Raw genomic sequence first — 56500 nt, forward strand, 5'->3', positions numbered from 1 at the left:
ATTGTTGAATGGGTCGGAGTTGATTTGTTCGGAGGAAGGGATTCTGAGTCACCGCTTGGAGCCAGACTTTATAGCGATTACGACAGACCCGAACGCTGAGTATATGGATTTGCTTGCTTTAATAGACTCACTCCAGCAGCAGGCCGAAGAAAACGGAATGGCTACCGCTCTACTGGAAGCTGACCTATTGGCTACCAAAAATGAGTTGGCAGAGAGGGACCGGACAATAGCCCGTCTCACAGAGGAAATGAAAGTGTTGGAGAAATTCCCACGCGAAACCGGAGGAACAGGAGATCATGTCCTAGATTTTGATTATCTCCATATGATCAAGCTGGAAATAGGCTATGAAGATAGAGATTTTTCAACACTTGGCACCGATGACATAGAAGATGTTTTGTTGGCAGTTGAGAGAGTGCGTGAAGAACAGAGAGCGAAGGCATTAGGTAGGGAGTAACCACCAATACAATACGCTCACCCAGGAGCGTTGGAAGGATGATAGATATGGGTCAACCTATTAACTTTTTTACGACAAGCAACATGGCCTTAGAAATAAAGAAAATGAGCTGTGTAAATTGTGAAAATGAATATTATGAATTGGAAGGTCATGAAATATTTGATTGTCCCGTTTGCGGCTGTGATTTCTGCGATGAAAGACCAACCAAAGAATCGTGCGATAGTGAAAGTTACACACTTATCGTGGATAGCAAGACAGGGATGCCGAGCATAGTCAAAAACAAAGCTTGAGGATTAAACCAATACAGGGTGTAGGTAACACCTACACCCTGCCGTAAGGGTTCTCTGGCTTAACGGTGAATGTGTGGATAGGCAGTCCGTCACTATCAAATCTTGTGCCGTAGTAGTTGTAACGCACGATCTGATGAAAAAGTATTTCAAAAGATATGGTGGAGCGATTATTGCTACCATTAAACTTAATTGCTTCGGCCAAAGTATTTGTGCTGTCCGCATGATAAACATCGACGAATGACATTGCGGAAAAGTGGATTTTAAGAACGAAATCTCCATCGGGTATACGTAGTACGCGTTTAGTTGGATCAGATATGTACAAACGATAACTGGTAGATTTAGTTTGCGATAGAAAAAATCTGTCATCATTCGCATTCAGCATGAGTATTTCCAATTCGATCAACTCCTTTTACTACCAAAGAATAATGACCTCTTCCCTGAACCCATTATATATGCTCTCTATCTATAAAGAAATGTCGTGGAATTACCATGTGAGGTTAAAAAACTTTTCAGGGTGTAGATAACACCTGCACCCACTAAGGGAGGATATAGATGGACTATAAGAAGCTGACTGATGATCTACGAGCCGCACATAACGCCGCCTTGGTGGCTACTGATCGGATAGAGGACAATGGCACGGCTAATATGGATAAAGTGTTTCTTACACTGTCAAGAGCGCGAGAAACGAAGGTTTTAGAAGCAATCAAGGAAGCAGGTCTATACTGCCGTGGTAAACGCCGCTGGATTGGAGAGGGTTATATGCTATCGGTTAGTAAAGGACAAGCAAATCAGCGCGACAAAGCTGTTACTGTGTTTGTAGATGTGATGGTAAGCCGTGGTTACGATGCAATAGCATATCGACAAATGGATTGATCATATCGTGCAGATGAACGGAATGATACCAGTATAAGAAAGGATAAGAGATATGGGAATTTATGAAATTCTAACACTCGTTGGGGCACCTTAAGCTGTTTTAGAAGCATAACTGACCGATTGACAGGCGAATTGTGCGAGGGGTAGAACCCGTGCACAGACATTAAAACTGATTGGTGTTATTTGATTTTTTTTAGACGCTAGAGGGCACTAGCGCCTTTTTTTACAATAAAGAAATGAGAAAACAATATGCTGGCATCCTATATTTACATGAATTAAATCAAAAAAAACAAACTAATGGATTAATTTTTTGCAATCAAATAAAGAAAGATATCTCTTTCGATAGCAGAATTTACTACAGATATAGTCCATCTATTTATATCTCTGGGGTAGCTTTCTAAAGCGTATAACGATTCATAACCTCTAGGCGCCCACCCAGCACTTATTACTTTTAACCCTCGGGCACTTAAAAAATAGGTTACTGTTTCATTAACACCGATTCTCTGATTCCAACTAAATGAATGGAAGCCATTGCCCAGATCGTGTGAAGATGCTAACATGCTTTCATCCAAATTCACTCTTCTTGGTGGTTGCCTTAAATTTTGTTGAATATTGCCATACACGTATTGAGGTTGATAAAGGTTTTGATACATTTCTCCAACTCCCTTGTATGTTGTTCATTGCATTCTATTCAAGGGAGCCCATTTAGTGTTTGGCCCATATAAATATTAATGTCTGTAGTACATCTGTGACGCGTCCACATGGTGTCTGTGGTTTGGGGTACATCATTGAAAGGGGAAAGGAAGCTAAGTAACTTGTATTGATGTTGTAAGAGTAGTGGAAATCAATTATCTGTTTTTTTATTTGAAAGGAATGTATGAATATGAAAAATATCCAATCTGTAATCTTAAGTACTCAGACCAATGAAGATTTAGCTGATACACGAAAAATAATTCAAGTTAACTTCTTTGACGATATCGAACAGGATGATATTAGAAAAACTAAGTGGCTGCTCGGGAAATACGTTGATATGATCGATGTAATCAAAAACTATGAATTCGCTCTACAGCAGATTGAAAACGGTATGTCCGCATATGAGATTCTTTCAGCCGAAGGTGCTATTGCAAAGCGCGAGACTGGTCAGGAGTTAACGGCAGATGTAACGGCGAACGCTGTGATCCTAAAGGACAAACGACATATGAATTACAAATTCTATCAATTTATCACAAACAATGTCCGCTTCGCCGTAAACAACATGAGGGACCCACATGAGGGACTTGCTGCCAAGCTGCTGTTCATAGATGGTAAAAAATATCTCAAGGCCCAGCAGTATATGGAGAAGGGATACAGAAAAGATGTGCCCGGTATCTCAGCTACGACATTTGCAGATAAACGCCGACGAGCGATTACCAATATAGCAAACAGTCTGAAAATAAACCGCACTTTGGATCTTGTGGTTATCGACTATGGTCGAGGTCGTAACAAGGAAGGTGAAATCGGACTCAGGATGTCAGAAGTAAATTAGACCGTAAGGGCTTAAGCCTTTGCGGTCTTTATTTGTTATGTAGGGGAGGACAAATCCGTAGTAGGCGCGTAGTAGAAAGGATTTACACTTTATTCAGGAACAAATTAAATCCATTCTAGGAGGCAATAAACATGGCACATAGTTACGCTTACTTGGACAACACAAAAATTCTCCATCTTCATCCATCGGAAAGTGAAGCAGCCAAGCATGGCAAGTATGTGGGGACAAATCTGGATTACGACGAAAGTGGATTTCCGATCATCGGCGGCGAAGGGGTAGTCTACTATGTAGACAAAGACACAGCTTATGTAAACGGAAATGAACATGATGGTAAACAAATCGCTGTACCAAGTGGACTTAAAGCACTAGCTGGTCAACTTCTGTAATCATTAAGATTTAAATGTGGTGGCGGAATAGCCGCAAGGCCGCGATACACGCCTCGCCCACATCGAAGCTAACTACAACTAATTCGAGACAGCCGTAAAGAGGGTAATAAGACCCCATCAATAAGGGCGGCAGATTGTTCCGCACGTAATGCGGACTATAGCGATTGACGGTAATCGCTGTGAAATAATTCCCGTTGGGAACCATACCGCATGTATAAGGGGGCGGCAGTGGCAAGCGCATGACGGAGGGTTAGGGCGCATTCAAAACTAAATCGGAGACAGGACTCAGAGGGTAATATAAACCCGCAGCAAGAAGGATGTCCACTAAAGGCCTATTCCAGACATGGCGGATTAGCGGTAACCGCATTTTATAAATTACTGATCACTACAGTAGAGCAGCGTGAAATCGTTGCTCTTTTATTTGTTCGGGAAGCTTTTCCTCAACCTTATCAATCTATAATAACGAGGCAGATGGGAATCTATGTCCTTCTTTTTGCTATGTCAAATCAGGACAATTCTCTAAATTTGTATGATTAGATGAAATGAATCAATGCAACAAAAATCCCCATCTTTTGGTTATAATGATATATATAATTATTCATTTGGAAGTGGAGGTATGGAACTGGAATAAAAGGATGATATATCAGTTAGCGTATATCGTGTCGGAGAAGAATTTATATGAAAGGGGTTTTCGTTAATGAAATTATATGGGGATACAAGCAACGGGTACGAAGGTGAAGATGGGCTTAGAGCGCTGTTAAAACGAGTTTTGGAAGTCTACAAAGTAACTCCAAATACCCTAAGTAAAATTTCTGGAATTGAAGAAGACGTGATTTTGGGATATTTAAATGGCAGAAATGATTTTTCTGAATTAGGTAATTCGCATTCTAAACTGAATTTCGATAGTTTGATTTTTATGCTCGCCAATGGAATCCAAATGATAGACGAAACTGAGCGAGTAAAGGGCGTTATTGATATTTTGAATCAGCATTGGGGTATTTCAAATGAAACCATAGCGCTGTATGCCAAGTTGGATACGAATGATGTACAGCAATTTATGAAAGACCCAGAGTCAATCTCAATAGATAAAAAATATAGTTTATCTGTTACAAGTCTTTTCTTACACTACTTGTTTAAACCAACTCTATAATAAAAAAGAAGCTTACAGTCAATGACTATAAGCTTCTTTTTATAATTCAATTCTAATATTACCAATTATGTGTCCAAGTAATTCCGTTTGGGTTTGTGCGAATATAAGGGATTCCAAGTAAAGTGCCTGTACCGTCCAAAGAAGCGCGGTACATATGATTCTTATAACCAGAATAAGCAACTTGACCTGCTAATCCAGATACAATTGCATTCCCATTACTCAAACCAGAAGTCAAATCTGTGATACTCATTATTCCAGTGAAATTATCTATTGGAACCGACGGAGTTATTCTGTAAAAAACATAATTGGCCCCAGCAGTTAAGGAAAGGATTCCCCCAGTGCCAGGGAAATCAACATTGGGATGAACCGTTCCTTCTTTGGGGATTAATGTAAGAGGTATTTCAACAGTTTCTCCTTTAGCCAATTCGATGTCGGAATCACCGACACTGATGGAGTATTTTGCATCTTGCTGGTTAGTAGGTGTTGCTTCTTCTGCAAATGCTGTGATGGACACGGATAACAAAAGGGCAAATGTGAGCAAAATAGAAACCAACTTTTTCATTCTTAAAAATCTCCTCTCACTTTTTTGATAGCCGGATAGTTTCCAGCTACCATTAAGAGGATTATACAACTATCAAAATTAAAAAACTCGGGAAATATGTAAAGAAATGTCGATATAAAAAATATTTTACGTGATTTCAATGATGCGATAAAAGTTAGATTTAGCACCTAGCAACCTTAATAGGTGCTTTTTTATTTGTTCAGGAAACTTTTCCTTAGCTTCAGATACATTATCAAAAGGGGTGAATAATAAGATATGGGACGAAAGAGAGATCCAAAACGGGACGAAGCATTTGATTTATACAAAACCAGTTCCGGCAACATACGTCTCACAGAAATAGCCTCTCAACTTAGTGTATCTGAAGGTACGGTAAGAGGATGGAAGGCAAAAGATAAGTGGGAGAGTTTACTTGCTGAAGAAGTGGAACGTACGGAACGTCCCAATGAGAATGGAGCGCTTCATAAAAGAGAAGCTCCAAATGAAGATGAAGATCCAACATCATATCCTGACGATCTTTTTCTAAAAGCTGTCCAAATTGTAGCCGAGGCCAAACAAGCCTCGGTTTCTTTATTACAGCGAAGAATGAGGATAGGTTATAGCAGAGCGGCCCGACTGATTGATGAAATGGAGCGGCGTAAATTCGTCGGTACATATCAAGGTGATAAGCCAAGAGAGGTATATGCTACCCCGCTTACAGTTGATGCGCTCTTTAAAGAGCTAAAAGTTGCTGCTCCAGAAATACGGAACGCTCCGAAAAAGGTATTGGAACGCTCCGAAAATATGGAACGTTCCAAAAAAGTACAGAGCGTTCCAGTGGTTGTTGAAGAACCTGAACCTGAAATTCCTGATGAAGATGGATTAACGCCTAAGCAAAGGATATTCACTTATGAATACCTTCGAGACTTCAACGCTACCAGGTCAGCTATTGCGGCTGGGTACAGCAAGAAAACTGCCTATCAGATTGGTTTCGCTCTATTGAAGAAAGTTGAAATTCAAAACATAATTCGGCAGCACAAGGAAACTATGATCGATGAGGTAGGTTTGAATGCTCAGCGAGTTCTAATGGAATATATGAAGATCGCGTTTGCAGACATAACGGACTACGTGGAATTCGGTCAGAAGGAAGAGGATATTCTTGGCTTGGAAGGAGACCCCGTGGTTGATCCTGATACTGGAGAAACGAAGAAGTACAGATACAATTATGTCTCTTTTAAAAACAGTGATGAGATTGATGGAACTCTGGTTTCAGAAGTCAAGCAGGGTAAGGATGGAGTGAGTGTAAAGCTACACGACAAAACCAAGGCATTGGACGTGCTAACTAAATACATGGATCTGCTTCCAGACAAACATAAACGGATGGTTGAAGACGAGAAACTTAAGATGCAACGTGAGAAACTTGAGCTTGAAAGGGCAAAGATCACTGGAGAAGGCAATACAGAAGACGATCTAATTGATGACTGGGTAGAGGCGGTGGTAGGTGATGAAGCAGAAGGACTCGCCAGAGACGAAACGGAGGCTTCAAGCATTCAAGATACGGATTCCTGAGTACCGTAAGAATCCTATATTGTTCTGTCAAGAAATGCTTAAGTTCTATCCTGATGATTGGCAGGCAAGCACTCTAATGGATTTAGCTAATAATCCGCGCGTTTCAGTACGTTCAGGTCAAGGCGTAGGAAAAACTGGGCTGGAAGCTGCAACAGCCCTTTGGTTTCTGTCCTGCTTCCCTTATCCAAAGGTAATTTGTACAGCTCCTACAAGGCAGCAGCTACATGACGTGTTATGGGCTGAGATTAATAAATGGCAATCTAAAAGTCCGGTGCTGAAACGAATCCTTAAGTGGACAAAGACCAAAATATACATGAAGAATTATGAGGAACGCTGGTTCGCTACAGCTCGGACAGCAACCAAGCCTGAAAATATGCAGGGCTTCCATGAGGACTACATGCTATTTATTGTGGATGAGGCATCGGGTGTTGCTGATCCAATCATGGAGGCTATTTTAGGTACGTTGTCTGGTGAGTTCAATAAAATATTGATGTGCGGTAACCCAACAAAAACGTCGGGAGTTTTTTATGATTCGCACAATAAGGATAGAGCGGATTATAAAACACGCAAGGTGTCATGCTTAGACAGCCCAAGAACCAGCAAGGATAATATCGCTATGCTCAAGCGGAAGTATGGCGAAGGCAGTGATGTATGGAGAGTCCGGGTTGAAGGTGAATTCCCCCGTGGAGAATCGGATACATTTATTTCGTTGGAAGTGGCTGAATTTGCAGCTAAAGAAGTGAAGCTGGAACCGAGCGGAGATATGCTAACCATAGGCGTTGACGTTGCACGATTTGGTGATGATGAGACCTCAATGTTTGCTGGTATAGGCCCAAGAGTTGTAGGAGAACACCATCATTTCAAGAAAGACACAATGGTAACTGCCGGATGGGTGATTAACCTGGCTAAAGAGTTGCACGTTGCTCATCCCGGTTTGAACAGAATCAGAATTAGGGTGGATGATAGCGGTGTAGGTGGAGGCGTAACAGATCGGCTTAATGAAATCGTAGCTGAAGAAGGGCTACCATATGAAATCATACCAATTAACAACGGCTCCTCTTCATTAGATGAGCACTATGGAAACCTAGTTACTGAAATGTGGGCATCTATTAAGGATCAATTGGAACAGAATATGAGTAATTTCATAAATGGAGATGTGAGCGTTCTACAATTGCCTAATGATGATGTTCTTATAACCCAACTTACAGCACGTAAATGGAACATGACCAGCAAGGGTAAAATGCTGCTTGAAAGTAAGAAGGATATGAAAAAGCGTGGGCTCAAGTCACCAGATAGAGCTGACGCTTTTGTTTTGACATTTGGGGAATATTTGATGGAACCAGATACACATATTATGATTCCTTCAATAGGTAGTGTGTTAGTAAAAAGAAAATAAGAGGTTAAGCAATACTGTTCAGTGAAAATAAAGTATTGGACTGACTGTGCTGATCCAACGCCCATCATAATGGTATGAACCATCAGGTTCTTAAAAATAAGTTTTAGACTGGCTTGAATATTAAATAGACACAGAGGCAGCCTGGGACTGAAAAATAAGTCCTAGGCTGCCTCTAATTGATAGAACTAACGTTATTCGTTTAGTGTAATGGCAATTCAAACTATCTAACGCCATAAAGGTTAGGATAATCTTCTATCTTATTTTTCATATCCGGTATATTTCTTCACAAAGTTAAAGAAGAACAATTTCATAACAGTATAGTTACGGAATCTTTATCATTAGTAACGCTTAATGCGTAATGGGCATTTTTTCTTTTGCCAATGGGTGGGATTTACTCCAGGTCAATACCAGCAGACAGACTGCTTTCTTAGAGGAAAGAAGGGGCGGAATAAACAGCTCCATCAGCGTCCCCTTCTGGGTCCGGGACACATAACTGCGGCTGATGCCCAGCTTCTAGGTGATTATAATTACCTTTTATTGGAAATAGAATATTTTCACCTCTTCAAGGGATAACTAGAACTGCTTCTTCAGCGTCCCATTTGATAGGAGTTTACACAGGAGGTGAAAATAAATGCCGGACGTTACTCACAAGCAGACAGTCAGAGCAATTGACAGTCCTGAGATCCGAAATCTGGTTCAGCGCATAGACAGGGAGCCATATGCCACAGTCTTAAAGCATCTGGCAGCTTACCCTACCCGTCATTCCGCAAGTGAATCCTTTAGAGAAGCAGCACTGTGGAGCAGAGAACAATTCCGGAAGATGGGTTATGATCAATGGACCGAGCAATTCACCCTTCCGGGCAGCAGTATCGGTAGTTGGAATATTGTCGCCGAGCAGAACGGCTCAGGAACTGCACCCCGTAAGTTAATCCTGCTCACTGCCCATCTGGATTCAGTGAATCTTGCAGACAACGGGCTTGGTATTGCTGCACCAGCACCAGGTGCGGATGACAATGCCAGCGGAAGCGCAGGGGTGCTTGAACTTGCGCGGATATTGGCAGGTGTCAAATTCAGGAATGATGTGAGATTTGTGCTTTTTGGAGGAGAAGAGCAAGGATTATTTGGAAGCAAGCATCACATTGAGCAGTTAACAGCGGAAAACCGAAATCGTATCCAAGCGGTAATCAATATGGATATGATCGGGTGCATCAATGTGAATCCCCCATCGGTTCTGATTGAAGCCGCAACTATTTCCGAGGCCCTTATGGAGAGCCTGCAGGCTGCTGCCTCTGCTTATACATCATTGGAAGTCCACACATCGCTGAATCCTTTTGCAAGTGATCATGTATCATTTCTGGATGCCGGAATCCCTGCAGTCTTAACCATCGAAGGGGCGGACGACCAGAATCCTTTTGAGCACTCTGAAAAGGATACCGTAGAACGTATTCATTATGATCTGGCCTCAGACATTCTTAGAATGAACGCAGCCGTCCTGATACAACAGCTAGACATCATCTAATCCATGGAGGTAAATACAATGAATGATTCCAACAGAGCAGCCTCAGACGGTTCCAACGAAGCCGCACCCGTTACTGTTCCATCCCACAGAAGATGTGCCACCGACGAAAAGCACCGTTTGTTGCTTGCCTCTTCTCCGGAGTATGCAAACAACCGCAAGCAGTTGCAACAGACGGTTATGGCTGCGCGCAATAATGCCCGTTCCAGTAACCGTGAGGTCGTCACCATTCCAGTGGTGGTGCATGTGGTTTGGAAATTACCCGAAGAGAACATCTCAATAGAGCAAATCAACAGCCAAATCGATGTGCTGAATCGTGATTTCCGCAAAAAAAACAGCGATGTGTCAAAGGTGCCCGATGTATGGAAGCCACTCGTAAGCGATGCACGGATAGAATTCAAGCTGACTTCTACAGATCCCAACGGAAATCCTACGGATGGGATTACACGGACTCAATCGAATAAAAATAGTTTTGATGTTAACGGAGATGATGTAAAATTCTCGGTAAGTGGCGGTATCGATGCCTGGCCTTCCGACCGTTATCTTAACCTTTGGGTATGTAGACAGATTAAGAGTGGAGACCAAGATGGAATTCTAGGTTATGCCCAATTTCCCGGAGGTGCGGCCGAGACGGATGGCGTTGTCATTATGACTAATGCTTTTGGCACCATTGGGACGGTTAATTTGCCCAATAACCCTTATAACCTGGGCCGTACAGCCGTACACGAAGTTGCGCATTATCTGAACGTGTACCACATTTGGGGTGATGAAATGCCATGGGAGGATGAATGCAGTAAATCCGACAAAGTAGATGATACCCCCAATCAAGGCCGGCAGAACGTCGGAAAACCTGTATACCCCCACATCAGCTGTAATAACGCCCCCCACGGGGATATGTTTATGAACTACATGGATTATGTCGACGACGACACCATGTATATGTTCACGAAAGATCAGGTGGCCCGCATGGATATTTGCCTAAGTACGATTCGCTCCTCCTTTCTGAATCAGCCGGTTCATAGCTAATCTTTAGAACATATTCGAAATGGAGGCCGGAGGATGAAGCAACTTCAGAAGGAAGTTTTTGGAATATGGCGGCATTCGTATGAAGAAGATGACGAAGACATCACCGTTTTTCGCCCTGCTGGTTATTCTTTCGCACCCTCCCGTGGACGGGACAGGCTGGAGATCAAGCCGGACGGTACCTTCGAACGATCGGTTCCTGCCCGTGGGGACGGATTAGACACGATAAGCGGGGAATGGAAGCTTGAGGAGAATAACCAGATTAAATTCAATTATGATAGCAAAGGCTCCTCACCACAGAAGGTTGAAATTACCGAATGCTCAGACGATATCCTGAAGGTACGTAAAGTGTAAGCAGGCCCTAAAGGGGTGTCCCAAAAGCCATGAAATGGCTTCTTGGAACACCCCTTATTTTATTTTTTCACTTTGTTTTCATTGTTATATCATTGTATGATTTTCAATTTGCTATATATCAGAGTATTGTGCAGGTCCCCACAAGTACGGATCTCTGATGGCTCGCGCCTTTGCGACGGGGGAGGGCGAATTACGTGACATCCAGTGGTTTCACACTGATAATGGAGTGAATTTAAAAATCATGAGTTGCTGAACACCTTCCACATAGGCCATTCCCTCCGTATGAAAGGCCACCCTAACGATAACGCTGTGGCAGAAGCCACGTCCAAAGTCATGAAGGCCGAGTTTGTGTATCAGATGGATTTTCAGAGTCTTCATCATTTGGAATTGGAGTTTTTTGATTATATCAATTGCTACAACAAACATCGCATACACGAAACAGTGGACTACGGCTTCCTGTTCTTTATCGAAACGCATCCCTTAAAATAGTCTTTTGATTAACTGGTGACAATCCACAAATGTGCCTGAGGAGTAGCGAAAAGAGGAATATAGAGGGTCAGGAAACTTTTCCTGATCTTTTCTGGCTGTTTAGGAGTTCAGAATTATCTTCTAAAGGAGGTTGCTATGGCGAGAGTAATCATTTATCTAGTAGAAAATCAGTAGTAAATCTGAATAAAACTGATGTTATTCTGTATTCATAGAAGTTTGCCAAGAAAGGTGGTGAAATCTTGAAATGGTATCATAAAGTCATATATTCATTAGCAAATTCAGTTCTTCCAGTTGTGGTAAAGCGACAGATGATGGGTGTGGGCAGGACGACAGTCCCAAAGAACTCTAACCCATGGGGGATATTTAATTGGCTACCCAAAAAGTATCAACAAGCTCACAACATTGACCTCACCAAGTTGCAGAGCTATACGGCTGAGGAATTACTTGAGCTTCTAATATCTGTTCATCCAGACGTATCCTATGCTTTATACACATACTTACGTATGGGAGATACCGACTTAACATTTACAGCTAAGAAGCCAAACGGGAATGCAGATAAGAGTGGACAACTGGTTTTGGACGAACTGAAGGCCATGCTGAATACACCGTTACCTTCGCCGGGATATCAACACGGACGGTCGCTGGAAAAGTTGGACACCATTCAGCGAATGATGATTATGGTTCGTGGCGCTTGTGCTGGTGAAGTTGTGCTGAACGAGCAGTGTAATGATGTAGTTGATATTGTTCCGGTTGATCCGGCTTTAATTTGGTTCCGCAGGGAGCCGAATACAAATCGGCTTACACCATGGCAATACGTGAAGAATCCACGAAGGAGCGCGAATGAAGAGTGGTTCGGTAATTACAAGAAAATCGACACTCCAACGTTCATCTATGAAGAGTTCGATCCTATGGTAGATGATCCATATGGTCGAACGCCAATGTTGCCGGTGCTTAAGGTAGTGTTCTTTCACCTACAGGTCCTGTCTGATTTAAAGGCTGTTGTTCATAACCAAGGATATCCACGGCTTGATATCTCCATGTTGGAAGAAATCATGCTGAAGAATATGCCGAACAACTTAAAGAGTAATCCAGATGGACAGCAAAAATGGCTTAAAGAGCGAATGGATGAGATGCTAAACCATTTCAACTCACTTAATCCAGATGATGCTCTTGTCCACTGGGATAGTGTAAAGGTCGAGTATCTCAAAGGGGGCAATTCGGGGCCGATGATTGATATTAAGAAGCTGATTGACATCATTGATACCCAAATGGCTACTTCATTAAAAACGCTGCTTACTATCCTTTCCCGGCACCAAGGGTCAACTGAAACTTACAGTTCGATTGATACTCAAATATATATCAAAAATGTAGAGTCCGCGCGGAGCGTAACCAAACGTTTCTGGCAGCGGGCTTTTTCGTTGTCCGCAAGAGTAAAGGGGACTCAAACAAAAGTTGAAGCTGACTATCTCCCTATTGATCTACGCTCAGAAAATGAGATTGAACGCGACCGACGTTCAAAGATCGACAACTACATCACAGCAGAGAAGAATTTCTACATCACACCGTTGGAAGCTGCTGAGGAAATACGTTGGACACTTGGTATTAATGCCAAAATTCCTGCTGAATTACTTCCTTTACTTGTAAAGAAGCATGAACCTGATTCGAATGAAGAAAATACTCCACCGGAGGGAGGTGAATAGACAATATGGCAAAACCTACAGCTGAGCAATTAGTGAAGATCAATCAAAAATCATTGGTCCCTTTAACCGATGAACAAACTCATGTGTTTCAAGCGAGGATTATTGGAACCAAGCGTATTGATAAGTACAAAATGAAGATTACTCCAAACTTCCTACGTAAAATGGCTGATCAAGTTAAAGAGGGAGTAGCCTTGCTGGTTGATCATCCGTGGCAGAAATGGGAAGCCTTATCGTTCCCTTATGGTCGAACCTTCGACAGTAGAATCGTAGAGGAAGGCGGGGAATTGGAACTCTACGGTGATCATTACATGGCAAAAGGGCTAGAAGCTAATGGGATCTCAACGGATCAACTAGCTACCGGTATTGATTCAGGAACTATATTTGACACCTCGGCAGGATTTGTAACAACGAAACATATTTGTGGTATCTGTGGCGGTGACTACTACGGACCTTCAGCATGCTCTCACATCCGTGGACAAATGTATGACGACAAAGAATGTCTTGTTCTAGCCGATGACGGATACATCATGGAGAACTCTATTGTATTTGATGGAGGTTATGAAGGAGCTGGAATTACTCGCGAATCCCTCTCGATGAAACAACATAGTGAAGGCGAGCAGCCAAAGCAAACTGAATATGAACCACTACCTTTAGATGCTAAGTCGCTAGATGGCGATGGACGCGTCTTTTATTTTTTCAGCAACAAAGGCGGCATGTCTGCTTTTGTATCTAAACAGCATCAAACAAAAGAACAGGCCGAGACACTGGCTCAAGGAGATGACACTATGAATGAAGAACAAAAAGCTGCTTTGGCAGCAGCGCAAACCCAAGCAACTGCTCTGGCAGCGGCTAATGGTGTGCTTGGACAAATACGGGCTGCACTGGGCGTTGAAAGTGACGCAGAAATCCCAGCGAAGCTTACGGCGCTAAGTGTTCAAGCTGCTGATGGAGCAATGTACAAGGTGAAGGTCACTGAACAAGCATGTGGAGCTGGCATCCGCGCTCTTGGTGAAGCCTTTAATGTAGAAGCTATGAAAACTGCATTAGCTAATTTGCCGATATCTGAAATTGAAAAGATCGGCGCAACGTATGAAGCGCAGGCACAAGCTGCTTTGGGTGGTGGTGGTCGCCATACACAAGGTGACGATGTAAATCTTCCTGAAGGAGCACTGAATGGAACACCACCAACTAACTCACAAAATGATGGTAGCGAGAAAACGCCAGAACAACTTAAAGCATTGGCTCGTGAAGAAGCTCGGGCGGCTCTTAAGAATACAGGCAGAGGTAATCTGCTGAAGGAGGATAAATAATTATGATGCAATCTCAGTATAATGGTGCTCCTGGTCCCGGTCAGGTTATTACTCAAGAGTTTACGGAGGTTCTAGCATCTACTGATCTTCAAGCTAAACTACCAGGAGGGATTTTGCTGAAACAAGGGCAAGGAATACTGAAAAAAGGTACGGTTATCGGCAAGATAACAGCAGCAGGAGCGGATAAGGATAAAGCGGTAGCTTATAGTTCCGCAGCAACCAACGGCTCCGAAGTGGCTTTGTGCATCCTTGATAATGATCATGACACAACACTTTCTGATATTGGGGCATCTGCGTGGATTGCAGGTGTTTTTGATTCATCCAAATTGACTGGCTTAGATGCAGCAGCTAAAACAGCGCTGAAGCTTTGCTACTTTGTATAAGGGGGATAAAATACATGGCAAACGTACTTGATCCATATTTCCTTACGGAAGTCGTCCAGAACATTCGGACGGATATTAACAGTTTTCGCGGCGCCCAACTCCTGACGAATGGCGTGGATTTCAAACCGGAACTTGGACTAACGATCGAATATGACATTACCTATGACGACACAGGTATGACACCACCTACAGGACTGAATGACCCTTCACCTATTCATACTCCACCTGTGGTGAAACACATGAACTTCACAAACCAAGAATGGAGAGAAAAGGTTGTTATCGACCGTGAAAAGATTGCTACTTTGAGAAAGCCAGGGAACAGTCTTGAGCAAAAGTGGGGCGAAGAATACATGATCGAGAAAATGGTTGGTCTGAACCTTCGCCTCGAAACTCGGTTTGAGTGGATGAGATGGCAGTCATTAACAGGAAAACTTATTGTACCAGCCACATCCACCAAACCAGCCAGAACGATTGACTATGGTGTTCCAGCTAATAACAAGCCAACAGCATCCGTATTGTGGAGTAATACCGAAACAGCAGATCCATTGGCTGATTTGGATGGCTGGTCACTTCGATTCCGAGGAAGTGGGGCTCGTCCTGTTAAAATTATTGTTAATAAGAAAGTCGATATCTATTTGAAGCAGAATGCTAAAATCCGCGAATTGATCAAGTACACTTTTGGTAAAGATGTTGTCACTGACGGTTCGCTTGCTGAAATTGTCAGCCAAAATTTGAATGGTCTTAAGTATGAAGTTTACGATGGTGGTTACATTGATGACTCTGGCGTATTCTATCCGTTCATTCCAGATAATGCAGTAATCATAATCGGCCAAGGTATGACAGGCTCAATTATGGATCTTGTGACCGGCCCGAATAACTATGAAGACATTTTCACCGGTCATACAGGGAAGTTTGCACTGACTAAGTTGATCCAAGGAGACCCCGATCAATGGCAAGCCATCAATGGTGCAACAGTGCTACCGCGTCTGAAATACGTCAACTGGCATATCTTCGCAACAGTGGCGTAAGGGAGGAGATCGAATTTATGACAACTGTAAGAGTATTGGTTGATGCTGTTGGGCAATACAATTCGGGGGACATCGTAACAGATGCCCCTGATGGTCTTGTAGATATCGCAAAGAATGAAATCCGTAATGCCGCAACTGGACAATTGCTTGCGGAGATTGTAGATGGTAATGGGGCTCTTGATGGTTCTCCTTCAGAACGGGAGTTGCAACTTCAGGCCGAATTAGAACAGTCCAAAGCGCGAGAAGCAGAATTACTTGAGCAAATTGATATTCTTCAGTCCGATGGTGAGTTGAAAGAATTGAAAGCCTCAGCTAAGGAATTGAAAATACCTGGATACACCAAAATGAGTATTGAAGAATTGAAACAGGCTATCAGTGCTGCAGGCGGTGCAGCAGATGGCAACTAATAAGATACTCACTACAGAAACATATCACGAGGAGATTAGAGGGCGTCTAGGCGTTGGTGAGGATGTAATATCCGATGCTGACATAGACGCTCTTTCTGTTTTGTCCATTGGAGAATCGAGGATTGTAAAAGCCGTTCCTGATTATGCTGAGTTAACTGGTGATGATCAAACTTATATGTATGCAGCAACCGTTTGTATGGTTGCTGCCATACTGGCCCCTTCCATGACAGCGAGAATCAAGAAGTCTAAAAAGGACTTTGACTTCTCTTTTGAAAATCAGGTTGTTGATTGGAAAAAGTATGCTGTTCAGCTTGTTGATGAAGCCTATGAGTTTATCGAGTCCATATCAACAGTACAGCAAGGGACAGATGTTCCGGTATTCGGTGTAGCTGGGCCGACTCGGGCGAGAGAAAGGCGGCGTCACTAATGTTTAAAGACTTCGCTCATAGGCATTCACCTTGTACTGTCAATGGTGAGCCCGATGTCGTTATATTGTCTAGGGAAACGAAAGCCACAACGGTTATCGGAAAAGAGTATATGTACAATGGTTTGTTTTCTTCGAAATCATCTATAAAGCCGGGAGATATAGTTCAGAACGAATCTTCGTATGTGGTACAGACTCTACGTACAACAACTGAGAAGGACAAGTACTGCTCTCTGATTAAAACGAACGCTTTAATCGAGGTTCAGAGATACCAGCAAGCTTATGATGCAAACGATAATCCGGTGGACGATGCTGAATTTACATCGGTCGCTGCTGATGTTGTTTGCTTTGCACTGTATGTCACAGCACAATTGCGACAACAGGAGCCGGGCTTGCTGCCGAGTACCGTGTTTACCTTGCAGTTACAGACGACAGTCGATGTAAGAGACCCTCAAGACTCAAGTCTATCCGCGCCTGACCGGATTGTAATGGGCGGGAAGACATACCAGGTAGATGTGGTAGATAGGATCAAGTATCCTAACTTGCTGCATGTTCAGCTTTCAGAGGACCGCCGATGATTACAGGGTATGATTCAGCGAAAGCGGCGAAGGATCTGGAGAATAAGCTCGCTGTTGAAATTACCGGGCTAACGAAACTGGTCATGCTGACAGCCAAAAGCGGCATACGGTACTATCCGGCAGTTCGGGACCATTTGGAAATGCACATGTTTGTACTTGCTAATCAAATGATTTCAGGAGATATAACCGCTGACTATTGGCAGGCATGGCTTGAACAGTTTGGCAAAGGGTCCAAGATGGCAGACAGCAGTCAAAACCCCGGATTGGTGACCTATATGAACAGTGAAGCATGGAACCGACTGAGGTCCAAAGGTGATCGTATTATTGTAGGTCGTTCCCGTGGAAAGTACCAGGCAATTGACGGCACCATGAAGGAATCAGGCGGTGGCTATGCTGGAGTAGATTTAGAGGAGTTGGCGGAACGCGGCGATATTGATGCGTCATTCAAAGCTACACCGCCGACCTACTTTTTGCGTATCGCAATCCAGTCCAACCGCAAACGGATTTTGGATGGTATTAGCCGTGTCATAACTGAGTTTCCTTATCACAGATACTTCAAGGAGGTAAAGGAGTGAGCCTGCAACTTGTTGATGCTGTTCAGAATGCCTTAAAAGCAGATACAGAGCTTATGACCATGCTAAAGCTTACTCCTTCATCACCCTCTGCGGAGGTCGTTAAGCGATTTACGAAAGGCATGGAACCTGAGATAACAGTTAGCAAGGATACAGTTCCACATATCTGCCAATATGTCATGCCGGGACGATATGCCACTAATCCATTGGTGTTTGAGGGTAAGTTCTGCATTGATTTCTACGGCAAAACAGCTTATGAAGCGAAGCTACTGTTCGAACGTTCATTCAAGCTTTTACATGACAGACGATTGATTGCTCAGGGTTTTGCTTCATACTTGTGTGTTCTGACCTATGATGCAGACTTTGCTACTGGCATCCAAGGAGCCAAAGGTTATAAGGCGATTTATGATGTGGATTATCTTAGAATGAATTGAGGTGAACTAAAATGGCAGAAGCAGCAGTATGGAAAGCAACGGGAAGATCCGGTGATCACAATGGCGTTAATCACGTTGAATATGAGTTGCTTGATTCAGCGCAAAAGCGAGTTTCCTTGGCTAAAACAAATGTGTCCAGCATTGAAAAAGATGGGGTTAAAATTGAACCCGATGATCAAGAGACTCTATGGTTTAGCGAAGTAAACACAACCAAGAAGTACAAATTTAATGTGCTTACTCTTGCTGGTACAACTTATGAGGCCGAATTGAATTGGACTCAACCTAATCCTCCTAAACCAGAACCTACCGAGTGGGATACGCTGATTGCTGAAAAAATCACGCTTGCTAAAGGATTGGGTATTATGGGTGTCTGGAATCCAAAACAGGGTTACAAGCTAACCAAAGAGTACAGTCGAATTTCAGAAATTGATAAGCGTTTATGGGAACTGGTCAAATAAGCTGACCAGTTCTTTTTGTTAACTATGAGGAGGATGAAATTTTATGGAACCATTAGTTTTTGATGGAGTCGGCACTATCCAGGTGTACGAGCCGGGAGGAAAGCTTAAATTTTTGGATGATAAAATCACAAAGGTAACGCTTCAACTCCAATTTGATTGGGACAAAGTCATGGGTGGAGATAGTGGTTATGCATTCCACTACACAGCGAAGGATCTGGCTGACAAAGCCAGTATCGAAATTCCCCGTTACTCAGATATTTTGGCTGAATTGTCTCAGGGCGCAGAGTCAGAAAAGGGGGCAGTTACGTTTGATGAGACAGAGCAAGGATTCTTAGATGTAACGAACGGTTATAAGATCAAAGCTCTTTCGAAATTCGGCGGGACTTTAGTTTCCCTTAGCGAAAAAGTGTACTTGAAAGATATAGATACAGGAAAACTTACGGAACTAACGCGTGTGGCAACCACACCAACAGCAGAGCAGTACGTTATTTCTGCCGACGGTAAGATCACATCCGACACAGCGAATGACAACAAGTTGATTATTATTACATTTAAATGGACAAAAGAGAATGGCACACGAAGCGGATTGAGTGGTAAGCGCCGTCCGAAGCCGTTTAAATTTGTTCACCGTTTCTCATTGACTGATGACCGAAATGGTGGGGAGGTACCCTGCCAATTGACAATTTGGAAAGCGCTCGGCGGAGGTACATTGGACGTATCTCAAGAACGTAAAAAACCAACTAGTAACTCATTGGCGTTGGAAATCATGGAACCGGACATCACCCCTGATAATCCAGAAGGATATGCTGCTGAATTGATCTTTGGTATCTAAATGAAAAATAATACAACCCCTTACCATAAAGGTAGGGGGTTACTCACATTGAGGAGGAAATTTAATGAGTACAGACAAACAGTTAGATAAAACACTTAATATCGGGACGGAAATACCTCTTGGTGAGGGAATTGTAAAACACGTTAAAATCGGAACTATTGCTCTGATCCGTCAGGTGCGGCAACTTATGAGTGGAAATGAGTATAAGTTCTCTTTTTCAATTGGACGTGAAAAATGGGATGCCACAGAAGATCGAGCCGAGGTCGATTGGCCTAAAGTTGAGGCATTGCATAAGGAAGCCTTTAATCTTGTGCTGGTAGAAGGACTGACGGAGGAAGAATACGAGAATGTAGACGAAGAGGGCATTAAGGAGTTGGACGGCCTCTTAGAACGATTTCTATAAGGAGTCGTTTCCACCTGATGAAGATTATGAGCCTGACGACGAAGACGACCAAGAGGTTACTGAGGATGATCGGGAAACGGACTGGATAGAACTTTGGGCTTTATGCGTGAGTAATGGTATTTCTGATTCAGAGTGGCCTAATATGACCATTCCAAAGATTAGAGCGCTCATGAAAGCCAAGAACAGAAACCGGGAATTTGAAATTATTCTTCACGGTGGCAATGTGGAAAACAAAAAACCGAAGAAGGTCAAGACGTTATCTGATCTTGGTTTCTTCGCCAAGTAAATTAAGAGGCATCCGCAATCATGCAGGATGCCTCTTTTTCTGTATTCAGGGCAGGAAAAGTTTCCTGAACTCTATGAGAGGTGAGCAAAATGGCAGATTTAAGTAAAGATGTAGTAGGCGCACGAATAAATCTGGATACCAGCAAGATACTTCCGGCATTCAAGGTTATCGATAATGGAGCAAGAGCCAATGCAGAATCGTTTAAAATACTGAATGCTGAATTAGATACAAGCGAAAAGAACTATAAGTCTCTCGCCAGTAGCGCGGATAAGTTTGCTCTATCAGCGGAGGAAAGAAGAAAGAAGATCCTTGCTGAATCCGAAGCGCTTGTTAAGCAGCGCACCGCGCAGGCCGAATTGAATACTGCTCGAAAGAATCAGTTAGATCAGGCCAATAAGATAACTGACGAAAAGCTAAGAGCGCAGCAGGCTATTGTTAAAAAGCGTGAAGATGCAATTGAGCAGCAGGAACGAGAGCATCTAAAACGAATGGAAGCCCTTCAGAATAAGGCGACATCAACCGGACAGAGAGCTGCTAAAGTTTCAGGGGCAGGAACGGATGATAAGACGCGTGAGCGTGTTCTCATGCAAGAACAGGCTATCCGTATGAAGTTACAGCAAATGGCTGATAAGGAAGCACAGCAAGCAAGGAAGAACGCTCAAGACTATGAGAAGTTCTGGATTAATGCTTTACGGACCAGGGAGCAGAAGGAGGCACAAGTACGAGAGAAAGTCCTTCAGGAAGAACAGAAAATCAGGCGTTCATTAAGTCAAACCGAAACGCAGATGAAGCAAACCTTTAACATTACGCCAAGTTGGATAGGCAAGCTTGGGGATATGGCTACCCATGCCGCTGTATTCCACACGGCATATGCAGCTATGCATAAGGTTCAGGAAGCCTTAAGAGAGGGCATAGTCGGTATTGAATCTAATATGGCAGGCTACGTGCAGACGAATGAGCATTATTTCCTTGAGTACAACGAGGGTACTAAGGAAATGGTGATGAACACTGAGAAGTTGCACGACGAGACAACCAAGTTTATCCGGACGGCTCATGATCTTGGTTCAGAAATCATGGATGTTACCGAATCAGCACGTCTGTGGGGCCGGATGTATAAGGATGCAGGCGTTGTTCAGGAGATGGTACGCAAGTCAACAATGCTCAGTACCGTTGACCTTGTATCCTTGGAAGATGCGACGAAATCTATGGAGTCTACCTTTGCTCAGTACGGTGTACAAATCAAGGACAGCAATGACGCTATGGTGCTTGGTGGGCGCGTACTGGATTCTTGGTCCAAGGTTGCCCATGACACGATGGCCCCGGCTAGAGACTTGGGAGCTGCCTTTGAACGAACAGGTAAGATAGCGGCGGAAACTGGCGTTTCATTTGACTTTATGAATGGCTTGATTTCGGCAGGTATACGTAACACGGCGCTGAGTGGGGAAAACCTGGGTAACATGTGGAAAACAGTCTTGGGTACGATCCGTACAGATAAAGCTGTTGCAGAGATTGAGAGATTAGGAGTTCATACAAAAGAAGTTGTAAATGGTACAGAACAGTGGAAAAAGGCAGAAGATATCCTGTTAGAGTTATCGACCAAAGTAATCGACAAAAACTATGACCTTACGAAATCCTACGCGGATATTTCCCGCGGTGTTTACCAGTACGCTAAATTGGCTGCTTCCTTAAACGCAGGGGATATCTTGCTGGGTACAGCAGCGTCTATCGGTTCCACCGGATCAACAATGGAGTACTTGAAAGTTCAGATGGATACCATTCAGCGTAAAGCAGCTCAGACCAAAGCTTCTTTGCTTGAGATATTTAACAATGCAGGCGACGATGGCTTGAGAAGAACAATCAAGGATGTATTGGATGCAATTGACCAACTACTTATTGGGCTTACAAAAGTTCCTTCCGGCGTGTTTGAGGGAACGGCAGCAATCGGTGGTCTACTGCTTGCCTATAAAGCTCTGAGCGGCCCGATCATGAATGTAATTGCTGCTGTAAAAGTATTGACGGCTGCAAAGGCTGCGGAAACTGCCGCTATTGGCGCTAATACGGTAGCTAACAACGTTAATATCGTTTCCTCGCAAGGAGCAACTCTTTCAACAGTTCAGAGAGTTGCCGCTACCGAAGGAGCTACAGTAGCACAAGGAGCTTTAACGGTAGCAACCGAGGGAGCTACAGTTGCTACGAAATCATTGTCTGTCGCTCAAGCCACAGCGACTGTGACAACAGCAGCCGCTACAGCAGGATTAAGTTTACTTGTTGGTGCAATTGCTCTGGTTGCAATGAATAGCGGTAAAGAAGAAAAGGCTGCTCGTGATCGAATCCAGAACTTAAAAGATGAAGATTCGGCATCTCAACAAATGGTTAGCCAATATCAAAGACAGATTGAATTAGTACCTAAATTGGCTAATGCGCATCGTTCTCTTGAACAGTCACTTAAACTAAGTACTGGCTCGGCAGAAAAGGAAACCCAAGTAAAAAAACAACTCGAAGAGATTTCGAAAGCGCTGGTCATTACTCTTGGAAAAGAAGGGGCCAAGCAACTTGAAGCTGCTGGTTATACGGATGAGGCTGTACAGGTGCAAGTTGCTGCTTTGAATAAACTCATTGAGAAACAAAATGAAGCCCGAAAAAATGTATTGAAAGATCAACAATCGCAATTAATCGAACAACAAAAGCAAAAAATAAATGAGATTACAGAAGCCACCAAAGAACTAGAACGAGTGAAGAGAGTCATCAATAATGATCTTGTGAATTGGGCTGGTGTAGGAGAATTCAAGGAAGATGCAGCAAGTCTTGAAGAAAAAATCAAATCGTTAGAACAAGAAAACAATAAGCTTACTTTGTCTATAACGGAGGTAGGTGTGGCTTTAGGTCAGACAGCTGTTGAAACTGACCAATTCGCGGGGAAAGCCGGAACAGCAGCCGAGAGTGTTAGAGCTCAGGAAGAAGCTCTTGCTGATTTAAGAGAACAGATTGAGGGTAACGCCAAGTCTGTTTCAGATATGAATACACTTTTGAGTGAGTTGACGAGTGGACAATCTCTAAATGCGTCAGAAGTTGCTGATTTAATATTGAAATATCCAGACCTTGAAGCGAAGATTTACAAGACAGCCGATGGATGGAAATTCGAAACCGAAGTGGTAGAAAAAGCTCGTCAAGCAAAAGTTGATAAAGCAATTTCTGATATCAATGCAGAAAAAACATCGACTTTTAACACGAAAATAGCTTCTGACGAGAGGTTGAAAATTTATGGAATTGAAGCCCAGGCTATTAAAGACTTGGCGCAACTAAAGGCCAATCTAAATGGCGTGATGGTTCGAAGTTCTCTTGAAGCAGTGAAGGTGCAGAAAGAATTAAATAATATGACAGGAGTTAAGTCATTTCTAAATACTCCATTTCAAAATCAACTTAATACAGACAAGGAAAAAATAAAAATATATGACGAGTACGAAAAGGAGATGCATGCTTATGATCAAAAAATTAATGCTCTAACCAAACTTTATAAAGACCCTAAATTTGGCGCGGGTTCTAGCTCTAAAAAAGAGAAGGGAAGTGGGAGGAAAAAAGGTAAGAGTGATGCGGAGAAAGCTGCTGAAAAAGCAGCGAAGGAAGCTTCTGAAGCCCGTAAGGATGCTTACTCTGACGACTTAGATAATTTCAAGTATATCGCTGAACGAAATGAATGGTCTGTAGACCAGCAGATTGCAGGATACAAACGATTGGCTCAACGACATAAGCAGTATCTATCTGAAGATAAGGATGCAATGAAGCAATGGAGCCGCGATGTTCAGAAACTGAATGATTCCAGATTTCAAGAAGACGTTGAGAATCTTGAGCGAAGAACCGAGCGCATGCGGCAGGCCAATAAACAGGAAATTGAGATGGTTAAAACTAGCCTGGATTTCTACAAGAAGGAGCAAAATAAAAATTATCTGCTTCCTGCTAACCGTAGAGAGATCGCCAAACAAATCTATGATTTAACCGTCAAATACAACGAGCTTCGATATCAAAATTCAGAAAAATGGATTGATAAAGAGACTTCTAAAATGGAAATGGCGGGACAAAGCCAGATTGCTATGCTGAAAATGGAATATGACGCTTATATGCGTATGAGTAAGGCAAAGGATCGTACCGCCGAACAAAGTTTTGAGTTGCAGCAAAAGATTTATGAGAAACGTAAAGCTCTGGAAGATGAGTTCCTATCCGACTTCCAAAAAAGAATCAATTACCAGAAGAGTATGGAAGCCATATCTGTTTCCGATCAGCTTAATGCATGGACGAAAATGCAGGCTCTTTACAAAGAAGGATCGGATCAGCGAATGGAAATTGATGTACAGGTCCATGACTTGAAGAAGCAACTCATAGAGGATCAAAAGAAGGTTGCTGCCGAAGCGGCTAAAAAGGAGAAGGAAGCACTTGAAAAGACTCGAGATGAGGAAGTAAAGCGTATTGAGGCGGAACGTGATGCTTTTATCGAAGCTCAGGACGCTAAAATTAAGGCCATAGACGACTTGCTTGCCAAGATGCAGACAGCTAATGAAGACGAGGACTATGATCGTGCTATGGCTGAAAAACAAGCACGCCTTGCCTTGCTACAGTCTGCTGCCGGTCCCGAAGGTATTGCCGAACGAAAGCAGACTGAAAAAGATATTGAAGACATACAGCGGGAACATAACCGAACGCTTGCTAAGCGTGGATTGGAGGATCAGAAGAAGAAGCTTCAAGACGAGAAGACTGAGCGGGAAAAGGATTACAATGACCAGATTGAAGCTGCCAAACAGCATTATGATCAGCTTGCTGAGAAATATGATGAGTATTCAGACGGAGTTGAATCCAAAGCCGAAGACTTGAAAAACACGCAAATCAGCAAAGAATCTGAGAAGAACGCGGAGATTTTGCGTCAGTTAGATCAGTTTATTGCTGACTATCAGATGAAAATGGCTGAAATTAATGCAACCTCGTTGTCTGCTTCTTTAGATACAGGTTCCTCAATCTCTGAAAAAGACAGTGACTTGGCGCGATATAATTCCAATATTGATAAATGGTACTCGGCAGGCACTGCTGAGAAGGGCAAGCTGCACGAAGAAAATGCTGCTCTGCGGAATAAGTATGGCATTAAGAAGGATACAGGCAAGCTTCAAAAATTCCATTCTGGCGGGATCGTTCAGGGGGATCGAGGTGCAGAGGTTCCGGTAATTGCAAAGGCTGGTGAAATGTATCTGAACGATCAACAGCAAAGTAACCTGTTTAACCTCATTAGTTTCAAAATGCCAAGGCTTGATTTCTCTATGCCGAATTTCTCCATGGCTTCGGGGGAGGGGACAAATCCGCAGTATAACAACAATTACTACACAGTAACTTCAGGAGATACTTATATTGAAGATGAGTCCGCAGCAAAGGTGTTTTGGACCGAACGAGATAACCTGGTGCGGAGGTTGCAAGCGAGGGGAGGAAAATCCTAAATGATTGATGCTACTGTCGATGGCAAGTCCTTTAAATCCATTGGATTAGGGCTTAAAACTCACAATATACCTGTGTTACCGCCAACAAAGGACCATTCTCTTGAAATAGCCGAGAGGGATGGGGAATTAGACTTTGGCAGTACTTACGGAGCGAGGACAATCAATCTCGAATGCGTCCTAATGGCTGATGATACAACCCTTGATTACCATAGGAGAGTCGCCCAAGTGGCGGCTCTTTTTAATGCCAAAAAAGGGGATATCGTATTCACGTTTTCGGACTTACCAGGAAGGCGATATATTGGACGCTATGCCGGAACATTGGATATCGAAAAAATACTTTGGGACGGAGAGTTAACTATACCAATCAAAATGGGTGAACATCCGTTTCCCGAGAGTGACGAGAACATTAGAGAGATAATCATTACGCAGTCGCCGCAGACCGTTTCAGTTACATCAGTTGGCGACGAAAGGGCAAGTCCTGTTATTGTCCTGACCAACATCGGTAATAACGACATACGGAATTTCCGAATTGCGAATGAGTACCAAGTAGAATAGGAGGTTTTTATATTGGCAGACATATTACTAAGTAAGTCGAACTGGTGGAAAACAGCCTGTATTAATGCAGCTTTACGGGGGGTGAATCTTACATCGCCGCAGACGCTGTATATTGCTCTGTATACCAGTAATCCAACAGATGCAGATACAGGTCAGGAAGTAAGTGGAGGGGGCTATGTACGGCGTGCTGTGACGTTTTCCGAGCCTGTTATTGAAGACCGTAGAGCAGTTACGTTCAGTGTAGGCGATGTACCTTTCCCAATTGCTGGAGCAGATTGGGGCTTGGTAACTCATATCGGCATCCGCACAGCGGCAACCGGGGGCAATCTTGTGTATCACGGCGCAGTCAAAACACCGCGCACGGTGCAGACCAATGATACTGTGCGCTTTTTGGCTGGGCAAATAAAAGTGAACGAAGGGTAGGTGTAAAGCATGGAAAAAATGTATCCACCAGTGGTGAACTCTCCTAAAACAGAGTTGACCGAATTGATTACGGACACACAAACGGAAATTACCGTGGCTAACGCGTCCGTACTGCTTCAAGGCGAGGGTATTGCTGTTTTGGGCAATGGAGATGCAGCAGAGACGATTACGTATACAAGTCTGGAAGATAACGTGCTAAAAGGCTGTGTACGCGGTTTTGAAGGTGTTGCCCGTGCGTGGCCTACTGGTACACGAATCGCCCGTAACTTCACGGCAGCGGACTGGAGAGCAGTTATAAACAATATCCAAGCTTTGCATGAGGAATCAAGCTCGGAATCTCGTAAACCCATTACATTACAACCAGGTGTACAAATCGTAAAAATAGAAAAACAGACTGTATTTAATTTAGCTGGACTGACAGGTAAAACGGTAATCGACTATGACGGTCAAAAAGGTGTATTTGGTGTCCGTAACCCTTATGTAATTCGGTATGGAGAAAATTTAATACCAAGCTTTTTTGAGTGGGTACAGACAAGCGGTGGGATCGTAACCATCCAAGGGGCATACAAAGCCACAGCTAGCCGTAATACGGCGGATATTATTGCCCCGCTAAAAGTCGTTGTGCCTGTGCTGCCTAACACAACTTATACCATGTCAAGCGTGGGCGATGGTCTACAATACATCGAGAGACGGGACTCAAACGATTCAGACCCGAGCGGAGAAGTTGCGACAGGAGTGGTTGTGGTAGGAACCAAAACATTCACCACGTCCGCGCAAACTCATTATCTTTCAATCCGACTTAGATATGACAAAGCCGGTACATTCACACATGAAAACCCGATGCTTAATATCGGCAGCACAACCAAGCCCTTCAAGCCGCGTGAAGACTCCATGCTTGCGATACAAACGGATTTGTACGCGGACCCAGTTACAGGGGCGAATGCAGACGTAGTATTCGAACGTGATGGTCAGTATTTCAAGTCCAAGAAATGGCAAGGTGTAGTGTTAGACGGTAGTTTGCCGTGGGTATACTTCGACACAGCAGCGGGGTATAAAGTTGTAAGGCTTCCTATAATTGACAGTCTATCAAACAGTGAGAGAGTAACAAAGTTTGACGGGAAACTTATCCAGCGCGCTTTTCCTGTTAGCGGGGCAGATCAATCATACCTGAGCGCTTCGTCTAACGTTCTTGGCTTGACTATCTCTGTAGCGGACAGTGGATGGGGTGACGGTTACATGCCGACAGTAGACGACATCAAAGCCTACTTTTTTGGCTACAAAGCTTACGACGCTAACACCATTACTCCTGCCACCGCTCAAGCAGCCACAACGGCGACATGGACAGGTACGGGAACTAAGTATTGGGTGCAACGAGTTGGCGCGGCTAATTTTACACAATCCGCACCGCAAACATCCTATGTAGGGTACACGCCTTATAAACTCGTATACCAACTTGCAACGCCTACAGTCGAACCTATTGTTTCTGAGGGGCAACTAACCTTTATCGAGGGCGACAATCAGGTTGAAGTAGGCACAGGGATTGTGTTACGCGAAGGTGTCAAGGCTGCGAGATACGAAGATAATATGTGGATCAACGGAGCAATTGGTGGGTCAACACCACTAAAAAAACGTCCCAAGTCCTTTCTCGCATTTTATAAAGATGGAAAAAGGGATAATTGGAAAGTGCGGGATCACTCAAGCGCGCCAAACATCGAAACATATGGATTAGTGCAAGCGAGCACACCTTTATCAAACTTTAGCGATGCGTCTTCATATTCTGTGACATACATGGAAATGGTGTATTCGCCCACTGTGCCGTTTACAGGCTCTTACGCAGCCAACGAAAAGTCGCTGCTGTCTGACTTGGTGGAAAGCGTACAGCAGAACACGGCGCGCCTATCCGTGGTAGAGAATAAGAAAGCGGAGAAGGATGTACCTGCTTGGATTAGTCCATCTATATTATTTAATGGCTGGGTGAGCATGGGTGTACTGGGCTATCGAAAAATAGATAACAAGGTACAGCTCAAAGCTCGAATAAAAAGCGGGGTTATAGGGCAACCGTTTATGGCCCTGCCAGAAGGATATAGGCCGCTTGTAGGTCAGATACGGCCTGTACATTCTTACGGGACTTCGGATGTTTTCGCTTCCGTGTTAATTAATGCAGATGGTAAACTAATCGTATCAGGAGGAAGTAATAGCGAGGTAAATATTTACTTGGAGTTCACCACTGATTAAAGGAGGAAAGCGTATATGAAGGCTGTAGCAAAAGTAAATACAGACGGCCTCTATTTGGGGGAAAAGTTGGTGGACGATGCCTTCAATGGTGTCGTCCCTTTTTATTCGGACAACTTAGAACAAGAGTTTGAGAAAACCGAGCAAGACGCTGCGGACGTACCACAGGAACCAGTAATAGCCGGATACATCGTTGGGGTGCCGTTTCCAGAAGGATTCAGCGCATATGTGACAGAGCATAAGGGGTTTCGGTTTAACTTGGAAACCTTGTCATGGGAAGAAGGTCTGACGGTTGAAGAGATAGCGGAGCTGACCAAACCAACGAATCAAGTTCAGGATGCATCGGAGGTTGTGGGCCAGCAGCTTGCGGAGCTGAAGATTCAGGCCATGCAGCAAACCCAGCTTTTAGCCAGCATGGGCGCTGAACTGGCGGCTACAAAATTGGAACTAATTAATCTGAAAGGGGCTAATCAATCATGACATTTTGGACTCTTGCTTTTAAGTGGAACTGGGTAACGGCAGAGAAATTGAAGGGCGCAGTAATCACGGAGACAAACCGTTTCGGAGAAATCACACCGGAAGAATTCAAGACCATTACAGGCTTGGACTTTGCGTAGGAAAAGTTTCCTTGGCAAGTTAGGAGGACGCTATGTTTAATGGTGGATTTAATAGCCTTGGTTTTAATACAGGAGATGTAGAAGGGAACATTATTGACCTTTCTGCATCTCTTTCTGGTTCAGGACAAATGTATTCAAGGAAGGTGGAGACGGCTGGAGCAGAAAACGATAATGTGTTTAACCTTATGTCGTTTAATGTGGACGAACCCGGTACCGTAACGGAATACATTTTGGAATTTGTTTTGGATATGACTGCCGCTGCGGAGTTGTCCGGTGAAGGTCAGGCGCAGGCTGATTTTGTCCGTGAGTATGCTTTGGAAGCCGTTCCTATGTCTGGCGAGGGACGCATAACTAACGCAGAATACGTTCGAGAAATTCTGATGCAAGCAGTACCCATGTCTGGGGAAGGAAGGATATCGGCGGAACTGTCAAAATTCCATACCGACTACATTGAGTTCACAGATGTGTTCAGACCAGGAGAGGTAATTGTCATTGACTCAGGAAAATTCAAAATAACGAGAAATGGTCAGAACGTTTCCCATCTATATAACGGAGACTTTTTCGATCTGAATCTCGGAAACAACAACCTGACCTGGACAGACCCAGAGACAGGCCGAACGGTTTTGTTCCGTATTACACACCGAGATAAATTCTTATATTAAGAGAGGTGGACTATGCCTACTCCAACTATGCAAGTGTTTGATAAGAATATGCGGCGTGTTGGAACGCTAGTGGACTCTTATGACATTCAGCGCCGCCGCAGGATTAACAGTGACTACGAGTTAACTTTTATGGTCCCAATGACCAGCGAAGACTATAGGGAGAAGATAGCAATCAAGGGCCACGTTCAAGATGAGCGTGGTCAATTTTATGTCATTCAGTCTCGTAGCCGATCACGCGAGGGAAAAAAGCTGACTGCAAATATCTACTGCAACCACATCATGTTCAAACTTAATGATTACAAGTTTCCTTATGCTTCATACATTGCAGAAGCCTATGGTATCCATATAAACCAGCTTACAGACCTGATTACAGCTGCTACAGGCGGACGGTTTAAGTTCGTTATCCACGACACATTTGATTTGCACGATGTTAAGGACTTTGGGCGAGGCAATTGTCTTGAAGCGCTTAATAAAATCATTCAGATGTATGAGTGTGAAGTCGAGCCAGATAACTTTGTAATCAACCTTAGAAAAAAGATCGGGACTGATAGTGGGCTTCAATACAGACTCAAGAAGAACATCGTATCCAGTTCCTTCAAAGACAAAGGCGAGTCTCTAGTGACGCGTATGTTCGCTCAAATGAAGGACGGGCGAACTTTCATCGGAATGGATGCGTCCAAGCTAACCAACGAGGAACGAAGTTTGCTATCCGGCGTGCCGGGAACCATTGTAAACGGAAAGCTGGCAGTGAACTATCTGATATCACCATACGCACAATATTGGGCCAGTGATTCCGTGCCGTTTTATGATGGCGAGATTATAGAGCAGGACATAGAGGAACCGGAGGACTTGTTGAAGGCTACGCGGAAGGCTCTTGCTGAACAGGAGAATGTAACACTGGAGGTAACAGTATCAACAGCAGACTTGTTTAAAATTGATAACTCGGAACCGGAGCCACATTTGGGTGATGCTGTAATGTGTATTGATCCAGCAATGGATATGAACAAACTCAAAGCCCGAATCACAGAGCTTACAGAGTATCCGTATAGCCGTGACAAACATAGTGAGCCTACGATATCCAATGTCAATTTACGAGACTATGCGGATATCATTTCTGACCTTGAGCGGAACAAGAATATTATCAATAACTTGTTTAGTAATGGAAAGATCCGAACGGAAGTATTTGAATCCTTTGCAAAGCAGGCCGTGATTGACATTGATAATTCCAAAACGGAAATCAAGTACGATCAACGGGGCATCGTCTTGCAGGATCAAAGCAACGCACTGAACCAGGTTATTATGACTTCAAACGGCGTTGTCCTGACAACAGATGGAGGTAAAACGGCAAGAACGGCTATTACAGCGCGCGGGGTAGTAGCCGAGCAGATTGTCGGACAACTGGGTAACTTTGTATCTTTGGTTATTGGTAGCGGTAATAATGTAACCAAAATCAATACGAATGGAATAAGTGCAGGGAATGACGACTATACCATTGCGCCATTCCGTGTAGACATGCAGGGGAATGTTGTAGCTCGTTCGATTAAGTTGACTGGGCAGATAGACAACTCAGAAATGAATGCTTCAGATATTAGGGCTAGTACAGTTAATGCAAGTACCATACGAGGTAGTAAATTAATCGGTAATGAGATCGAGGGCGGTATTATTACTGGAGCTTTATTCCGTACAGCCAAGGAAGGCAGACGAATAGAGATAAACTCCAATGGCTTGACTGCTTATAACTCAAGGGGTGGGGAGTCCATTTCTTTAGGTCAGTATAATGATGGTGCTGCTCTTTTGTTTATGGATAACGGAAGTCCAAGAGGATCGGCTTACGGAGATTCAGATGGGTTCCATTTAGGGAATATGGCTGGAGTTTATATCAAATCCACAGATGACATGGTTTATTTTGACGGTGAAGTAGATTTCAGTAATGCGACAGTAAGCGGACTAAAGATAAGTGCCATTGAAGGCGTTCAGAACAAATTGACCAGTTTACAAAATGAAATTGGAGAAATTCGCGGCGATCTTTTTAGCGGTTTAATCATTAATGCAACTTTTGATCCTGGTACTAGAAATTTAAAACTATACAGTCAAGGAAGAACGGTAGTCACCGTTAATATTCCAGCAGGCGGAAGTTCTAGTAGCTCGACAACATGATGTTTACTGTATCTTCTGCCGATGGTAATATTAGGACATATATACTATGCAGGAGGTACGGTTAATGAAGAAATGGTCTTATTTGCTTAGTGGTGTATTGATTGGTGCGGTTGTTGCTACGGCTGGCAGTGCATTTGCGGATCAAATCAAATCTTTAGTCGGAGAGAAGGTCGCTGGGGAATATGTAGTCAAGGTAAATGGAAATTCACTTTCCGAAAATGCCATAGTCGTTGACGGGAAGGCGCACGTACCTTTGCGAGCTGTAACCGACTCTTTAGGAGTGAACTTAAAAGTGGATGGAAAGACAATTCAAATTGATTCATCGAATAATTCTTCTTCACAACAAGCAAATGCTGAAGTGAAAACTGTCTCAGGTAAATACCAAGGATGGCCTATTTCTAAGTTGGAAGAGAGGAAAGCTGAACTTGAGAAATTTGTAACAGATACAGAAAGTGACAAGGGAAATATGGTTAAGTCTCTTGAGATTTCTTCTAAGAAGACGGAATCTACTTCAGATAAGTTTGCGGAAATCAGAGAAAAAAATGTTGAAGAAACGAAGAAAAATATACAAGAAGCTGAAACAAATATAGCTAAATATAAGACTGAACTAGAAGAAATAGATAAAGCTATAGCTTCACTGAAATAAAATAGAAACGAATAGACCGTTAGCGGAGGCATTAGATGAATAAAAAGATGTATATGTTTATAGGTGCTTTACTTGGAGTACTGCTAGCTACTTCTGGTGGAGCTGCGGCAGATCAAGTGAAATCACTAGTGGGGAAGACTGTTGCAGGGGTATACAATGTGAGAGTAAATGGAACAACATTGTCTGAAAACGCTATTGCCGTCGATGGTACAGCGTATGTACCTTTGCGTTCGATCTCAGAATCTTTGGGGGCGAACCTAGCGGTGAAGGGGAAAACTATTGAAATTGCAACAGGAACTCCTTCTTCTAATGTGGTTGTTAAAGAGCAGTCACAAGCAATAGCTTTGAAAGATAACCCATATACCAATTGGTCCAAGGAACTAATTGTAAAGCACATTGGAACTGTGGAGGAATTGATCGAAATACTTAATAATAATATTAAAAAATATGAAAAGTCATTGACTGATATCGATAGAAAAATAGGTGCGGCGGGCCACGATCAAAGACTTATTGAGCGATTTGAAAAAAGCGCCACTAAGACAAAAAAGGAATTACAAGAATCCAAAGACAGTTTATTAGAGCATAAAAAAGAGCTAGAACAACTTAAAGCAGCATTAGCTACTAAATAAATATGTAGTAATCTAGCAGCAAACAAAAATTATATACTGTATACACAAAAGCCCTCTTAAACAGAGGGCTTTTACTCTTATATAAGGGAATTAGTATTAGACTGCACTCAAACAAAATAAACGGCAGCTATGGACGAGAAAATAAAATCCTAGACTGCCGTTTTTTTATTGAACTATTGTGTCCCTTTAGTCAATCTCTTCCCTTTTCATAAAGGTTGTTGTGCAAAGCTTTCTGTCGTTGAAATCATGTCTTACTCCAAGTCACTTTGTAAAATTCTAATCCCCACCGAGTTCAACCGTTTTCGTAGCGACACGGTCATGAAATTCCCGATCATGCTCCACGAATACAATGGTCGGCGTGTACTCAAGCAGCAGCTCTTCAATTTGCATCCGGGAAATCACGTCGACAAAGTTGAGCGGTTCGTCCCAAATATGCAGATGAGCCTCCTCACATAGGCTTCTCGCGATTAGAACCTTCTTCTTCTGACCGCCGCTAAACGCCGATATATCCTTCTCAAACTGGATGCGGGCGAAATCTAGCTTACGCAACACGGCCTTAAATAAGCTTTCGTCAATTCTGTGCTCTGCTGCATAATCGGAAAGCGTTCCTCGCAGATGAGAAGTATTCTGGGATACATAGGAAACGCGAAGCTGCGGCTCCCGCTGAAACGTTCCTGTATAGTGTAGCGCCTCATCGTTGAGCAGGCGAAGCAAGCTAGACTTACCTGAACCATTTGGACCTGAAATTGCAATCCGATCTCCTGGTTCGATCGTCAGACTAACGTTCTTGCAAACCGCTCTTTCCCCGTAGTAAATCGTGACGTGATCCAGTATCGCCAGTTCCGATTTGGGATACACGAGCTGAGAGATCGCAAGGCTTTCTGACTGTTCGATATTTCGGAGCAGTTTCGATTTTTCCTCTAAAGCGGCGTGTTGCCGCTGTTCGATGGATTTCGAGCGTTTCATCATTTTCGCTGCCTTATGCCCGACGTAACCCTTGTCAAGCTTGGAACCGGAATTTCGTGTGCCGTTTTTTGATTTTTCGGTCTCGAAAGACCAGCCGCTAGTACGTTTAGCAGAAGCTGATAAACGCTGTATGTCTTTGTACAGCTTTTCGTTTTGTGCCATTTCGAACGTGTCCTGGCGAGTTTTGTTCGTCCACCAGCTGGAGAAGTTGCCTTTTTGGATTTCGATATTCGTTTTGTTGATCGATAGAATATGATCCACGCAGCGGTCGAGAAAAGCCCGGTCGTGTGAAACAAGAATAAAACCGCGCTTCGTATTCAGATAATCGGCGACAAGCTTGCGTGCGTGCAAGTCGAGATGATTGGTCGGCTCGTCGATGAGCAGAAATCGATTGTCTTGGATGAATAGCACGGCCAGCAATACCTTCGTCTGTTCTCCTTGGGACAGCGATTCGAATGGCCGGTACAACACGTCTTCTGAAACCTTAAGCAGGTTCAGTTCGCGCATCAACTTCCAGTTCTCATAGTTTGGCACGATCTCTTCGACGACGTCTAAGGTCAAATACTCAGGATGTTCGACGGGAAACGGAAAATAATCAAAGGCGACTGGTGTGGAGATCGTACCGCTGTATTCGTACTTCCCCTGAAGCAGGTTTAAGAACGTCGTTTTCCCCCGACCGTTTCTCCCCGTAAAGCCCAACTTCCAGTCTGTATCAATTTGAAAATGAACATTTTCGAATATGGGGTCATAGCTGCCTGGATAGGCAAAAGTAAGATTGGTCACCTGAATGGCGGGCATGGCAATCATCCTTTCGTTTGGAAATAAAAAAAGAGCCGCAAGAAAGGTGCTTTCTTGCGGCTCTAATCCATACGAGGAAATACGGCCCCATTCCAAGGGGCCGTATGACTGTCCGGAGAGGGAGCGCAAACGAAACGCAGAGCTTTCTTGCAGAGATGAAATAAAACGACCACAGCCGATCGCTGAGTCCGTTCTTTTCGTGATCTCGAAGCAAGAAAGTCCTACATGTATCCGTTCAACTCCCATCATCAAATTACATTCAGTTTATCACAATGGTAATTTAACTACAACCTGCGTAGTCTCGTTCGTAGGTCGACATGCTCCTTAGGTTGATTACTGTTATTCAACTATCCTGCTCGTTCGTATTAGCTTAATAACATATGGGTTTTTAAAATCCGTAGCGTTATAGCAGCAGAACCAATTTAAGATATAAGTATGAAAGCCTCTGATAACTCAGGGGCTTATTTTGCGTGCAAAGAAAGGTGAGATCAGTAATGGATATACTTACAATTCACGGAGTAAGAGGGTTTATTGATGGTAACGGCACGGCGCAATTGAATTTAGAAGATGTTTCTCGCGGGTTGGGTTTTACTCAAAGAGCTGCGAGTGGAAATGAGGTTGTGCGCTGGGAGAGAGTAAATAAGCACTTGTCGGAATTTGGGTTCATCCCCACAAGTGGGGACGCTGATTCTTCCCAACAAGCTGGGAAAGGGGATTATATTTCTGAAAACATCTTTTACCGCTTGGCGATGAAGGCAAGAAACGAAGTAGCTGAAGCATTTCAGGCCAAGGTAGCTGATGAAATACTGCCGTCAATCAGGAAGCATGGAATATATGCTACGGACAATGTGATTGATAATATCCTTAATAATCCTGACTTTGGAATTGAACTACTTACTAAGCTCAAGGAAGAACGCGCTGCCAGAGTACAGGCGGAAAGGACAAATGCAATCCTAATGCATGTAAACAAAACGTATACGGCTACGGAGATTGCCAAGGAACTCGGATTTAAGTCAGCAATTGCGCTTAACCATGATTTAGGCAATCGAAAGATTCAATTCAGACAGAATGATACATGGCTACTGTACAGCAGATACGCAGATTGTGGTTATGTTGAAATCAAACAAGAAGTTCTTGATAACGGAAAAGTGATCTATCACCGTAGATTTACTCAGTTAGGTCGTGAATGGCTTTTGAAAATTTATAATAAGGAACAATCAAAGGCATCTGTAAGTTAAAGGTGTCTTTTTTGCTGTCCAAGGAGGTGATGAAACCCATGGCAAAAATAAAATCTACATTGGATATACAACTAGATCTAACCAGACCTGTTGAGGATTTGACTGAGGTCATTTCCGCTGTAATTGCTTCACAGCCACATAAACGTAAAGAAATACTTAAGGGGTTGGATATAGCTGTAGGGAATGCATTAGCAGAGATACAGACCCAAGAAGAAAAGGAACAGAAAGTAGACGATGATAGCTCAGGAAAAGTTTCCTGAACGGAGAGACGGGGGAAGTAAGGTGGATAAGTGGGAGGTTTTTAAGTTCAGTACTGCTTTAGGAAGCAGCGCTGTGACGTATTTTTACGGTGGGTGGTCGGGAGTATTGGGGGTGTTACTTGCTCTGGTCATTATTGATTATGTGACTGGATTATTTGCCGCTGGCGCAGAAGGTAAGAAGGGGACCGGACCCGGTTTAAAAAGTAAGATTGGTCTTATCGGTATAGCTCGAAAGGTATTTATTTTTGCAATGGTAGCAGTATCCCATCTAATTGATGGAGTCTTAGGCGATTCGCACCTATTCCGGGATGCAGTCGCCTATTTTTATATGGCAAATGAACTGCTGTCGATAGTTGAGAATGGTGGCAGGCTTGGCGCGCCGGTCCCGTCGATCATTCGGCAGGCTGTTGAGGTGCTAAAGAGCAAAGGCGGTAACCAGGGAGGAGATAGTAAGAATGATAACACTGGAGCAGATAAAGAAAAAATCTGATAAGCGCTTGAGCGGGCTTCATCCGGTTTTTAAGATGACTCTTGAAAAACTGATAGACCGCTGTTACGCCCGTGGAGTCTGGTTGTTAATTACGCAAGGATTACGAACGTATGCGGAGCAGGATGCTTTATATGCTCAAGGGCGTACGAAGCCAGGGCAGGTGGTCACTAAAGCACGGGGTGGATGCAGCAATCATAATTTTGGTTTTGCGGCCGATTTCGCGCTGCTGTTGCGTGACGGTCGTACGGTATCCTGGGACACCTTAAAGGACGATGATAAGGATTCGCTTCCTGACTGGAGCGAAGTCGTTGATGAAGCTAAAAAGCTTGGCCTTGAATGGGGCGGCGATTGGCGTAGCTTTAAAGATATGCCTCACCTGCAGATGGTCTTTGGAATTACGACGGCTCAATTTCGGGCGGGCAAGCACCCAACTCAGGCCCAGCTTGATGCAGCTTTAATGAAGATTAATAAAACGGAGGATGAGGAAATGACAGCAGAAGAAAAGGCAGCGTTTAAGGAGCTGCAAGCAATCGTTCAAAAGCAGGCTGACCGTATCAAAACGCTGGAGACAGCAGCTAAACAGCCTAAAGTACCAGCGTGGGCAGAACAAGCCTGTATCAACGCCAAGGCCTCAGGTGCCCTGGATACCGCTAATGATGGATCTTATGACTTTTACCGCATGGTCACGCTACTTGATCGAACAGGTATTTTCAACGGGAAAGGGGATAAATAATTATGATTGAACAATACATTACAACCATTGCACTGTCCGTTATCTGCTTGATTACTATCGGAGCTTTGACATTAGGCACGGTAGTATATCGCAAGCTCAAACCAATTTATGAGGCTCGTTTCAGTATTGAGCAGCGCAACCGGATCGGGCAACTGGCAGGGGATGCATACGCTTGGGTAGAGCGTAATTATGCTGGAGCTGGCGCGAAAAAGTTTCACGAGGCTGTTAAGTACCTAACCGTCAAGCTGGACCAAATTGGCGTATCCATCAAACCGGAAGAAATAGAGGCAGCCGTTCAGAAGGCTTGGGAAGAATTTAACCCAAACAAAATTAAATCAGTTTAAGTATTTACAGAATCACCCAAACCGATTATACTTTCCATATAAATCCGAAAGCATCGGTGATACCCTGCTGGCATACGCTGGTGGGGTGTTTTTCTGTTTTATAGGGGGAGGAATACATATGTTTAAATGGATATTCACCGTACTAATTACAATCCTATTAGCTGGTTGTAGTGTGCAACAACAGGAAGCAGCCAGACCCAGCAAAACAGACCCTGTAGCCGTTCCGGTAACCCAAGTATCGGCGGACACGGTTAAGCTGGAATTTCCGTCAGATCGCTATCCTGAAACGGCCCAGCACATCAAGGAGGCCATTGCAGCAGGTAAGTCACCAGTATGCACCATAGACCGCGAGGGGGCAGACCATAACCGTGAGTTGTCATTGAAAGGTGTACCCACCAAGAAGGGCAAGGATCGCGACGAGTGGCCTATGGCGATGTGCTCCGAAGGTGGAGAAGGTGCAGACATTAAGTACATAAGTCCAAAGGATAATCGTGGGGCAGGTTCATGGGTAGGCCACAAGTTGGAAGAGTATAAAGATGGAACGAAAGTGGAATTTATTATTAAATAAAATTCTCTTCCAATGTCTTTTGACAAATTTTATAAATGGACTTATCATTGTAATGATGTCCGGCCAAAATATAAAAGCTCCTAAAAGCATGCAATATTGCGATAAAGGAGACTGGAAATGAATAAATATTTCTATAGACTATTTGTCTTACTAATTAGCGGAGTATTATTGATAACGCTGGTGGGAATCCTGGGGAATAGTCTTCTGTTCTATTTTTTTATGAAGAGTTAAAGTGAAAATAATGAATGGGTACAAAAAGTATAAGAAGCTGTGTTATCGAAATTAGTTAAAAGATATTAAAGATACGCGATTAGACTTTTAGGGGTGTTTTGGTCGGCTCCCTAAATGGGGGCTGATCATGGCACCTTATAAACAAATATAATTATCTAATCGATTAGATAGTTGCAAAAAGAACTCTACTGGCCTTAATAGGTCGTTAGAGTTCTTTTTGTTTAAGGAATTATCAAGTCAAACACCGAATAGCTAATTAAGGGGATCAGCATAATCTATATATAGTATTTACAGAATCACCCAAACCAATTTTACTGATAACAACACATACGGAAGCACCGTTGTGCAATCCGAAAGCATTGGTAACACCCGACTAGCTAAGCTAGTCGGGTGTTTTGTGTATTTCTACAATTAAATTCAATAAATAAAGTTCAAAAATATGTTAAAGTGTAAAAAAGAACATAATTGTATAATAATTCAAGTTGTATTATTATTGTAAATATTGGTTGGCCAACCATACTTGCTAAAAATAAAACATAGAGGTGCTAACTTGAAGAGAATAGCTAAGTATTTTGCCGCAATTTTATCCGTTATTTTATTATTTAATATTTTTGGTTTGACTGCAAGTTCAGCTGAAGAAATTACTCATCAGTCTGAAGAAGTTACTAAGGAATATGACAGACAATTGGATAAAGTGTATGAAGAATACAAGGAAAATCAGTCTGGCGTTCAATCTGAATTTGATCAAAATCACATTACTCCGTTTGCAGCTCAACCAGCATCAATTGGTCATATAATTAAGTTTACAATACAACAACTTTTCAAAAGAGGTAGTTCTGTTGCTGTTCAAACCACAACAAGAAATGTTATAACAAACTTAACTAAACATGCCATTGAAGAAGCTATTAAAGATGGAATTACTACTCTTATGATTGACAATCTGCTTGAAGGCAAAGCATCCGGTATGCGAGCAGTTGAAAAATATGTTGATATTCAAACAGGAGCTCGTGTTGTCTATGACCCTAATAATAAAATAATAGCCATTTTGGATAATAGCGCGAATGATGTAATCACAATTTATAGCGATAACGGTAAGGACACTATTAATTATCGAGTAAATGTGAAAAAACGTTGGTTTAAGTCTATGTGGAATTTTAAATAAAGAGGAGAGAACAATGGCTATTCTTAAAGACAAAAATGAAGAAGGGACATGTGTTGAATTTACATTCAAATATCATATCCCGGGTGAACGTGAAGGGTGTCAGCTCAATTTTAAATACTTCAAATCGGATAAAAAGATATATGATTTGGATTTTGGGTGGACAAATATCACTGTTAAGAATTATATTGAAGCCACTTCGCAATTCCCCGTAAAAAGTTTAAATGGATCGTATTCATCATTCGAGAAAGATCTTTATGAGTTAAACTGGGAAGAGGTTGACTCCGGCACCCTATACAAGCTGAATTTTTACGGTTCTCAACAAGATTTCTGTCTTTTTGCTACTAAAGAAGCAATAAGACAGTTCGGTGTCGATTTGCAGGCGGATTGGGATCAGGCTCCATTACATTAAACTTAAAATTAAGGCTCGCTAGGTAACTGCGAGTCTATTTTTGTCGTTGGAGGAATTACCACATTATTCATCGAATAAATGACCGAGGTGATCAGCATGAACCATACATATAAAGTGTTAAAGTCGGATATAGAATTATTTGCAGCTGCATTAAGCCAGGTGAGAGTATATGTTGTTCAGCCGCTGGGTGAGGGTTTGATAGATATCGTGGACTACGGCGGACCGGTCGAGAAATACACACCGGAGTCGATCAAGATTAACGGATCTTATTTCTTCCGTAAGCAATTTGAATTTAGAGTAGATGTGAAAAAGGACTCCGCTGGTATGTAACCAGTATGGAGTCTTAAAAATTACAGATGCTTTTATAAAATATTTTAACAATCAAAAATCGACACATATATACATAATATTACAATATTAAGCATATTGAACCGTTGTGAAATGGGTATTTATTCTTATTCAATTCTAGTATATTTTGATTATAATGATCCTTTATCCATAATATTCAATTTTGTGGGTGTAAAATAATGAATAAGAATAGGAGATAATACGTGAAAAAGAAATTGAAAAGTTTATCTTTGTTAGGTGTAATAGCTTTATTGTCATTAGGTTCTAGTTCAGTTTCTGCAGAAAGTGTTACTGAAGCAACTTATGAGAAAGCGATCGACCCTTCGGGAATAGTAATTTTTGCAGAGGCTAAATATCCCGGACCAGGGACTTATTATGAGCCCTATATGACAACGAGAGAAAAATCTACAGATTTTTCTATGGAAGTATCTAATACTGGAGCGGGCACAACTTCGGTAACGAGAACGGTAAGTATACGCAAATTTGCAGATGTCTCCATTGGTGGTGAGACTGAGCTGAATGTTATGGCCCAAAAAGTTAAAGCATCTCTTGAGGTAAAAGCCGGAGTAGATTCTACTAAATCAGTTAGCATTACATGGTCTATTCCAGCGAAAAGTGTTTATACTATTAAAGCTGGGAGTGTAGTGGTAAAAACAAGTGGCTATATCGAAAGAGCTAATAGTTCTGGTGTGGTAGTTAGCAGCACTTATAACTCTGGACATTGGACTACTTCCGAGTTTTCCGATAGTGTATTTGTAAGAAGTTTGTAATAATTTTATAGGAAACCAATATCCAATCTGGTTTCCTTTTTTTATACTTCAAGGGGGTGACAGAGATCATTTTAAGAAAAACTAGTTTATGGATTTTAGTATTTGTAATTATAACTCTGGTTGCCTGTAGCAGTAATAATAAAGAGATGGTTACAGATAATAAAAAACTTAATCCTAGCAATAATGTAAACAATGGGACAACTAAGAGCAAAAGTGAAGCAAGAAAGGAAGATCAGAACAATGAAAAGAGTGAGCCTTTTTTAACGGGGACTCATTTTGAAGACCCTAACGCCTTTCTTGTCTATGATTTTAAAATGTCACACGATTCCTCTGATAACTCAGTTTCCTTTCGTGTAACTTATAAATTTGGAGACACGCCTAGAAAATATATATTGGAGGGTAAACATCCATATTATTTTTATATAAGTGTTCCAGAAAGTTTAGCTAAATATTATACTTTGCCTGAAACTATACCAGTGAAGGGTGAAGAATTAATTTCAGATGACGATAATCTGAAATACCAAGTTGATATCAAAGCCTCGCTAAAAAAAGAGTTACCAAAAGATGTTATTAGTTCTATAATTAATAAACCACAAGGATATTCCATAACTGTATTTGAAAATCCGGATTACCCGGCTAAGCGTATAGTAGGTGTTTATGAGTTTGTGAGCACACTCCCTCCTAATACCTAAATTTAATCTCAGATAGGGCTTATATTAGTTTGTAATAATAACTGGTATGAGTCTTTTTAATTTTCTACAATACGCCCGACATACCTTTCAGTATAGGATTCAGAAGATTAACATATTTCGGAGGTGCCATATGGTAAAAGGATTTGTAAGAGGATTAATTGTGTTTTTATTGGCATCCATTTTTTCCGTTCAGGGCGTTTACGCTGAACCGGCGGTAATCAGCCAACAAGCAGCTGGGTATACGTTGGAGTTCCCAAGTTCACGTTACCCTGAAACCGGAGCACACATTAGGGATGCCATTGAAGCCGGACATTCTGCTGTATGTACAATTGATCGGGATGAAGCTGAGGAAAACAGGAAGGAGTCTCTAAAGGGCTATCCGACTAAAAAAGGATATGACCGCGATGAATGGCCAATGGCAATTTGTGCTGAAGGCGGTGCAGGTGCAGATATCCGATACATAACCCCTAGTGATAACCGGGGAGCAGGATCATGGGTAAGTCATCAGTTAGATAAGTATGCTGATGGAATAAAGGTAAGATTTATAGTGAAATAAAGAAGAGAGACTCTAACGGTTAGCGGCCAATAGAGTCTTTTTTATACCCATTAAAAAATAATTATGCAAATATTTAGATTATATTTATAGATTAGCAAGTTTATGTTTAGACACATTTCCTCAATTAAATTATTCTTAGTTCTATTAAACATATTGGAGGATTACCTTAATGAAAAAAGCATGTATAACAATTTTATTTTTAGTTCTTTTATCTCTTCCGGTGTCGAATGCTTTTGCAGCCGAGACAGAGTATTCAGAAAATTTAATTCCAAAAATGACATCTAACAATTTGCCATCTGGAGTGGCAAGTGCGAGCAACGAATTTTCATACGCATATAGATCTTTTGATGGGGATTTTGCTACTATCTCTAGTGCTTGGGGATCTAACGAAAACACTGCATGGTTAAGATATGACTTTCCTAAACCTGAAGTTATTGAACAATACGTTATATATCCACAGACAACGGCAACCGACCGGGCCCCTAAAGATTGGACTTTTGAAGGCTCAAATGATGGGGTTACTTGGAACGTGCTAGACACTCAGTCAAATATCACAGAATGGGTAGATAGCACTCCAAAAAAATTCACTTTTTCTAATTCTAATTCATACAAGGACTATAGAATTAATATTACAGCAAACAATGGAAGTCAGTATATAACTCTTGGCGAATTAGAGATGATGTCTAAGGTCTCAAGTTCCACTCCTAACCCAGGAACAGAGGAACCGACTCCGAACGGGGATCGTGCAATTCTAGTAGTCACCATGACAACAGGATTGGAAAAAGAATTCGACCTAAGCATGAAAGAGGTCAATGACTTTATCGCATGGTACGAAGGTAAACAGGCTGGTTCTGGATCAGCATCCTATGCCATCAATAAACATGACAACAATAAAGGCCCGTTTAGCAGCCGAAAGGATTACATGCTATATGATCGTATCCTTACATTTGAAGTAAGTGAATATTCTAAATAAAATTGAAAAGCTCTGCTAACCTTATGGTCGGCAGAGCTTTTTGTTTTATTAGACTATAAACTCCGTAAACACCGGACTCCGCAGTAGCCCCGCCTTAGTCCAGTTCCGTATTTTAACGCGTGCTTTAATCTTCGGCTCCACGTAAACATACTCGCGATCCTCACCAGTTATTAACTGCTTGCTAACGCCATAGAACGCTTTTTTATGCGTTGGTGTGGCTCCAAACTCAATGATACCGGATGGACGCATCTTTCCACCACTCGATGTCGGAACTCCTGCCAGCCATCCAAACTCAGCTTTCCGATAACCTGTTATGAATACGTCGGCATAGGACCAGTTAATAACCTTCTGCCACGCGGCTGAACGGCGACTGACGTACGTACTATCCTTCCGTTTAGCAACTACGCCTTCCATATTGCGCGCTTGTATCTGATCGAATAATGCTTCCCCAGCACCTTCGATATAAGGAACAATCCCGAAATTAGCGTTAGGAAGTGTCAGTTCGGCGAGTATAGCCTTGCGCTCCATTAGTGGTAGAGAGCGTAAGTCTTCGCCTTTATAGCTCAGAATATCGAATACAACGAATGTAACCGGCAGGGAAGCGGTTAGTTGCATGATCTTGTCCGTTTTCTTCGCCTGGAAGCGTGACATAACGGATTCAAAATCGGATATGCCAGCCATCGGATCAACGCAGGCAATTTCACCATCCAGTACGACATCATAGGGGAACAACGCGCTAGATATCTCAGGATACTGGCGCGTGCAATCGTTGTTATGGCGCGTGAATAAGCGTACAATGCCGTTCTGTTGCGAATATATTAAGCGGTGGCCGTCTATTTTCGGCTCAAAAATATAACGCGAATCTGAGAATGGACCCGCTGCTGTTTCAAGTAACATTGGAGAAATAAACAATTAGACCACCTCAAGTTAATTATAACGCTCATTTATGCAGTAGTAAGGCGGTAAGTATTGGAGAGAAAAAGCTCTGCTAACCTTAATTGGTCGGCAGAGCTTTGTGTTGAAGGGATTACCATACCGTTCATCGAATAAATTATTGAGGTGATCAGCATGAACCATACATATAAAGTGTTAGGGTCGGATATAGAGCCGTTTGCAGCAGCATTAAGCCAGGTAAGAGTATATGTGGTACAGCCGTTGGGTAAAGATTTGATAGATATTGTGGATTACGGTGGAGTAGTGGAGAAGATTACACCGGAGTCGATTAAAATTAACGGATCTTATTTCTTGTGTAAGCAGTTTGAATTTAGAGTAGATGTGAAAGGCTCAACCGGGTAACTGGTATGAGTCTTACTAATACCCAATAAAAAATAAATATGCAAAAATATAGATTATATTTATAGATCAGCAAGTTTATGTTTAGACAATATGAGAGTGTTAATCTATCTTTATGGATATAGAAGATATTCATAGGGGGCTAATAATCATGTCAAAGAAATTTTTGACTACCGTTCTAACTTTTTTTCTAATTAGCATCATGTTACTACCATCAGTTACACATGCAGCAACTAAAACAGTCGAGGGAATGCTTGGGTTTTCACCTCCAGATGGAACTACTGTAAAATCTAGCAGGAATTATACAACGGATTTCAATGCAGAAAAGGCAATTGATGGAAATATACAAACGCCTTGGAATGCCGGGACCTACAAAGGAAATATTGAATTAAATTTTCCAACTGCTATTGAGTTTAATTTTGTCCATATCACCACTAATGCATCACCACCAAGAGCAGTTTCATATACAATCTACGGACTAAAAGAGGGTAAATGGGTTCAAATAAGCGAAAGTATAACTCATACTTTGAAAGCTGCAAATACAACGCCACCCCCTATTAAGGTAAAGCAGGGCGCGTATAGTGGTATAAAAATTGATGGAGATGGTGGTTCGTCTTGGTTAGCAATTACCGAAATCACTCTGGGAACGTTTGAAACCATAGATCTTACAGGCCAACCACAGAATGCGTCTGCTAACTTGAACTGGAATACAATTAAAGAAGCTACGAACTACAAAATTAATTATGGAACCCAATCCAATAAATATTCTGACTCAATTTCTGTAGAAAAAGATTCAGAAGGTAACTATGTCATTCCAAATTTGACGAACGGGACGACTTACTATTTTCAAGTAGTAGCTATTTTTAATGGAGTCGAGACTGTTGTTTCTAATGAAGTTGCAGTTACACCAAATGAAGCTAAAACGACTGAGCCGACAACACCTGACAATCCTTCAACGGGGGAGCCAAGTAAACCAAGCGAACCTGGTACAACAAATCCTGGCGAACCATCGACTGGTGAGCCTACTAATCCTCAATCACCATCAGGTAACCGCGCTATTTTGGTAGTTACTATGACATCAGGATTGGAGAAGGAATTTGACTTAAGCATAAAAGAGGTCAATGACTTTATCTCCTGGTACGAAAGTAAGCAGGCTGGTTCTGGATCAGCATCCTATGCGATAAATAAGCATGACAATAATAAAGGTCCATTCAGCAGCCGTAAGGACTACATGCTATATGATCGTATCCTAACATTTGAAGTAAGTGAATACTCTAAATAAATTAAAAGCTCTGCTAACCTTAATTGGTCGGCAGAGCTTTTATCGTTTCTAACAGGTCTGTGTTAGGCTAGCATATATTTCGTTTTAGCTTCTTCATATAATTTGCCGAGGTTACGAAACTCTATTGTCGCCCTTTACCATGTTGAAAATATGTTTACTATTTAATATTTTTCGTATATATTAATATTTGGAAATTAGTTTTTCACAAATATTTCCTACAAAACTAGATTGAATTAACAGAGGAGATTATTTCAATGAGCATTTCATTAAGAATAGAACGCAAATCCGGTGGTGAACCAATCGAGTTTGTAAAAGGTGAAATCATTGGCTTTACTTATAAGAATAATAGTTCCATAAACCTTTCAGCTAAGTCTCCAAACTTGGCTCATTCGCTACATATTCGAAGCAAAATTCCGCTTCATTCGCTTCCTTCAGTTATAGACAATGCGGATAATTCCAACATGCTGTATACATGGGCAAACACAGAATATAAACCTGATAGTGAGGATTACTATCGCAAATGTAATATCCAAATCGTTAGAAATGAAAACACAATCCGAGATATTACGTTTACACACGCTTATGTAGATAAGTATCAAGAACAGATTGATACCAGCAAAGAGATCCTTGAGTTTGAACTTGTTTTAAAACAAAAAGAAGATCAATTGGGAAAAATTCAATACAGTCCTCAGTTAGAACCTAAGGAAACAAGAGAAAAGGATCAGTCTGATGTCTCGCCAAAAGTACTGGAAGGTGCATATAGTAAGAATATGTTAGTGTATGCAGGAAATAATACTTTTCCGTTTGAAAATCCTATGGTAGAACTAGAAAAGACTTGGGTACGAGGCGTAGAGAAGGTAAAAGATTCGACAGACACTGTAATACATTTTCCTGATCGTAAAGCATTTACATTAGTAGCTGTTCCTATAGCTCGAAAGAAGTACGGGGACATCACAGCCAATTTACTTCAACATTCCCTTGATTACAAACCAGGACATTTACACTTTAACGAGTGGTCGTATGAAGCGCAGCAAATTAAAAAATCCAAAGAACATAATATGTATGTAATTGATAAAGCAGTACAAAAAGCTAACGACAAAAAAGTTAAAAGTTTTTCAAGTGATGGGTCTATTGCAATTGAAAGTGACAGAGATTTGTATAACGCTTTTCACAAAATGAAGTACAAAATAGATGGAACATATGTAAAAGGACAATGGGAAATTACTACAATATATTATGATAAATATAATTTTGAATATAATTTTAAACAAATGTTTACTGGGGACAACAAACTCGGTTGGGCTGCGGCCAATCTAACAAATTTAATGGAATCATGGGGAACACTCAATGAGTATACATCTTATGTTACAGTAACTGATACAAAAAAGGCTTGGAAGTGAGGTGTGAATTGCAGATGAAACGCAGATACAAGATTTACATCTTGATCTCTCTACTAGTTATAACTACTACTATAATTTATCTGGCAAATTCTGGAGACGACACGATGAGGAAGTACCCTTATGGAAAAGATACGTTAGAGTTTTTTGGAGATGGGACTTTTCAGATTTACAGGGGGGAAGGAGCGGGTGAGCCTCCAATACTATACACTCATCAAATTGAAGCTCCTAATTCAGTGATTGATAACGTTCTGTCTTATAAAATAGAAAAAAATATCGTATATGTGGTTGGTGAAAATAGCTTCATTAAATTGGACTCAAGTACCAACACATATGAGAAAAAGAAACGGATTTCCGACTTTACTTCCAAAGATAGAGAGATATTTAATAAATTAACGGAAAAATAGAAGCTATCATAAACAAATGTGGTAGCAAGGGAGATTTAACTTGTTCACAAAGGTTAACTTAACATGCGCTTTAGTTGAGCTATTGTTATGTAAGTATTCTAAATTTATAAAGAATGGTTACCACCAGTGGTGATATTATGATTATTAAAATTGAAGGTTACTTTTTTCAGAATTTGATTACTGGTCCCCTATGCACACAAGAAGAACTATATCAAAAGTATATACAAGCAAAAATGCTGAGTCTTAATATTAGAGATTTACCTGATATATTTTGTCGACTTCATAATTTTGATCGATTACGTTTTGAAGATGACACAGAGGTTGGTTTCGTGATTGATACAGATACGGACAGGATATACAGACCGATATATTGATGTTTAAAGCGGTTTATCCAAAAGATATGTTCCTATCTCCTTTAATTACAAGTAATGAAGGACTCACATAACTAGCTAACGGAACAAAAAAATAGATACATAATAAGGAGAGGTCTTATAGCGGTGGGAAAATATACTTGTCCTTGCTGTGGTTACAAAACCTTAGACGATGAACCGCCTGGAACCTATGATATTTGTGAAATTTGTTTTTGGGAAGATGATGGTATTCAGTTTGCAGATCCTGATTATGATGGAGGGGCAAACATAGTATCTTTAAGACAGGGCCAGCAAATTATAAAGTATTTGGCGCTTGCGAAGAAAAATGCATAGAGTTTGTGAGAAAAGCCTTAGATAAAGATATACGCGACCCGAACTGGGAACCCTATAACTAACTGGAACGCTAGTTCAAAATTGAATTCTATTAATTAAACAAGCTCGGGACCTACCTGGGGCTTGGTTGTGGTATAATCTGGATTGTGCGACAAAACGGCTATAAAGGGCGGTCGGCTAATCTCCCGGAAGGGAGGTGACGCCATGGAAGTTAAAGACACGCTGATGTTGATGATTCAATTCGCAACGTTGGTGATTCTGATACTTTCTTTCCATAAACGGAAATAGACCGCCCTGGCGAGGATACGGTCTATTTCTGGATCAAACCTCAATTGCTGACCGCTCTTATAGCGGTAAGTCGTACAGGGGAGCGGTAGTAGCCGTTCCCTTTTTCTATTCTTATGTTATCATATTCATTTTATACAGGCAATGGAATTACCTCTGTTGACAATAGTCATAATGGTTATAGAAATATTAAAACCCCGGATTGCTCCGGGGCTCTTTGTGCATTACTTCTTCTTTTCAGTAATTTTAAGACCGACTTTCTCTTTTGCTTGCATTAGTTTAAGAACACCTTGCATTGTGTCCTGATCTGCTAATTTGATATTCTCTTCGAAGTCATTCATATAACTAGGTTTTTGTTCATCAAGATATGAGAGTACTGAATTAAATGCTTCACTTTTAGAGTAATAGGCAGTTGCCAAGTGTCTTTTGGATTGTTCAAGAAGATCTTTAACCTCAGAAGGCAAAGCATTTGGAACTTCAAGCTCATTATATTGTGACATTAACGATAAAGCTGTATCTTTTGCGTCCTTAGTTGATCCATATACCGTCAACACGTCAGTCTTACCTTTACCTAAGGAATCCATGTCTGATTTATATTTATTGAATACAGTTGCTCCACTGTTCTCAACACTAAAAAATGTGTTCTCAAAATTAATAACCAGTTGCTGCTTCATTTTTTTATCTGCTGCTTCTTTCTTAGGATCAGAAACAGCGACAGGCGTTTCAATTTTCTTTTCTGGTGTGGATTTCTGCGTGGCATCTACCGGAGTGGATTGTTTTGTACCCGTATCACTAGCGTTCTTATTCTCTTCTTTATCTTTACCCATATTACCTATTCCGCTAATCACAATAACAATAATGACCCAAAACCACCACTTCTTATAAACAGGTTTCTTCAAGCTTTTTTTCTCCCCCTAATGGATCAGTAATATATTCCATATATAGTCTATCAGACCTAGGAATATTTTTCTAGCAAAAAAGTTTTAGATACAGCATGCAAAAAGTCTTGTCTAGAACATATGTTCGGAATATAATTTCTACATAACACATCAGGAGGCTACATACATGTCGAAAAAATTAGAAGGTAACGGCTTATGGGAAAGCAGTCGGATTATCATACCAGAACACAAGGAAGCATACTTAAAACTCATGCAAGACCGCCAGCGGAGAGGCAAGCCGGAACTTGACGATCAGGAAGTCCGGTTGATCGAGCAAGCGCTTATAGAGTCCTACAACACACGTCAACCTGTAACACTGGTGGTTTTTAGCCCGTTCGATGACGAAGAACTCAAAGGTGTAATCACGTCTATAAATACTGCTCGCAGGGAAGTAAAACTGTTTCGTGGCGAAGATGATTATAGTTGGATCAAGTTGGAGGATATTATTTCAGCAAGTATCTAGCAGATAAATCTAGAGAATAGTAAAATATCCGTGCGATTTTTGTAATAAAAGTATATATATTGGAAAATGTTCATGGTATATTTATCCTAGAACTAAATACCTAGGGGGATATCATGAGAAGTAATGGAAAGGGAAAAATCATAGGAATTATCTTTGCAGTAATTGTAGCTGTTGCAATTATTAAGTATTTAGGATTGCTTATTATAGCAGGAGGGCTTGGCTACTGGGGGTATAAAAAATATCAGAATGCTAAGAGAGAAAATCAGAAGAGTAAACTAGCCATAGTTTTATTTTCACTTGCCGGGATTTTCTTTTTAGCGTTCATCGGGAATCTAACGAATGTTAAGCAGCAGGAATTAGTGAATAAAGCACCAGCTGTTCCAGCTAAAGTAGAACAAACTTCTGTGGTACCTACTACAACTAAATCTGAGCAAACTTCAAACATTGTTTCTACCTCAGCATCTAACGAAAAGGCGGATTCTGAACAACCAAAACGTATTCCTATAACTTTAATAGCGGGAACGGATGGAGATACATTTAAAGCATCAGTTCAAGGGAAAGAGGAAAAGATTCGACTACTCCTAGTAGATACGCCAGAAAGCGTAAAACAGGGTACACCAGTCCAACCGTTCGCAAAAGAAGCTTCGGCTTTTACGCTGAAGCAATTAAAGCAGGGTAATCTTTCCCTAGAGCTTGATGTTTCAAAACGAGATAAGTATGGTCGTCTACTTGGTTATGTATGGGTTGGAGATAAGATGTTGAATGCAATGTTAATCGAGAAAGGTTATGCTCGGGTGGCCTACATAAATCCTCCAAACGTTAAATATGTCGATCAATTCAAGGAGATTCAAGCTACTGCTCAAAAGAGTGGAACAGGCATCTGGAGTATTGAAAACTATGCGCAAGAAGATGGATTCAATCAGAAGGCAGCTCAAAAGGCAACTGCAAAGACTGAATCTAAAAGTAATGATTCAAGTGTAAAAGAATCTAAGCCTAAAGTAGTTACTCCTAAAAAGGAAGTCGTCCAAACTTATTCTGAACCAAGAGAATCATCAAGCAATGTATACTATAAAAACTGTTCTGCGGTTCGTGCTGCTGGTGCCGATCCAATTTATGAAGGTGAACCAGGTTATAGTAGGAAACTGGATCGTGATGGTGATGGAGTAGCTTGTGAAAGATAATCTTTGTTAAAAACTATTCCTCGGTGCATATCCGAGGAATTTTTATGATTTCATTAATTAATACTACACTCTACAAAAAGAGGGATGAGAATTTTGATTGAGATTAGTATAGATGAAAAGGAAGCGAAAAAACTTATATTGAAAAAAGTTTCGGAGTTGGTGGAAGTAGTTGATGCTGAATATATATTTTGGGATACAAAAGAATTGAAGAAGAGAACTTGTATGAGTTGGAATGCAATCCTCGATACCTTTTTTTACGATCCGAGATTTATCAAACGGAAAATAGGGAGGAAATGGTATTTTCCGGCTCGTGAAACGAGAGCCTTCTTAGAACAATGGCTTTTAGAACAATAGATATTTTAAGAGGCTTGTCTATAAGGTTATTTTTGCTTGAATTTTATATAACTTCACGTAAAAAAATTACCTTACATATGCACAATTTATACCAAATTACACTGCTAATTGGATTGCCACTCATTGGTAGCAAATGTAGTATTAAAAGTGTGCTTGTTACCAATTATGCGAAGGGGTTATGTGATATGTGGGAGCCTATAAGGTTCTTGCTTTTTTCAACTGTAGAAACTTTTGCAGCGTTCGTTTTAATGTTAACTATTTTCAGAGTTAGGGCATTAGACTATGTATGGCCTGCATTGTTTATTGGATTAATAATGAATTTGCAGAGCTTTATTTTGAGGGAAGAGACATCGTTATCTTTCTTTGCTCCAACCATAAACATTATATTGTTCACATTATTGATAACCACTGTTGTTAGAATGCCAATTATTTGGGCAGCTATAATATCCATTACAGGCACATTTCTATATACGTTATTCCAAGCGGTAATTATATTGATGCTCTTTGGTACATTAACAACTGAAATGCAGACTTCAGCAGAAGGATCATTGGCGCAAGCAGTAACTAGCGCATGGGTGTTAGCTGTTTCGTGGTTTCTGTATAAATTTAATATAGGCTTTACAGCAGATTATGAAAATCTCCGTTTTAGGTGGGAACATGTACTTGTTGTTATCTTAATAATCGGGGTACTAGCTGCTTGTACATTTATGTTTTACTTTAACAATTTCTTTCTGAGTATTTTATTCATAACCCTAGCATCTGTAATGTTTTTGTATTATGCATTAAAAACGGAGCGTGATTACCATAAAAAGTCTTGACTCCATCGCTCTAGATATAGCAACACACATCAAAACTGTTGTCCCCGATCATCCAGCACCCGTAAATGTTTTAAAACATGGGATAGCCGTTACGATCAACACAGTTTCAATTGTTTTGCTAACTATTGGTATTTCAGTTTTTACGGATAAGATACAAGAAGCTGTGCTGGCAATGATATCTTTTTCGATGCTACGTCAAACTGTAGGAGGCATACATTTAAAGAGCAATATAGCGTGTATTATTGTATCTACAGTTCTACTTACCGCTTTATCTTTTGCAAGTTTTAATTACAATTGGATCGTCATTACTTCGATAATAAGTATTGTACTTGTCTTGGTTTACGCACCATCACGGCTAGAGGGGAAGACACGCATATCAAAGCGACACTACCCATTGCTAAAATTTTCGGGAGTTGCAATTATTGCACTTAATTTGTGGTTGGCTTTACCGGTAGTAGGCGCTAGCTTTTTTGTTCAGAGTTTAACACTAATAGGAGGAGGTGTGAGAAATGAAGAAAAACAAACTGAGTAAAGTAAAGGCTGGTATGTATTACAATATTGCTGCAATGCTAACAACACTTGCTGTTGCGTCAGTTAGCACAGCAAGTCTTTCTTGGATTCATAGCCCCGAGCCACCGAAAGAATTGTTGAAATAAGCGAGGAATGACAAAATGCTAAGTTTAACAGTATCGGCAGACCCTGGAGGTATTGATCAAGGCGAAAACGTACAAGTGGATAAGGTTCTTTTTATATCTAAAGGGCGTAAGAGAGACCAGATTTTAGTTCACACAATTGAAAAGACTTACTACATGATTGGAACCCTTAGACATTGGGAAAACTTTTTGAACAGTAACGGATTCCGTTTTTTGAATGTGGACAGAAGTAACACTCTTAATGTAGAAAAAGTAAAAATCGTTAATGGTATTTTCAAAGATGCTTACTTTGAGTGTGATATAACAAAAACCTCAAAAAGGTGCCCTATTGCGTATCATCGGTTTGAAGAGGTTATAAAAGAGATGGGTTTCATTAATTCAGACATAATATTCACGGGAGTTGCTACTAGATAGCAACTCTTTTTTTTGTTGAAAATATTGTATTTAAATGTCGAAAAATGATACACATCCAGCGCCTGAATTTATGTTGCCAAAGAACCTAATAATGGGATTTAATATATGTTAGTGGATATAATTCTTAAACAAGGAATAAAGTAGAGGAATGATGAATGTTATTGCTCCGAATATAATATGGGAAAAGTGATTACTAATTACTACCCATTCGTATAGATCTTTCATCCTACAACCGAAGAATTGAGCAGCGTGTACATATCTTTTAGATTTTATTACCGTCATTTCTTAGAAGTGAGAAATAATGCGCTGTGGTCAGTAGATCTTCGCACATATTCCGTTGGGATCCAACTTTTCTGTTTTAGAAGGAAGTAAATAAGATTTTAGCTTGTCAGTAAACAACGATTTAATTATACGATTTAGGAGAGGTCTATTATGGTAATTTTATTAAATGAAGAAAACCAGATGAAAATCAAAGGAAATGATACTTTTACTTATTCTGTTGAAAACGGAGGTATTAAGGAAGTACAAGTACAGTCAATAGTGAATGAAGTTTGGAGATATGGCGGGAAAGAAATATCACACGAACAACTCATAAAAATACTAAATCACATAAAAGTTCTTGCATCACAAGGATAAAAAAATAGCTTTAGCATATGACCACTAAAGCTATTTTCTTGACCGCATTTTGACCGCGCTTTTTAAAGATTTAAGTGTATTTGAAAGTATATTGATAATCTGAACATAATATATTTTGCAGTATACTCAAGAGAGAAAATATGTTGAAACCCAAAGGAATACTGAGTGCTTTTGTATCGCACCCAAGTACATCAATGGGAACGCGATCAATATCTGACTCTTTACTAAAATGGGAAATCCCTTGGCGCTCTAAGCGTTGAGGGATTTTTTGTGTGTGGTAGGTAAAAAAATTTATTAAGTTGATTTATAATTGCCCCCTAATTGCCCCCCAAAATTTTTATTATCAGAATAAATTTTCAGTAACAGACTCATAGTTCTCCATGCTATTCATCTCTATTTTTTTGGAGATGTGTGCATAAACGTCGGCTGTTATTTGGATGCTACCATGTCCAAGCCACTCCTGTACATACTTCATTGTAGCCCTAGCTTCAAGTAGCAATACCGCATGATTTTATATATGCGTTTGCCCGAACAGAAAGCATAACGCCAATCGCTTTCAAGGGAAAAAATTTCAAACTAACGTTGAATGCAAAATATGTGTTGGATGTCTTGAAAGTCTTAGAAAACGAAGTGACTACACTCGGGTATACTGGCTCTTCTAAACCATTCACTCTCGAGAGTGACAGGAAGCTATGGATAAGAGACAGATTTCTGTTTTTGAAAATATGCTAAATGATATTTTAGGAGCTTCAGCTAAACAGCAAGTGTCTTTTGGATAAGGACATTTTGAGGATTGAAAACAGATAGTAGAACTTACAGGAATATAACCAAAAGTCCACATGTTAAAAAGAAGAACCCAAAGAGAATCGATACAGAGCCTCTAAATTTCATGTCATCAATGTAAGCATCACTTGGTTCTGAGTCCCCTTTGATCTTCCAGGCTTCGTTTGCACGCCATCCCCAAGTGGGATTTCGTTTACTTAAAATACCAAGCGAGAAAAAAATAATCGCAATAAGAATAAGCATGAATCCCATTGGATCAGCCCCTTTAAGTAAACTATACCAAAAAAGAACGATAGATGGAAAGTATCGTCCCTCAAGGAAAGATAGAAGAAAAATAAGAGGGCTTTGCCCTCCATGTGATGGTGCAATTTTAATCTGAGTAGGCAACAGCATTAAAACTCTCTATTCCTATTCGGGTAGCATCTGCTGTGCAAAATAGATATAAGGTATCCACCAATTTATTTGATGGTGGTAGAGGGACATTGTAATCGGAAGCATTTATGGTGACGACCTGTACAGCGTTTGGGTTTGCTTCGGAGACACTTACAGAGTAAAGGGCGTAAGCAACAAGCGAATCGAAA

General features: G+C 41.4%; 70 protein-coding genes and 1 pseudogene (1 of these 71 cut by a window edge). 63 read left to right on the forward strand and 8 right to left on the reverse strand.

Translation table 11 applies throughout. The annotated features are described in order from the left end of the window. Positions 1-454: hypothetical protein (locus tag C1T21_RS27375; RefSeq protein WP_180984603.1), on the forward strand; the 454-nt coding region annotated here is incomplete at its 5' end. 38 nt (positions 455-492) lie between these two features. Next, positions 493-744, forward strand: a complete 252-nt coding sequence (locus C1T21_RS16835; RefSeq protein WP_103049064.1) for a hypothetical protein — start codon at positions 493-495, stop codon at positions 742-744. A 31-nt stretch (positions 745-775) separates the two neighbouring features. Here the strand turns inward: C1T21_RS16835 and C1T21_RS16840 are convergent, their stop codons facing one another. Continuing rightward, complete coding sequence (locus C1T21_RS16840; protein WP_103049065.1) at positions 776-1138, reverse strand: hypothetical protein; 363 nt, start codon at positions 1136-1138, stop codon at positions 776-778. 158 nt (positions 1139-1296) lie between these two features. On the opposite strand from C1T21_RS16840, the gene C1T21_RS16845 reads away from it, so the two are divergent. Beyond that, the gene (locus C1T21_RS16845) at positions 1297-1617 is read left to right on the forward strand and encodes a hypothetical protein (RefSeq protein WP_103049066.1); all 321 of its coding nucleotides are present in this window, start codon (positions 1297-1299) and stop codon (positions 1615-1617) included. A 302-nt stretch (positions 1618-1919) separates the two neighbouring features. Here C1T21_RS16845 and C1T21_RS16850 read toward each other — a convergent pair whose 3' ends face one another. Beyond that, complete coding sequence (locus C1T21_RS16850; RefSeq protein WP_103049067.1) at positions 1920-2270, reverse strand: hypothetical protein; 351 nt, start codon at positions 2268-2270, stop codon at positions 1920-1922. Between the two features lie 230 nt (positions 2271-2500). Here C1T21_RS16850 and C1T21_RS16855 point away from each other — a divergent pair, with 230 nt between their 5' ends. The 3 genes from C1T21_RS16855 to C1T21_RS16865 all read left to right on the forward strand — a co-directional run bounded on the left by C1T21_RS16855 (position 2501) and on the right by C1T21_RS16865 (position 4678). Next, complete coding sequence (locus C1T21_RS16855; protein WP_103049068.1) at positions 2501-3142, forward strand: hypothetical protein; 642 nt, start codon at positions 2501-2503, stop codon at positions 3140-3142. 131 nt (positions 3143-3273) lie between these two features. Further along, entirely contained in the window at positions 3274-3528 is a 255-nt protein-coding gene (locus C1T21_RS16860) for a hypothetical protein (RefSeq protein ID WP_103049069.1), read from the forward strand. Between the two features lie 697 nt (positions 3529-4225). Further along, positions 4226-4678, forward strand: coding sequence for an HTH domain-containing protein (locus C1T21_RS16865; protein WP_103049070.1), 453 nt, complete (start codon positions 4226-4228; stop codon positions 4676-4678). Between the two features lie 58 nt (positions 4679-4736). On the opposite strand, the gene C1T21_RS16870 is transcribed toward C1T21_RS16865, so the two are convergent. Then, the gene (locus C1T21_RS16870; protein WP_103049071.1) at positions 4737-5240 is read right to left on the reverse strand and encodes a hypothetical protein; all 504 of its coding nucleotides are present in this window, start codon (positions 5238-5240) and stop codon (positions 4737-4739) included. 255 nt (positions 5241-5495) lie between these two features. Between C1T21_RS16870 and C1T21_RS28330 the strand changes: the two genes are divergently transcribed. The 29 genes from C1T21_RS28330 to C1T21_RS17010 all read left to right on the forward strand — a co-directional run bounded on the left by C1T21_RS28330 (position 5496) and on the right by C1T21_RS17010 (position 33773). Continuing rightward, positions 5496-6785 carry a terminase small subunit gene (locus C1T21_RS28330; protein ID WP_103049072.1) on the forward strand — a complete coding sequence of 430 codons (1290 nt, stop codon included), beginning with the start codon at positions 5496-5498 and terminating at the stop codon, positions 6783-6785. Further along, the gene (locus C1T21_RS16880; RefSeq protein WP_103049073.1) at positions 6721-8181 is read left to right on the forward strand and encodes a DEAD/DEAH box helicase family protein; all 1461 of its coding nucleotides are present in this window, start codon (positions 6721-6723) and stop codon (positions 8179-8181) included. Before C1T21_RS28330 ends, C1T21_RS16880 begins: the two co-directional genes overlap by 65 nt. A gap of 631 nt (positions 8182-8812) precedes the next feature. Continuing rightward, the gene (locus C1T21_RS16885) at positions 8813-9700 is read left to right on the forward strand and encodes a M28 family metallopeptidase (protein ID WP_103049074.1); all 888 of its coding nucleotides are present in this window, start codon (positions 8813-8815) and stop codon (positions 9698-9700) included. 18 nt (positions 9701-9718) lie between these two features. After that, positions 9719-10723, forward strand: coding sequence for a zinc metalloprotease (locus C1T21_RS16890; RefSeq protein WP_103049075.1), 1005 nt, complete (start codon positions 9719-9721; stop codon positions 10721-10723). Between the two features lie 33 nt (positions 10724-10756). Further along, positions 10757-11074, forward strand: a complete 318-nt coding sequence (locus tag C1T21_RS16895) for a lipocalin family protein (RefSeq protein WP_103049076.1) — start codon at positions 10757-10759, stop codon at positions 11072-11074. 246 nt (positions 11075-11320) lie between these two features. Then, positions 11321-11563: an IS3 family transposase gene (locus tag C1T21_RS28480; RefSeq protein WP_103049077.1), complete on the forward strand. Its 243-nt coding sequence runs from the start codon at positions 11321-11323 to the stop codon at positions 11561-11563. Between the two features lie 239 nt (positions 11564-11802). Further along, a complete protein-coding gene (locus tag C1T21_RS16905; RefSeq protein WP_103049078.1) occupies positions 11803-13263 on the forward strand; it encodes a hypothetical protein in 1461 nt (486 codons plus the stop codon). A gap of 5 nt (positions 13264-13268) precedes the next feature. After that, positions 13269-14573 (forward strand): hypothetical protein, encoded by a 1305-nt coding sequence (locus C1T21_RS16910; protein WP_103049079.1) that lies wholly within the window; start codon positions 13269-13271, stop codon positions 14571-14573. A gap of 2 nt (positions 14574-14575) precedes the next feature. Beyond that, positions 14576-14956: a head decoration protein gene (locus C1T21_RS16915; RefSeq protein ID WP_025724057.1), complete on the forward strand. Its 381-nt coding sequence runs from the start codon at positions 14576-14578 to the stop codon at positions 14954-14956. A 14-nt stretch (positions 14957-14970) separates the two neighbouring features. Next, positions 14971-15984 (forward strand): major capsid protein, encoded by a 1014-nt coding sequence (locus C1T21_RS16920; protein WP_016822040.1) that lies wholly within the window; start codon positions 14971-14973, stop codon positions 15982-15984. Positions 15985-16001: 17 nt separating this feature from the next. Next, on the forward strand, positions 16002-16391 hold the full coding sequence (locus C1T21_RS16925) for a hypothetical protein (RefSeq protein ID WP_025724058.1): 390 nt from the start codon (positions 16002-16004) through the stop codon (positions 16389-16391). Further along, positions 16381-16818 (forward strand): hypothetical protein, encoded by a 438-nt coding sequence (locus tag C1T21_RS16930; RefSeq protein ID WP_103049080.1) that lies wholly within the window; start codon positions 16381-16383, stop codon positions 16816-16818. The genes C1T21_RS16925 and C1T21_RS16930 overlap by 11 nt, the downstream gene beginning before the upstream one ends. Then, positions 16818-17393: a hypothetical protein gene (locus tag C1T21_RS16935; RefSeq protein WP_025724060.1), complete on the forward strand. Its 576-nt coding sequence runs from the start codon at positions 16818-16820 to the stop codon at positions 17391-17393. Before C1T21_RS16930 ends, C1T21_RS16935 begins: the two co-directional genes overlap by 1 nt. Continuing rightward, the gene (locus C1T21_RS16940) at positions 17390-17968 is read left to right on the forward strand and encodes a hypothetical protein (RefSeq protein WP_025724061.1); all 579 of its coding nucleotides are present in this window, start codon (positions 17390-17392) and stop codon (positions 17966-17968) included. Before C1T21_RS16935 ends, C1T21_RS16940 begins: the two co-directional genes overlap by 4 nt. Beyond that, complete coding sequence (locus C1T21_RS16945; protein ID WP_103049081.1) at positions 17965-18399, forward strand: hypothetical protein; 435 nt, start codon at positions 17965-17967, stop codon at positions 18397-18399. The genes C1T21_RS16940 and C1T21_RS16945 overlap by 4 nt, the downstream gene beginning before the upstream one ends. Positions 18400-18410: 11 nt before the next feature. Beyond that, positions 18411-18857 (forward strand): hypothetical protein, encoded by a 447-nt coding sequence (locus C1T21_RS16950; RefSeq protein ID WP_103049082.1) that lies wholly within the window; start codon positions 18411-18413, stop codon positions 18855-18857. A gap of 43 nt (positions 18858-18900) precedes the next feature. Continuing rightward, positions 18901-19689, forward strand: coding sequence for a hypothetical protein (locus tag C1T21_RS16955; protein WP_103049083.1), 789 nt, complete (start codon positions 18901-18903; stop codon positions 19687-19689). A gap of 64 nt (positions 19690-19753) precedes the next feature. Continuing rightward, entirely contained in the window at positions 19754-20092 is a 339-nt protein-coding gene (locus C1T21_RS16960; RefSeq protein WP_071558615.1) for a hypothetical protein, read from the forward strand. Between the two features lie 142 nt (positions 20093-20234). Continuing rightward, positions 20235-20378 (forward strand): hypothetical protein, encoded by a 144-nt coding sequence (locus tag C1T21_RS27070; protein ID WP_167518779.1) that lies wholly within the window; start codon positions 20235-20237, stop codon positions 20376-20378. An 89-nt stretch (positions 20379-20467) separates the two neighbouring features. Beyond that, a complete protein-coding gene (locus C1T21_RS16965; RefSeq protein WP_103049084.1) occupies positions 20468-25852 on the forward strand; it encodes a phage tail tape measure protein in 5385 nt (1794 codons plus the stop codon). Beyond that, complete coding sequence (locus C1T21_RS16970; protein ID WP_103049085.1) at positions 25853-26407, forward strand: phage tail domain-containing protein; 555 nt, start codon at positions 25853-25855, stop codon at positions 26405-26407. A 12-nt stretch (positions 26408-26419) separates the two neighbouring features. Beyond that, positions 26420-26830 carry a phage tail fiber protein gene (locus C1T21_RS16975; RefSeq protein ID WP_025724068.1) on the forward strand — a complete coding sequence of 137 codons (411 nt, stop codon included), beginning with the start codon at positions 26420-26422 and terminating at the stop codon, positions 26828-26830. Positions 26831-26839: 9 nt separating this feature from the next. Beyond that, positions 26840-29065: a hypothetical protein gene (locus C1T21_RS28065; RefSeq protein WP_258012503.1), complete on the forward strand. Its 2226-nt coding sequence runs from the start codon at positions 26840-26842 to the stop codon at positions 29063-29065. A gap of 15 nt (positions 29066-29080) precedes the next feature. Further along, entirely contained in the window at positions 29081-29542 is a 462-nt protein-coding gene (locus C1T21_RS27380) for a hypothetical protein (RefSeq protein ID WP_180984619.1), read from the forward strand. Continuing rightward, on the forward strand, positions 29539-29679 hold the full coding sequence (locus tag C1T21_RS16990) for an XkdX family protein (protein WP_103049086.1): 141 nt from the start codon (positions 29539-29541) through the stop codon (positions 29677-29679). The genes C1T21_RS27380 and C1T21_RS16990 overlap by 4 nt, the downstream gene beginning before the upstream one ends. A 32-nt stretch (positions 29680-29711) precedes the next feature. Beyond that, positions 29712-30341 carry a phage distal tail protein gene (locus tag C1T21_RS16995; protein WP_103049087.1) on the forward strand — a complete coding sequence of 210 codons (630 nt, stop codon included), beginning with the start codon at positions 29712-29714 and terminating at the stop codon, positions 30339-30341. Positions 30342-30353: 12 nt separating this feature from the next. Further along, positions 30354-32498 carry a phage tail protein gene (locus C1T21_RS17000; RefSeq protein WP_103049088.1) on the forward strand — a complete coding sequence of 715 codons (2145 nt, stop codon included), beginning with the start codon at positions 30354-30356 and terminating at the stop codon, positions 32496-32498. A 64-nt stretch (positions 32499-32562) separates the two neighbouring features. Next, positions 32563-33144 (forward strand): 2,' 3'-cyclic nucleotide 2'-phosphodiesterase, encoded by a 582-nt coding sequence (locus C1T21_RS17005; RefSeq protein ID WP_103049089.1) that lies wholly within the window; start codon positions 32563-32565, stop codon positions 33142-33144. A gap of 35 nt (positions 33145-33179) precedes the next feature. After that, complete coding sequence (locus C1T21_RS17010) at positions 33180-33773, forward strand: stalk domain-containing protein (protein ID WP_103049090.1); 594 nt, start codon at positions 33180-33182, stop codon at positions 33771-33773. Positions 33774-34049: 276 nt separating this feature from the next. On the opposite strand, the gene abc-f is transcribed toward C1T21_RS17010, so the two are convergent. Further along, positions 34050-35537, reverse strand: coding sequence for a ribosomal protection-like ABC-F family protein (abc-f, locus tag C1T21_RS17015; RefSeq protein WP_103049254.1), 1488 nt, complete (start codon positions 35535-35537; stop codon positions 34050-34052). 494 nt (positions 35538-36031) lie between these two features. Here abc-f and C1T21_RS27570 point away from each other — a divergent pair, with 494 nt between their 5' ends. The 13 genes from C1T21_RS27570 to C1T21_RS17080 all read left to right on the forward strand — a co-directional run bounded on the left by C1T21_RS27570 (position 36032) and on the right by C1T21_RS17080 (position 44311). Further along, positions 36032-36775 (forward strand): phage antirepressor KilAC domain-containing protein, encoded by a 744-nt coding sequence (locus C1T21_RS27570; protein ID WP_146032503.1) that lies wholly within the window; start codon positions 36032-36034, stop codon positions 36773-36775. Positions 36776-36813: 38 nt separating this feature from the next. Further along, complete coding sequence (locus tag C1T21_RS17025; protein ID WP_025724077.1) at positions 36814-37035, forward strand: hypothetical protein; 222 nt, start codon at positions 36814-36816, stop codon at positions 37033-37035. After that, on the forward strand, positions 37010-37525 hold the full coding sequence (locus C1T21_RS17030; protein WP_103049091.1) for a phage holin family protein: 516 nt from the start codon (positions 37010-37012) through the stop codon (positions 37523-37525). Before C1T21_RS17025 ends, C1T21_RS17030 begins: the two co-directional genes overlap by 26 nt. Next, complete coding sequence (locus tag C1T21_RS17035; RefSeq protein WP_180984604.1) at positions 37491-38258, forward strand: M15 family metallopeptidase; 768 nt, start codon at positions 37491-37493, stop codon at positions 38256-38258. The genes C1T21_RS17030 and C1T21_RS17035 overlap by 35 nt, the downstream gene beginning before the upstream one ends. A gap of 2 nt (positions 38259-38260) precedes the next feature. After that, positions 38261-38602, forward strand: a complete 342-nt coding sequence (locus C1T21_RS17040) for a phage holin, LLH family (protein WP_103049093.1) — start codon at positions 38261-38263, stop codon at positions 38600-38602. A 118-nt stretch (positions 38603-38720) separates the two neighbouring features. Continuing rightward, on the forward strand, positions 38721-39170 hold the full coding sequence (locus C1T21_RS17045) for a NucA/NucB deoxyribonuclease domain-containing protein (protein WP_103049094.1): 450 nt from the start codon (positions 38721-38723) through the stop codon (positions 39168-39170). A 781-nt stretch (positions 39171-39951) separates the two neighbouring features. After that, a complete protein-coding gene (locus tag C1T21_RS17050; protein ID WP_103049095.1) occupies positions 39952-40563 on the forward strand; it encodes a DUF4258 domain-containing protein in 612 nt (203 codons plus the stop codon). 13 nt (positions 40564-40576) lie between these two features. Further along, a complete protein-coding gene (locus C1T21_RS17055; RefSeq protein ID WP_076158291.1) occupies positions 40577-40972 on the forward strand; it encodes a hypothetical protein in 396 nt (131 codons plus the stop codon). 96 nt (positions 40973-41068) lie between these two features. After that, positions 41069-41302: a hypothetical protein gene (locus C1T21_RS17060; RefSeq protein ID WP_103049255.1), complete on the forward strand. Its 234-nt coding sequence runs from the start codon at positions 41069-41071 to the stop codon at positions 41300-41302. Positions 41303-41523: 221 nt separating this feature from the next. Beyond that, positions 41524-42090 carry a hypothetical protein gene (locus tag C1T21_RS17065; RefSeq protein WP_075154293.1) on the forward strand — a complete coding sequence of 189 codons (567 nt, stop codon included), beginning with the start codon at positions 41524-41526 and terminating at the stop codon, positions 42088-42090. 56 nt (positions 42091-42146) lie between these two features. Then, positions 42147-42782, forward strand: a complete 636-nt coding sequence (locus tag C1T21_RS17070; RefSeq protein WP_258012504.1) for a hypothetical protein — start codon at positions 42147-42149, stop codon at positions 42780-42782. Between the two features lie 130 nt (positions 42783-42912). Beyond that, positions 42913-43338, forward strand: coding sequence for a NucA/NucB deoxyribonuclease domain-containing protein (locus C1T21_RS17075; protein ID WP_103049096.1), 426 nt, complete (start codon positions 42913-42915; stop codon positions 43336-43338). Between the two features lie 169 nt (positions 43339-43507). After that, complete coding sequence (locus C1T21_RS17080; RefSeq protein ID WP_103049097.1) at positions 43508-44311, forward strand: discoidin domain-containing protein; 804 nt, start codon at positions 43508-43510, stop codon at positions 44309-44311. 48 nt (positions 44312-44359) lie between these two features. On the opposite strand, the gene C1T21_RS17085 is transcribed toward C1T21_RS17080, so the two are convergent. Continuing rightward, positions 44360-45223 carry an ATP-dependent DNA ligase gene (locus tag C1T21_RS17085; RefSeq protein WP_103049098.1) on the reverse strand — a complete coding sequence of 288 codons (864 nt, stop codon included), beginning with the start codon at positions 45221-45223 and terminating at the stop codon, positions 44360-44362. 156 nt (positions 45224-45379) lie between these two features. Here C1T21_RS17085 and C1T21_RS17090 point away from each other — a divergent pair, with 156 nt between their 5' ends. The 6 genes and pseudogenes from C1T21_RS17090 to C1T21_RS28485 all read left to right on the forward strand — a co-directional run bounded on the left by C1T21_RS17090 (position 45380) and on the right by C1T21_RS28485 (position 49682). Beyond that, complete coding sequence (locus tag C1T21_RS17090) at positions 45380-45607, forward strand: hypothetical protein (protein ID WP_103049099.1); 228 nt, start codon at positions 45380-45382, stop codon at positions 45605-45607. A gap of 148 nt (positions 45608-45755) precedes the next feature. Continuing rightward, the gene (locus tag C1T21_RS17095; RefSeq protein WP_258012505.1) at positions 45756-46886 is read left to right on the forward strand and encodes a fibronectin type III domain-containing protein; all 1131 of its coding nucleotides are present in this window, start codon (positions 45756-45758) and stop codon (positions 46884-46886) included. A 254-nt stretch (positions 46887-47140) separates the two neighbouring features. Next, a complete protein-coding gene (locus C1T21_RS17100) occupies positions 47141-48286 on the forward strand; it encodes a hypothetical protein (protein ID WP_103049100.1) in 1146 nt (381 codons plus the stop codon). Positions 48287-48390: 104 nt separating this feature from the next. Beyond that, positions 48391-48690 (forward strand): hypothetical protein, encoded by a 300-nt coding sequence (locus tag C1T21_RS27390; protein ID WP_258012506.1) that lies wholly within the window; start codon positions 48391-48393, stop codon positions 48688-48690. A 497-nt stretch (positions 48691-49187) separates the two neighbouring features. After that, positions 49188-49456: pseudogene (locus C1T21_RS17115) on the forward strand (CPCC family cysteine-rich protein). A 142-nt stretch (positions 49457-49598) separates the two neighbouring features. Next, a complete protein-coding gene (locus C1T21_RS28485) occupies positions 49599-49682 on the forward strand; it encodes a putative holin-like toxin (RefSeq protein WP_223822117.1) in 84 nt (27 codons plus the stop codon). Between the two features lie 221 nt (positions 49683-49903). On the opposite strand, the gene C1T21_RS17120 is transcribed toward C1T21_RS28485, so the two are convergent. After that, positions 49904-50578 (reverse strand): hypothetical protein, encoded by a 675-nt coding sequence (locus C1T21_RS17120; protein WP_103049102.1) that lies wholly within the window; start codon positions 50576-50578, stop codon positions 49904-49906. Positions 50579-50744: 166 nt separating this feature from the next. Between C1T21_RS17120 and C1T21_RS17125 the strand changes: the two genes are divergently transcribed. The 9 genes from C1T21_RS17125 to C1T21_RS17170 all read left to right on the forward strand — a co-directional run bounded on the left by C1T21_RS17125 (position 50745) and on the right by C1T21_RS17170 (position 55868). Beyond that, on the forward strand, positions 50745-51080 hold the full coding sequence (locus tag C1T21_RS17125; RefSeq protein ID WP_103049103.1) for a YolD-like family protein: 336 nt from the start codon (positions 50745-50747) through the stop codon (positions 51078-51080). A 113-nt stretch (positions 51081-51193) separates the two neighbouring features. Next, complete coding sequence (locus C1T21_RS17130) at positions 51194-52261, forward strand: thermonuclease family protein (RefSeq protein WP_103049104.1); 1068 nt, start codon at positions 51194-51196, stop codon at positions 52259-52261. Positions 52262-52354: 93 nt separating this feature from the next. Then, complete coding sequence (locus C1T21_RS17135; protein ID WP_071558635.1) at positions 52355-52615, forward strand: group-specific protein; 261 nt, start codon at positions 52355-52357, stop codon at positions 52613-52615. Next, positions 52597-53433 carry a hypothetical protein gene (locus tag C1T21_RS17140; RefSeq protein WP_258012507.1) on the forward strand — a complete coding sequence of 279 codons (837 nt, stop codon included), beginning with the start codon at positions 52597-52599 and terminating at the stop codon, positions 53431-53433. Before C1T21_RS17135 ends, C1T21_RS17140 begins: the two co-directional genes overlap by 19 nt. Next, a complete protein-coding gene (locus C1T21_RS17145; RefSeq protein ID WP_071558637.1) occupies positions 53411-53965 on the forward strand; it encodes an accessory gene regulator B family protein in 555 nt (184 codons plus the stop codon). Before C1T21_RS17140 ends, C1T21_RS17145 begins: the two co-directional genes overlap by 23 nt. Then, positions 53943-54089 (forward strand): cyclic lactone autoinducer peptide, encoded by a 147-nt coding sequence (locus tag C1T21_RS17150; protein WP_071558638.1) that lies wholly within the window; start codon positions 53943-53945, stop codon positions 54087-54089. Before C1T21_RS17145 ends, C1T21_RS17150 begins: the two co-directional genes overlap by 23 nt. A 15-nt stretch (positions 54090-54104) precedes the next feature. Beyond that, positions 54105-54500: a LytTR family transcriptional regulator DNA-binding domain-containing protein gene (locus C1T21_RS17155; RefSeq protein ID WP_103049105.1), complete on the forward strand. Its 396-nt coding sequence runs from the start codon at positions 54105-54107 to the stop codon at positions 54498-54500. Between the two features lie 432 nt (positions 54501-54932). Continuing rightward, entirely contained in the window at positions 54933-55136 is a 204-nt protein-coding gene (locus tag C1T21_RS17160) for a hypothetical protein (protein WP_071558640.1), read from the forward strand. 549 nt (positions 55137-55685) lie between these two features. Then, positions 55686-55868 carry a hypothetical protein gene (locus C1T21_RS17170; RefSeq protein WP_258012529.1) on the forward strand — a complete coding sequence of 61 codons (183 nt, stop codon included), beginning with the start codon at positions 55686-55688 and terminating at the stop codon, positions 55866-55868. Positions 55869-55949: 81 nt separating this feature from the next. Here the strand turns inward: C1T21_RS17170 and C1T21_RS28075 are convergent, their stop codons facing one another. Together C1T21_RS28075 and C1T21_RS17185 are read right to left on the reverse strand one after the other, a co-directional pair. Further along, a complete protein-coding gene (locus C1T21_RS28075) occupies positions 55950-56312 on the reverse strand; it encodes a DUF6199 family natural product biosynthesis protein (protein WP_223822083.1) in 363 nt (120 codons plus the stop codon). Then, positions 56290-56500, reverse strand: partial view of a hypothetical protein gene (locus C1T21_RS17185; RefSeq protein ID WP_103049106.1) — the 3' portion only. Its footprint extends 224 nt past the window's final position; 211 of the gene's 435 nt are visible here — the last part of the coding sequence; its start codon lies beyond the right edge, outside the window — the gene reads right to left on this strand; its stop codon occupies positions 56290-56292. The genes C1T21_RS28075 and C1T21_RS17185 overlap by 23 nt, the downstream gene beginning before the upstream one ends.

Origin of the sequence: Paenibacillus sp. F4, from assembly GCF_002894905.1 — a bacterium.
In the GTDB taxonomy this organism is placed as follows: domain Bacteria; phylum Bacillota; class Bacilli; order Paenibacillales; family Paenibacillaceae; genus Paenibacillus; species Paenibacillus polymyxa_B.

Excerpts from the sequence above, each read along its gene's own strand:
- C1T21_RS16835 (WP_103049064.1), top strand. The coding sequence starts at position 493 with ATGATAGATATGGGTCAACCTATTAACTTTTTTACGACAAGCAACATG.
- C1T21_RS16845 (WP_103049066.1), top strand. The coding sequence starts at position 1,297 with ATGGACTATAAGAAGCTGACTGATGATCTACGAGCCGCACATAACGCC.
- C1T21_RS16850 (WP_103049067.1), bottom strand. The coding sequence starts at position 2,270 with ATGTATCAAAACCTTTATCAACCTCAATACGTGTATGGCAATATTCAA.
- C1T21_RS16855 (WP_103049068.1), top strand. The coding sequence starts at position 2,501 with ATGAAAAATATCCAATCTGTAATCTTAAGTACTCAGACCAATGAAGAT.
- C1T21_RS16860 (WP_103049069.1), top strand. The coding sequence starts at position 3,274 with ATGGCACATAGTTACGCTTACTTGGACAACACAAAAATTCTCCATCTT.
- C1T21_RS16865 (WP_103049070.1), top strand. The coding sequence starts at position 4,226 with ATGAAATTATATGGGGATACAAGCAACGGGTACGAAGGTGAAGATGGG.
- C1T21_RS16870 (WP_103049071.1), bottom strand. The coding sequence starts at position 5,240 with ATGAAAAAGTTGGTTTCTATTTTGCTCACATTTGCCCTTTTGTTATCC.
- C1T21_RS28330 (WP_103049072.1), top strand. The coding sequence starts at position 5,496 with ATGGGACGAAAGAGAGATCCAAAACGGGACGAAGCATTTGATTTATAC.
- C1T21_RS16880 (WP_103049073.1), top strand. The coding sequence starts at position 6,721 with ATGAAGCAGAAGGACTCGCCAGAGACGAAACGGAGGCTTCAAGCATTC.
- C1T21_RS16885 (WP_103049074.1), top strand. The coding sequence starts at position 8,813 with ATGCCGGACGTTACTCACAAGCAGACAGTCAGAGCAATTGACAGTCCT.
- C1T21_RS16890 (WP_103049075.1), top strand. The coding sequence starts at position 9,719 with ATGAATGATTCCAACAGAGCAGCCTCAGACGGTTCCAACGAAGCCGCA.
- C1T21_RS16895 (WP_103049076.1), top strand. The coding sequence starts at position 10,757 with ATGAAGCAACTTCAGAAGGAAGTTTTTGGAATATGGCGGCATTCGTAT.
- C1T21_RS16910 (WP_103049079.1), top strand. The coding sequence starts at position 13,269 with ATGGCAAAACCTACAGCTGAGCAATTAGTGAAGATCAATCAAAAATCA.
- C1T21_RS16915 (WP_025724057.1), top strand. The coding sequence starts at position 14,576 with ATGATGCAATCTCAGTATAATGGTGCTCCTGGTCCCGGTCAGGTTATT.
- C1T21_RS16920 (WP_016822040.1), top strand. The coding sequence starts at position 14,971 with ATGGCAAACGTACTTGATCCATATTTCCTTACGGAAGTCGTCCAGAAC.
- C1T21_RS16925 (WP_025724058.1), top strand. The coding sequence starts at position 16,002 with ATGACAACTGTAAGAGTATTGGTTGATGCTGTTGGGCAATACAATTCG.
- C1T21_RS16930 (WP_103049080.1), top strand. The coding sequence starts at position 16,381 with ATGGCAACTAATAAGATACTCACTACAGAAACATATCACGAGGAGATT.
- C1T21_RS16935 (WP_025724060.1), top strand. The coding sequence starts at position 16,818 with ATGTTTAAAGACTTCGCTCATAGGCATTCACCTTGTACTGTCAATGGT.
- C1T21_RS16940 (WP_025724061.1), top strand. The coding sequence starts at position 17,390 with ATGATTACAGGGTATGATTCAGCGAAAGCGGCGAAGGATCTGGAGAAT.
- C1T21_RS16950 (WP_103049082.1), top strand. The coding sequence starts at position 18,411 with ATGGCAGAAGCAGCAGTATGGAAAGCAACGGGAAGATCCGGTGATCAC.
- C1T21_RS16955 (WP_103049083.1), top strand. The coding sequence starts at position 18,901 with ATGGAACCATTAGTTTTTGATGGAGTCGGCACTATCCAGGTGTACGAG.
- C1T21_RS16960 (WP_071558615.1), top strand. The coding sequence starts at position 19,754 with ATGAGTACAGACAAACAGTTAGATAAAACACTTAATATCGGGACGGAA.
- C1T21_RS27070 (WP_167518779.1), top strand. The coding sequence starts at position 20,235 with ATGACCATTCCAAAGATTAGAGCGCTCATGAAAGCCAAGAACAGAAAC.
- C1T21_RS16965 (WP_103049084.1), top strand. The coding sequence starts at position 20,468 with ATGGCAGATTTAAGTAAAGATGTAGTAGGCGCACGAATAAATCTGGAT.
- C1T21_RS16970 (WP_103049085.1), top strand. The coding sequence starts at position 25,853 with ATGATTGATGCTACTGTCGATGGCAAGTCCTTTAAATCCATTGGATTA.
- C1T21_RS28065 (WP_258012503.1), top strand. The coding sequence starts at position 26,840 with ATGGAAAAAATGTATCCACCAGTGGTGAACTCTCCTAAAACAGAGTTG.
- C1T21_RS27380 (WP_180984619.1), top strand. The coding sequence starts at position 29,081 with ATGAAGGCTGTAGCAAAAGTAAATACAGACGGCCTCTATTTGGGGGAA.
- C1T21_RS16990 (WP_103049086.1), top strand. The coding sequence starts at position 29,539 with ATGACATTTTGGACTCTTGCTTTTAAGTGGAACTGGGTAACGGCAGAG.
- C1T21_RS16995 (WP_103049087.1), top strand. The coding sequence starts at position 29,712 with ATGTTTAATGGTGGATTTAATAGCCTTGGTTTTAATACAGGAGATGTA.
- C1T21_RS17000 (WP_103049088.1), top strand. The coding sequence starts at position 30,354 with ATGCCTACTCCAACTATGCAAGTGTTTGATAAGAATATGCGGCGTGTT.
- C1T21_RS17005 (WP_103049089.1), top strand. The coding sequence starts at position 32,563 with ATGAAGAAATGGTCTTATTTGCTTAGTGGTGTATTGATTGGTGCGGTT.
- C1T21_RS17010 (WP_103049090.1), top strand. The coding sequence starts at position 33,180 with ATGAATAAAAAGATGTATATGTTTATAGGTGCTTTACTTGGAGTACTG.
- abc-f (WP_103049254.1), bottom strand. The coding sequence starts at position 35,537 with ATGCCCGCCATTCAGGTGACCAATCTTACTTTTGCCTATCCAGGCAGC.
- C1T21_RS27570 (WP_146032503.1), top strand. The coding sequence starts at position 36,032 with ATGGATATACTTACAATTCACGGAGTAAGAGGGTTTATTGATGGTAAC.
- C1T21_RS17025 (WP_025724077.1), top strand. The coding sequence starts at position 36,814 with ATGGCAAAAATAAAATCTACATTGGATATACAACTAGATCTAACCAGA.
- C1T21_RS17030 (WP_103049091.1), top strand. The coding sequence starts at position 37,010 with ATGATAGCTCAGGAAAAGTTTCCTGAACGGAGAGACGGGGGAAGTAAG.
- C1T21_RS17035 (WP_180984604.1), top strand. The coding sequence starts at position 37,491 with ATGATAACACTGGAGCAGATAAAGAAAAAATCTGATAAGCGCTTGAGC.
- C1T21_RS17040 (WP_103049093.1), top strand. The coding sequence starts at position 38,261 with ATGATTGAACAATACATTACAACCATTGCACTGTCCGTTATCTGCTTG.
- C1T21_RS17045 (WP_103049094.1), top strand. The coding sequence starts at position 38,721 with ATGTTTAAATGGATATTCACCGTACTAATTACAATCCTATTAGCTGGT.
- C1T21_RS17055 (WP_076158291.1), top strand. The coding sequence starts at position 40,577 with ATGGCTATTCTTAAAGACAAAAATGAAGAAGGGACATGTGTTGAATTT.
- C1T21_RS17060 (WP_103049255.1), top strand. The coding sequence starts at position 41,069 with ATGAACCATACATATAAAGTGTTAAAGTCGGATATAGAATTATTTGCA.
- C1T21_RS17075 (WP_103049096.1), top strand. The coding sequence starts at position 42,913 with ATGGTAAAAGGATTTGTAAGAGGATTAATTGTGTTTTTATTGGCATCC.
- C1T21_RS17080 (WP_103049097.1), top strand. The coding sequence starts at position 43,508 with ATGAAAAAAGCATGTATAACAATTTTATTTTTAGTTCTTTTATCTCTT.
- C1T21_RS17090 (WP_103049099.1), top strand. The coding sequence starts at position 45,380 with ATGAACCATACATATAAAGTGTTAGGGTCGGATATAGAGCCGTTTGCA.
- C1T21_RS17095 (WP_258012505.1), top strand. The coding sequence starts at position 45,756 with ATGTCAAAGAAATTTTTGACTACCGTTCTAACTTTTTTTCTAATTAGC.
- C1T21_RS17100 (WP_103049100.1), top strand. The coding sequence starts at position 47,141 with ATGAGCATTTCATTAAGAATAGAACGCAAATCCGGTGGTGAACCAATC.
- C1T21_RS27390 (WP_258012506.1), top strand. The coding sequence starts at position 48,391 with ATGAGGAAGTACCCTTATGGAAAAGATACGTTAGAGTTTTTTGGAGAT.
- C1T21_RS28485 (WP_223822117.1), top strand. The coding sequence starts at position 49,599 with ATGGAAGTTAAAGACACGCTGATGTTGATGATTCAATTCGCAACGTTG.
- C1T21_RS17125 (WP_103049103.1), top strand. The coding sequence starts at position 50,745 with ATGTCGAAAAAATTAGAAGGTAACGGCTTATGGGAAAGCAGTCGGATT.
- C1T21_RS17130 (WP_103049104.1), top strand. The coding sequence starts at position 51,194 with ATGAGAAGTAATGGAAAGGGAAAAATCATAGGAATTATCTTTGCAGTA.
- C1T21_RS17140 (WP_258012507.1), top strand. The coding sequence starts at position 52,597 with ATGGCTTTTAGAACAATAGATATTTTAAGAGGCTTGTCTATAAGGTTA.
- C1T21_RS17150 (WP_071558638.1), top strand. The coding sequence starts at position 53,943 with ATGAAGAAAAACAAACTGAGTAAAGTAAAGGCTGGTATGTATTACAAT.
- C1T21_RS17155 (WP_103049105.1), top strand. The coding sequence starts at position 54,105 with ATGCTAAGTTTAACAGTATCGGCAGACCCTGGAGGTATTGATCAAGGC.
- C1T21_RS17160 (WP_071558640.1), top strand. The coding sequence starts at position 54,933 with ATGGTAATTTTATTAAATGAAGAAAACCAGATGAAAATCAAAGGAAAT.
- C1T21_RS28075 (WP_223822083.1), bottom strand. The coding sequence starts at position 56,312 with ATGCTGTTGCCTACTCAGATTAAAATTGCACCATCACATGGAGGGCAA.